Source organism: Pseudoduganella ginsengisoli (assembly GCF_009720865.1).
GTDB classification, from domain to species: domain Bacteria; phylum Pseudomonadota; class Gammaproteobacteria; order Burkholderiales; family Burkholderiaceae_D; genus Rugamonas; species Rugamonas ginsengisoli.
In genome coordinates this window covers 112951-169200 of sequence record NZ_WNLA01000009.1, presented here as the reverse complement: position 1 = coordinate 169200, position 56250 = coordinate 112951, and the positions used below count along the sequence as shown (strand labels likewise).

General features: G+C 61.2%; 53 protein-coding genes, 1 tRNA gene and 1 pseudogene (2 of these 55 cut by a window edge). 25 read left to right on the top strand and 30 right to left on the bottom strand.

Features of this window, described 5'->3' with window-relative positions:
• Positions 1–202 carry the 5' portion of a VOC family protein gene (locus GM668_RS15195; RefSeq protein WP_155439800.1) on the bottom strand. 191 nt of this gene lie to the left of the window's left edge, so 202 of the gene's 393 nt are visible here — the first part of the coding sequence; the start codon lies at positions 200–202; its stop codon lies off the left edge, out of view.
• 121 nt (positions 203–323) lie between these two features.
• On the opposite strand from GM668_RS15195, the gene GM668_RS15190 reads away from it, so the two are divergent.
• The 3 genes from GM668_RS15190 to GM668_RS15180 all read left to right on the top strand — a co-directional run bounded on the left by GM668_RS15190 (position 324) and on the right by GM668_RS15180 (position 4169).
• Complete coding sequence (locus GM668_RS15190) at positions 324–1277, top strand: LysR family transcriptional regulator (protein WP_155439799.1); 954 nt, start codon at positions 324–326, stop codon at positions 1275–1277.
• Between the two features lie 218 nt (positions 1278–1495).
• Complete coding sequence (locus GM668_RS15185) at positions 1496–2782, top strand: Glu/Leu/Phe/Val family dehydrogenase (protein WP_155439798.1); 1287 nt, start codon at positions 1496–1498, stop codon at positions 2780–2782.
• Between the two features lie 154 nt (positions 2783–2936).
• Positions 2937–4169, top strand: a complete 1233-nt coding sequence (locus GM668_RS15180; protein WP_155439797.1) for a malic enzyme-like NAD(P)-binding protein — start codon at positions 2937–2939, stop codon at positions 4167–4169.
• Positions 4170–4252: 83 nt separating this feature from the next.
• Here the strand turns inward: GM668_RS15180 and GM668_RS15175 are convergent, their stop codons facing one another.
• On the bottom strand, positions 4253–5662 hold the full coding sequence (locus GM668_RS15175; RefSeq protein WP_155439796.1) for an aldehyde dehydrogenase (NADP(+)): 1410 nt from the start codon (positions 5660–5662) through the stop codon (positions 4253–4255).
• Positions 5663–5768: 106 nt separating this feature from the next.
• Between GM668_RS15175 and GM668_RS15170 the strand changes: the two genes are divergently transcribed.
• On the top strand, positions 5769–6728 hold the full coding sequence (locus GM668_RS15170) for a LysR family transcriptional regulator (protein ID WP_155439795.1): 960 nt from the start codon (positions 5769–5771) through the stop codon (positions 6726–6728).
• 35 nt (positions 6729–6763) lie between these two features.
• On the opposite strand, the gene GM668_RS15165 is transcribed toward GM668_RS15170, so the two are convergent.
• From GM668_RS15165 to senA, 3 genes are read right to left on the bottom strand one after another with little or no spacing between them, the layout of a single operon-like run.
• Positions 6764–8590 carry a DUF885 domain-containing protein gene (locus GM668_RS15165; RefSeq protein WP_155439794.1) on the bottom strand — a complete coding sequence of 609 codons (1827 nt, stop codon included), beginning with the start codon at positions 8588–8590 and terminating at the stop codon, positions 6764–6766.
• Positions 8587–9861 (bottom strand): Xaa-Pro dipeptidase, encoded by a 1275-nt coding sequence (locus tag GM668_RS15160; RefSeq protein WP_229499368.1) that lies wholly within the window; start codon positions 9859–9861, stop codon positions 8587–8589. The genes GM668_RS15165 and GM668_RS15160 overlap by 4 nt, the downstream gene beginning before the upstream one ends.
• A gap of 14 nt (positions 9862–9875) precedes the next feature.
• Positions 9876–11087 (bottom strand): selenoneine synthase SenA, encoded by a 1212-nt coding sequence (senA, locus tag GM668_RS15155; RefSeq protein WP_229499366.1) that lies wholly within the window; start codon positions 11085–11087, stop codon positions 9876–9878.
• Positions 11088–11139: 52 nt separating this feature from the next.
• On the opposite strand from senA, the gene selD reads away from it, so the two are divergent.
• The 3 genes from selD to leuA all read left to right on the top strand — a co-directional run bounded on the left by selD (position 11140) and on the right by leuA (position 15400).
• Positions 11140–12189 carry a selenide, water dikinase SelD gene (selD, locus tag GM668_RS15150; protein ID WP_155439792.1) on the top strand — a complete coding sequence of 350 codons (1050 nt, stop codon included), beginning with the start codon at positions 11140–11142 and terminating at the stop codon, positions 12187–12189.
• Positions 12190–12237: 48 nt separating this feature from the next.
• Positions 12238–13236, top strand: a complete 999-nt coding sequence (locus GM668_RS15145; RefSeq protein WP_155439791.1) for an alpha/beta fold hydrolase — start codon at positions 12238–12240, stop codon at positions 13234–13236.
• Positions 13237–13702: 466 nt separating this feature from the next.
• The gene (leuA, locus tag GM668_RS15140) at positions 13703–15400 is read left to right on the top strand and encodes a 2-isopropylmalate synthase (RefSeq protein WP_155439790.1); all 1698 of its coding nucleotides are present in this window, start codon (positions 13703–13705) and stop codon (positions 15398–15400) included.
• Positions 15401–15496: 96 nt separating this feature from the next.
• Here the strand turns inward: leuA and GM668_RS15135 are convergent, their stop codons facing one another.
• The 4 genes and pseudogenes from GM668_RS15135 to GM668_RS15120 form a co-directional block, all read right to left on the bottom strand.
• A complete protein-coding gene (locus GM668_RS15135) occupies positions 15497–15814 on the bottom strand; it encodes a M48 metallopeptidase family protein (protein ID WP_170305653.1) in 318 nt (105 codons plus the stop codon).
• A 242-nt stretch (positions 15815–16056) separates the two neighbouring features.
• Positions 16057–16619 (bottom strand): annotated as a pseudogene (locus GM668_RS31750) (nucleotidyl transferase AbiEii/AbiGii toxin family protein); the annotation flags it as partial.
• Positions 16620–16996: 377 nt separating this feature from the next.
• The gene (locus GM668_RS31745) at positions 16997–17095 is read right to left on the bottom strand and encodes a hypothetical protein (protein ID WP_371868707.1); all 99 of its coding nucleotides are present in this window, start codon (positions 17093–17095) and stop codon (positions 16997–16999) included.
• A gap of 274 nt (positions 17096–17369) precedes the next feature.
• Positions 17370–18617, bottom strand: coding sequence for an NADH:flavin oxidoreductase/NADH oxidase family protein (locus GM668_RS15120; protein WP_155439789.1), 1248 nt, complete (start codon positions 18615–18617; stop codon positions 17370–17372).
• A gap of 109 nt (positions 18618–18726) precedes the next feature.
• Here GM668_RS15120 and GM668_RS15115 point away from each other — a divergent pair, with 109 nt between their 5' ends.
• Positions 18727–19314 carry a TetR/AcrR family transcriptional regulator gene (locus tag GM668_RS15115; protein ID WP_229499352.1) on the top strand — a complete coding sequence of 196 codons (588 nt, stop codon included), beginning with the start codon at positions 18727–18729 and terminating at the stop codon, positions 19312–19314.
• A 3-nt stretch (positions 19315–19317) separates the two neighbouring features.
• Here GM668_RS15115 and egtB read toward each other — a convergent pair whose 3' ends face one another.
• Positions 19318–20478, bottom strand: coding sequence for an ergothioneine biosynthesis protein EgtB (gene egtB, locus GM668_RS15110; protein ID WP_155439787.1), 1161 nt, complete (start codon positions 20476–20478; stop codon positions 19318–19320).
• Entirely contained in the window at positions 20475–21479 is a 1005-nt protein-coding gene (gene egtD, locus GM668_RS15105) for an L-histidine N(alpha)-methyltransferase (protein WP_155439786.1), read from the bottom strand. The genes egtB and egtD overlap by 4 nt, the downstream gene beginning before the upstream one ends.
• 146 nt (positions 21480–21625) lie before the next feature.
• Here egtD and GM668_RS15100 point away from each other — a divergent pair, with 146 nt between their 5' ends.
• From GM668_RS15100 to GM668_RS15075, 6 genes are all read left to right on the top strand, one after another.
• Complete coding sequence (locus GM668_RS15100) at positions 21626–22492, top strand: putative selenate ABC transporter substrate-binding protein (protein ID WP_155439785.1); 867 nt, start codon at positions 21626–21628, stop codon at positions 22490–22492.
• A gap of 1 nt (position 22493) precedes the next feature.
• Positions 22494–23315 (top strand): phosphonate ABC transporter ATP-binding protein, encoded by an 822-nt coding sequence (locus GM668_RS15095; RefSeq protein WP_155439784.1) that lies wholly within the window; start codon positions 22494–22496, stop codon positions 23313–23315.
• A gap of 4 nt (positions 23316–23319) precedes the next feature.
• Positions 23320–24171, top strand: coding sequence for a PhnE/PtxC family ABC transporter permease (locus GM668_RS15090; protein ID WP_155439783.1), 852 nt, complete (start codon positions 23320–23322; stop codon positions 24169–24171).
• Entirely contained in the window at positions 24168–24962 is a 795-nt protein-coding gene (gene phnE, locus GM668_RS15085; protein ID WP_155439782.1) for a phosphonate ABC transporter, permease protein PhnE, read from the top strand. Before GM668_RS15090 ends, phnE begins: the two co-directional genes overlap by 4 nt.
• A gap of 8 nt (positions 24963–24970) precedes the next feature.
• Positions 24971–25660 (top strand): ABC transporter ATP-binding protein, encoded by a 690-nt coding sequence (locus tag GM668_RS15080; RefSeq protein WP_155439781.1) that lies wholly within the window; start codon positions 24971–24973, stop codon positions 25658–25660.
• A 169-nt stretch (positions 25661–25829) separates the two neighbouring features.
• Positions 25830–26117, top strand: a complete 288-nt coding sequence (locus GM668_RS15075) for a hypothetical protein (RefSeq protein ID WP_155439780.1) — start codon at positions 25830–25832, stop codon at positions 26115–26117.
• 142 nt (positions 26118–26259) lie between these two features.
• Here GM668_RS15075 and GM668_RS15070 read toward each other — a convergent pair whose 3' ends face one another.
• The 9 genes from GM668_RS15070 to GM668_RS15030 form a co-directional block, all read right to left on the bottom strand.
• Positions 26260–26730 (bottom strand): molybdopterin-binding protein, encoded by a 471-nt coding sequence (locus GM668_RS15070; protein WP_155439779.1) that lies wholly within the window; start codon positions 26728–26730, stop codon positions 26260–26262.
• Between the two features lie 18 nt (positions 26731–26748).
• The gene (locus tag GM668_RS15065) at positions 26749–27534 is read right to left on the bottom strand and encodes a GNAT family N-acetyltransferase (protein WP_155439778.1); all 786 of its coding nucleotides are present in this window, start codon (positions 27532–27534) and stop codon (positions 26749–26751) included.
• A 135-nt stretch (positions 27535–27669) separates the two neighbouring features.
• Positions 27670–28344, bottom strand: coding sequence for a hypothetical protein (locus GM668_RS15060; RefSeq protein ID WP_155439777.1), 675 nt, complete (start codon positions 28342–28344; stop codon positions 27670–27672).
• A gap of 82 nt (positions 28345–28426) precedes the next feature.
• Positions 28427–29539, bottom strand: coding sequence for a response regulator (locus GM668_RS15055; RefSeq protein ID WP_155439776.1), 1113 nt, complete (start codon positions 29537–29539; stop codon positions 28427–28429).
• Between the two features lie 5 nt (positions 29540–29544).
• Entirely contained in the window at positions 29545–32997 is a 3453-nt protein-coding gene (locus GM668_RS15050; RefSeq protein WP_155439775.1) for a response regulator, read from the bottom strand.
• Entirely contained in the window at positions 32997–33785 is a 789-nt protein-coding gene (locus GM668_RS15045) for a substrate-binding periplasmic protein (RefSeq protein WP_155439774.1), read from the bottom strand. Before GM668_RS15045 ends, GM668_RS15050 begins: the two co-directional genes overlap by 1 nt.
• Before the next feature lie 94 nt (positions 33786–33879).
• On the bottom strand, positions 33880–35334 hold the full coding sequence (locus GM668_RS15040) for a Ppx/GppA phosphatase family protein (RefSeq protein ID WP_155439773.1): 1455 nt from the start codon (positions 35332–35334) through the stop codon (positions 33880–33882).
• Between the two features lie 80 nt (positions 35335–35414).
• Positions 35415–36605, bottom strand: coding sequence for a GGDEF domain-containing protein (locus GM668_RS15035; RefSeq protein WP_155439772.1), 1191 nt, complete (start codon positions 36603–36605; stop codon positions 35415–35417).
• Between the two features lie 39 nt (positions 36606–36644).
• A complete protein-coding gene (locus GM668_RS15030) occupies positions 36645–36920 on the bottom strand; it encodes a hypothetical protein (RefSeq protein WP_155439771.1) in 276 nt (91 codons plus the stop codon).
• Between the two features lie 170 nt (positions 36921–37090).
• Here GM668_RS15030 and GM668_RS15025 point away from each other — a divergent pair, with 170 nt between their 5' ends.
• From GM668_RS15025 to GM668_RS15015, 3 genes are all read left to right on the top strand, one after another.
• Positions 37091–37867 carry a spermine/spermidine synthase domain-containing protein gene (locus GM668_RS15025; protein ID WP_155439770.1) on the top strand — a complete coding sequence of 259 codons (777 nt, stop codon included), beginning with the start codon at positions 37091–37093 and terminating at the stop codon, positions 37865–37867.
• A 136-nt stretch (positions 37868–38003) separates the two neighbouring features.
• Positions 38004–40880: a bifunctional diguanylate cyclase/phosphodiesterase gene (locus GM668_RS15020; protein ID WP_155439769.1), complete on the top strand. Its 2877-nt coding sequence runs from the start codon at positions 38004–38006 to the stop codon at positions 40878–40880.
• Positions 40881–40900: 20 nt separating this feature from the next.
• Positions 40901–41089, top strand: a complete 189-nt coding sequence (locus GM668_RS15015; RefSeq protein WP_155439768.1) for a hypothetical protein — start codon at positions 40901–40903, stop codon at positions 41087–41089.
• A 3-nt stretch (positions 41090–41092) separates the two neighbouring features.
• On the opposite strand, the gene GM668_RS15010 is transcribed toward GM668_RS15015, so the two are convergent.
• The 3 genes from GM668_RS15010 to GM668_RS31445 form a co-directional block, all read right to left on the bottom strand.
• A complete protein-coding gene (locus tag GM668_RS15010) occupies positions 41093–41566 on the bottom strand; it encodes an acyl-CoA thioesterase (RefSeq protein ID WP_155439767.1) in 474 nt (157 codons plus the stop codon).
• Between the two features lie 20 nt (positions 41567–41586).
• Entirely contained in the window at positions 41587–41949 is a 363-nt protein-coding gene (locus tag GM668_RS15005) for a hypothetical protein (protein WP_155439766.1), read from the bottom strand.
• Between the two features lie 83 nt (positions 41950–42032).
• Positions 42033–42155: a hypothetical protein gene (locus GM668_RS31445; protein ID WP_260115511.1), complete on the bottom strand. Its 123-nt coding sequence runs from the start codon at positions 42153–42155 to the stop codon at positions 42033–42035.
• Positions 42156–42353: 198 nt separating this feature from the next.
• Here GM668_RS31445 and GM668_RS15000 point away from each other — a divergent pair, with 198 nt between their 5' ends.
• Entirely contained in the window at positions 42354–42539 is a 186-nt protein-coding gene (locus GM668_RS15000; RefSeq protein WP_155439765.1) for a hypothetical protein, read from the top strand.
• Positions 42540–42561: 22 nt separating this feature from the next.
• Here the strand turns inward: GM668_RS15000 and GM668_RS30550 are convergent, their stop codons facing one another.
• A complete protein-coding gene (locus GM668_RS30550; RefSeq protein ID WP_170305652.1) occupies positions 42562–42732 on the bottom strand; it encodes a hypothetical protein in 171 nt (56 codons plus the stop codon).
• A gap of 91 nt (positions 42733–42823) precedes the next feature.
• Between GM668_RS30550 and GM668_RS14995 the strand changes: the two genes are divergently transcribed.
• Complete coding sequence (locus GM668_RS14995) at positions 42824–43531, top strand: HpcH/HpaI aldolase/citrate lyase family protein (RefSeq protein WP_155439764.1); 708 nt, start codon at positions 42824–42826, stop codon at positions 43529–43531.
• A gap of 135 nt (positions 43532–43666) precedes the next feature.
• On the opposite strand, the gene GM668_RS14990 is transcribed toward GM668_RS14995, so the two are convergent.
• From GM668_RS14990 to GM668_RS14975, 4 genes are all read right to left on the bottom strand, one after another.
• Positions 43667–45571, bottom strand: coding sequence for a sensor histidine kinase, YfiR-like protein-associated (locus tag GM668_RS14990; protein ID WP_155439763.1), 1905 nt, complete (start codon positions 45569–45571; stop codon positions 43667–43669).
• On the bottom strand, positions 45571–46200 hold the full coding sequence (locus tag GM668_RS14985) for a TOL_0243 family YfiR-like periplasmic protein (protein ID WP_155439762.1): 630 nt from the start codon (positions 46198–46200) through the stop codon (positions 45571–45573). Before GM668_RS14985 ends, GM668_RS14990 begins: the two co-directional genes overlap by 1 nt.
• Entirely contained in the window at positions 46188–48089 is a 1902-nt protein-coding gene (locus tag GM668_RS14980) for a TOL_0244 family TonB-dependent receptor (protein ID WP_155439761.1), read from the bottom strand. Before GM668_RS14980 ends, GM668_RS14985 begins: the two co-directional genes overlap by 13 nt.
• A gap of 334 nt (positions 48090–48423) precedes the next feature.
• A tRNA-Ser gene (locus GM668_RS14975) sits at positions 48424–48514 on the bottom strand.
• Positions 48515–48658: 144 nt separating this feature from the next.
• Here GM668_RS14975 and GM668_RS14970 point away from each other — a divergent pair.
• Positions 48659–49420, top strand: a complete 762-nt coding sequence (locus GM668_RS14970; protein WP_155439760.1) for a transporter substrate-binding domain-containing protein — start codon at positions 48659–48661, stop codon at positions 49418–49420.
• A gap of 53 nt (positions 49421–49473) precedes the next feature.
• Here GM668_RS14970 and GM668_RS30545 read toward each other — a convergent pair whose 3' ends face one another.
• A complete protein-coding gene (locus GM668_RS30545; protein WP_170305651.1) occupies positions 49474–49638 on the bottom strand; it encodes a hypothetical protein in 165 nt (54 codons plus the stop codon).
• Positions 49639–50069: 431 nt separating this feature from the next.
• Here GM668_RS30545 and GM668_RS14965 point away from each other — a divergent pair, with 431 nt between their 5' ends.
• The 5 genes from GM668_RS14965 (at position 50070) to GM668_RS14945 (ending at position 56003) form a co-directional block, all read left to right on the top strand.
• On the top strand, positions 50070–51242 hold the full coding sequence (locus GM668_RS14965; protein WP_155439759.1) for an esterase/lipase family protein: 1173 nt from the start codon (positions 50070–50072) through the stop codon (positions 51240–51242).
• A 180-nt stretch (positions 51243–51422) separates the two neighbouring features.
• Positions 51423–53120 carry a methyl-accepting chemotaxis protein gene (locus tag GM668_RS14960; protein WP_155439758.1) on the top strand — a complete coding sequence of 566 codons (1698 nt, stop codon included), beginning with the start codon at positions 51423–51425 and terminating at the stop codon, positions 53118–53120.
• Positions 53121–53122: 2 nt separating this feature from the next.
• Positions 53123–53956: a CheR family methyltransferase gene (locus tag GM668_RS14955; RefSeq protein WP_155439757.1), complete on the top strand. Its 834-nt coding sequence runs from the start codon at positions 53123–53125 to the stop codon at positions 53954–53956.
• Positions 53953–54450, top strand: a complete 498-nt coding sequence (locus tag GM668_RS14950) for a chemotaxis protein CheD (protein WP_155439756.1) — start codon at positions 53953–53955, stop codon at positions 54448–54450. Before GM668_RS14955 ends, GM668_RS14950 begins: the two co-directional genes overlap by 4 nt.
• Positions 54451–54470: 20 nt before the next feature.
• Entirely contained in the window at positions 54471–56003 is a 1533-nt protein-coding gene (locus GM668_RS14945) for a chemotaxis protein CheW (RefSeq protein WP_155439755.1), read from the top strand.
• Between the two features lie 36 nt (positions 56004–56039).
• Here the strand turns inward: GM668_RS14945 and GM668_RS14940 are convergent, their stop codons facing one another.
• Positions 56040–56250, bottom strand: the final stretch of a protein-coding gene (locus tag GM668_RS14940; RefSeq protein WP_170305650.1) for an EAL domain-containing protein. 2348 nt of this gene lie beyond the right edge of the window; only the last 211 of its 2559 coding nucleotides appear in the window; its start codon lies off the right edge, out of view — the gene reads right to left on this strand; its stop codon occupies positions 56040–56042.

Genomic DNA, 56250 nt, shown 5'->3' with positions numbered 1-56250 from the left:
CATTGGCAAACGTGGCTTCCTGGCCGTTGATAGGCTCGGTGACGCCGAAGCTGGCGCCATCGTGGCGGTAGAACAGGCGGGTGTGGCCAGAAGGCGCCGTGCTGCGGTGGGCTTCGCCAGCGCCGAGGAATCCAAGCAGGGCATCGTAAAAGCGTTTCGACCGCTCGATATCCTTGGTACCAACCATGATATGACTGAACATTGGGGTTTCCTTTCTGTGTGTGGGTTGACAGTCTGAATGCGCTGCGGGCGTCAATATAGCATTCCACGGGCCGCCAGGCAGCCAAGTAGAATGGCGCCTATCAGCGTAAATCAGGAACAGCATGGAAACCAAGTGGCTGGAAGACTTCATCTCCCTCGTCGAGACCAATAACTTTTCCCGCTCGGCGGCGTTGCGGCACGTGACGCAGCCGGCTTTCTCGCGGCGCATCCAGTCGCTGGAAAACTGGCTGGGCACGGACTTGATTGACCGGACCTCCTACCCCACCCGCCTGACGCCCGCCGGCCACGTGTTTTACGAACAGGCACTGGAAATGCTGGGGCAAATCAACGGCGTACGGGAACTGCTGCGCAACAAGCGCGCGGCCATGCAAACCACCATCGACCTGGCAGTGCCGCACACGTTGTCGCTGACGTTTATCCCGAAGTGGATCACGCAATTGCAGGATGATTTTGGCGCCATCAACAGCCGCCTGATGGCGCTGAACGTGCACGACGCCGTGCTGCAGCTGGTGGAAGGCGGCTGCGATTTGCTGCTGTGCTACCACCACCCGCGCCAGCCGGTGCAGCTCGATCCGGGCCGCTACGACATGCTGGTGCTGGGCCGCGAAGCCCTGCGCGCCTATGCGCGCTGCGACAAAAACAAAAAACCGGAATTTACGCTGCCCGGCACCAAAGCCGATCCGCTGCCCTTCCTGTCCTACACGAATAACGCGTACCTGGGCCGCATGGTGGAATTGATTTTGTCCGACACAAAAACCCCGCTGCACCTGGAAAACCACTATGAAACCGACATGGCGGAAGGCTTGAAAATGATGGCGCTGGAAGGCCGGGGCATTGCCTTCCTGCCGGAATCGGCCGTCACCCGCGAATTGAAAACCAAATTGCTGGCCAGGGCGGATGGCGGCAGCACGGACTGGGAAATTGAAATGGAAATCCGCCTGTACCGGGAAAAGCCGTCGCCCACCCGGCCTGGCAAGCCGATCGTGTCCCGCCTGTGGGACCACCTGGGTGGAAAAACCGTCAAACGCCGCAGTGTTCCGGATTCAGAACGCTAACCTTGATAAAAATCAACGATTTAACGTTATGCCGACACCTATGCTTTTTTTGCATAACGTGGCGAAATGACGATGGCAAACTATGCAAAAAATGCATAGCTGGATGCGCACTCAGCATTGGCACCAGTTTGGTGCACTAGCCTAAGATTCGCTCACTGAATACAGCGCACCAGCGCACGGGCCATAAGCCCATACATATAACCTCAGGAGCGAATCGAATGACTACTCAGCACGCACTGCCTTCCTACCTCAATGCAGAAGACCTGGGCCCATGGGGCCAGTACCTGAAACAGATCGACCGCGTGACCCCGCACCTGGGTTCGCTATCGCGCTGGGTCGAAACGCTGAAGCGTCCAAAGCGCATCCTGGTGGTGGACGTGCCGATCGAGCGCGATGACGGCACCATTGCCCACTACGAAGGCTACCGCGTGCAGCACAACATGTCCCGCGGCCCAGGCAAAGGCGGCGTGCGCTTCCACCAGGACGTGACCTTGTCCGAAGTGATGGCCCTGTCGGCCTGGATGACCGTGAAAAACGCCGCCGTGAACGTGCCATACGGCGGCGCCAAGGGCGGTATCCGCGTTGATCCTAAAACCCTGTCGAAAGGCGAACTGCAGCGCCTGACCCGCCGCTACACCAGCGAAATTTCGCTGATCATCGGCCCAACCAAGGACATTCCTGCACCGGACGTCAACACCAACGAACAAGTGATGGCGTGGATGATGGACTCGTACGCCATGATCGAAGGCAACCTGTCCACTGGCGTCGTGACCGGCAAGCCGATCTCGATGGGTGGTTCGCTGGGCCGCCGTGAAGCAACGGGCCGCGGCGTGTTCGTGGCCGGCGTGGAAGCTGCAGCCAAGCGCGGCGTGAAGATCGAAGGCGCCCGTGTCGCCATCCAGGGCTTCGGCAACGTGGGCGGCGTGGCAGCCACGATGTTTGCCAACGCCGGTGCCAAAGTTATCGCAGTACAAGACCACACCGGGACCGTGGTACACTCTGGTGGCCTTGATGTTGCACAATTGCACAAACATGTTGCAGAAGTGGGCGGCGTCAAAGGTTTCCCGGGTGTGGAACAGTTCATGGAACGTGACGCATTCTGGGGCATCGAATCGGACATCCTGATTCCTGCCGCGCTGGAACAGCAAATTACCGCTGCTGTAGCCCAGCAACTCCGCACCAAAATTATCCTGGAAGGTGCAAACGGCCCGACCACGCCGGAAGCCGACGACATCCTGGCCGACAAAGACGTGCTGGTGGTGCCGGACGTGCTGGCGAACGCCGGTGGCGTGACTGTATCGTATTTTGAATGGGTACAAGACTTCTCGTCGTTCTTCTGGAGCGAAGATGAAATCAATGCCCGACTGACTCGCATTATGCAAGACGCATTCAAATCCGTATGGGAAGTGGCCCAGGAAAAGAACGTCACCCTGCGGACCGCCACCTTTATCCTGGCGTGCACCCGGGTGCTGCAAGCCCGCGAAGTACGCGGCCTGTATCCTTGATTGCTGTCAGCGTAAGTAAAATCCACAAGCTGCAAGGGCCTGGCCTCCGCAACTACTATTGATATATGAGATACAGGCCCTGACAAGTCATCACCACGCCTGCCCCGGCTATGCTCGGGCGGGCGTTTTTCGCATTTGATAAAGGAACACCGGAATGAGCACTTTGGAACAGCAGGCCCTTGAATATCACAAAGCCGGCGCGGCCGGCAAGATTGCCACCGCCGTCACCAAGAGCGTGGCCACCCAGGAAGACCTGGCGCTGGCCTACTCGCCAGGCGTGGCAGTACCGTGCGTGGAAATCCAGCGCGATCCATCGCTGGCTTACACCTACACGGCCAAGGGCAATCTGGTCGCCGTCATCACCAACGGCACCGCTGTTCTGGGTCTGGGCAACATCGGCGCGCTGGCCGGCAAGCCTGTGATGGAAGGTAAAGTCGTGCTGTTCAAGAAGTTTGCCGGCATTGACTCGTTCGACATTGAAATCGATGAAACCGATCCGGACAAACTGGTGGACATCATCGCGTCGCTGCACCCGACCTTTGGCGGCATCAACCTGGAAGACATCAAGGCGCCGGAATGCTTCTACATCGAGCGCAAGCTGCGCGAGCGCCTGTCGATCCCGGTGTTCCACGACGACCAGCACGGCACCGCCATCGTCGTGGGCTCTGGCCTGCTGGGCGCGCTGACACTGACCGGCCGCTCAATCTCCGACGTGAAGATCGTTTGCTCCGGCGCCGGCGCTGCCGCCATCGCCTGCCTGGAATTGATCCTGTCCTTGGGCGCCAAGCGTGAAAACATCTACGTGTGCGATTCCAAAGGCGTCTTGACCACGTCGCGCGACCTCGATGGCGAGAAAAAAGCGTGGGCGCGCGACACGGTTGCCACCAAGATGAGCGAAGTGATCGAAGGCGCGGACATGTTCCTGGGCCTGTCGGGCCCTGGCCTGCTGTCGCAAGACGACGTGAAGAAAATGGCGAAACAGCCGATCATCTTCACCCTGGCCAATCCTGAACCGGAACTGCGTCCGGAACTGGTGCGCGAAGTGGCGCCGGAAGCCATCATCGCCACCGGCCGTTCGGATTACCCGAACCAGATCAACAATGCGCTGTGCTTCCCTTACCTGTTCCGCGCCGCGCTGGATTCGGGTGCAACGACGATCAACCAGGAAATGAAGATCGCTTGCGTCCACGCACTGGCCGGCATGGCCCGCTCGGACGAGCGTTTCGGCAAGGATTACGTGGTGCCAGGCTTGCTGGATGCCCGTTTGCTGTCGGGTGTGACGCCGAAGATCGCACAGGCTGCGTTTGACAGCGGCGTGGCGAAGAAAGAGTTGGATCTGCAAGCGTATGCACAGCATCTGGTGAAGCTGGGCGAGACGCTGCTGTAATTTTCGTAGGGCGGGTTCTACGAACCCGCCATGCTTGCGCCGCGTTGGCGCACGCTTGGCGGATTTGTAAAATCCGCCCTACGTTACATCAGCCACGCCGGGGCATCCTGCAACGCCACCGGCCGCAAGAAGCGCTCCATCGCCGCATACCCCACCGAAGTCGAAGCCGGCTGCGTCGAAGCAGGCCACGGTCCGCCGTGCACCTGGGCAGAAGCCACCGCAACACCGGTCGGCACACCGCTGAACAGCACCCGCCCCGCAATGCCCTGCGCTGCACGGGCAATCCGGCGCGCATCATCGGACGCCTGTTCCGCGCCCAACAAGGTCACCGTCAAACTGCCGCCAACGGCGTTCAAAACAGCCACCACGTCATCGGCCGACGCAACGCGCACCAGCACGCAGGCCGGGCCAAACACTTCTTCCTGCAACGTATGCCGCGCAATGAAATTCGCCGCGGAAGTACGCGCCACCAGCGGTTTCGGGGCATCCATATCGCTTCCCGCGTCCGCACCAGCCAGCACCACCTCGACACCCGGCGTGCCAACGACGCGCGCCACGCCCGCATCGAAATTGCGCTTCATGCCCGCTGTCAGCATCGGATGCAGGGTCTTAGCAGCCAGCGCGTCGCGCAGCGCTGTTTCAAATGCATCCGCATCGGCGCCGTCAAACAGCACGATCACGCCAGGGCTGGTGCACACCTGGCCACTGGAAAACGCCATCGAGTCAGCCAGCGCGGCGGCCTTTTCCGCAGCCTGCCCGGCCAGCGCGGAAGGCAGGATCACCACGGGATTGATCGAACCCAGCTCGCCAAAGAACGGAATCGGACGCGGACGCGCATTAGCCTGCTGCCACAGTGCGTAGCCGCCTTTGAACGAACCGGTAAAGGCCACAGCGGCAATGGACGGATGCTGCACCAGCGACACGCCGACGTCGATGCCCGCGCCTTCCACCATGCCAATCAGCCCGGCAGGCAGTTCTTGCTGCGCCAGCACGCCCTGCGCCAGTTCATGCACGGCGCGCGACAGGCGCGGATGGCCCGGATGCGCCTTCACCACCACCGGGCAGCCGGCCGCCAGCGCGGACGCCGTATCGCCGCCCAGCACGGAAAACGCAAACGGGAAATTACTGGCCGAGAACATGGCGACGGGACCCAGCGGCACCTGTACACGCGTCAGCCGCGGACGGCCTTGCGGCGGCGCCCCTGCCTCGGCGGCATCTTCCGTCACAGCGAACGGGCGGCCCGCAGTCACTTGTTCGGCAAACCCCTGCAACTGGAAAACCGTGCGGTCCATTTCCCCGTTCAGGCGCGGCAGCGGCAGCGACGTCTCTTCACTGGCGATGCGAACCAGCGTTTCGCGCTGCCCCTGCAACGCATCGGCCAGCCCGCGCAGCAGTGCGGCGCGCTGGGCGGCCGACGATTGCGCCCACGCGTCAGCGGTTCGGGAAGCGGCGGTAACGGCCCCATTGATTTGGGCCGGAGTGGAATCCAACATGTTCACAAGCTCTCCTGATTAATAAGCAACTAAGTAACGACTGTGCAGAAATGGTAGCCACGGCGTACCATTACCGGAATCGAAAACTTTTCATCACCCTATAACCGTGTCCGAATCCGCTTCCAATTACGTACCCCGCTCGGCCCTGTCGTCCTTGCGGATCAAGCAATTCATGCTGCTGGTCGCACTGGGCAATCATGGTTCCTTGCGCAAGGCGGCGGACGAACTGGCCGTCACGCAGCCGGCCGCCAGCAAATCGCTGCTGGAAATGGAAGGTGCGCTGGGCACGCAGTTATTCGAGCGCACGCACAGCGGCTTGACGCCCACGGCGGCGGGACGCTGCGCCATCAACCACGCGCAAAGCATCATCGGGTCCGTGCGGCGCATGAAATATGAACTCGATGCGATCGAACACCAGCGCCAGGAAATCCTGCGCATCGGCTTGATCATGGGCGCCGTCACCGGGGCGTTTTGCGGCGTGGTGAGCCGCGCCTGTGACGCGCGTGAAAATTTGCTGGTCGAAGCGCAGGAAGGCACGTCCGCGGAATTGATGCTGAAATTGCAGTCCGGCGAACTGGATCTCGTGTTTGCCCGCTCCGGCCTGGCGGCAGGCCAGCCGGAACTCGATTGCCGCGAACTGGCAACGGAGCCCATTTGCATTGCCGCAGGCGCCCACCACCCATTGCATTCCGGCGAAAAATACACGTGCGCCGACCTGGCAGGCTACCCGTGGATCAGCTACGAACCCAAGGCGCCGCTGGCCGCGCTGCTGTCGGACTGGTTCGCGGACAGCAGCTGCCCGCCGCCCACGGTGAAGCTGCGCACCACGTCGGCATTGGTGACGGTCGCCACCTTGTGCAACACGGATTGCCTGGCCATGCTGCCCAGTTCCGTGTTCAAGCACGTGGTGGCCGATGACCGCATCAAGAAAATCCACACGACATCGATGCTGTCGCTGGGCGATTACAGCGCGTACTGGCACCGCCATTCACTGCGGCTGGGGACTATCCGCAGCGTTCTGCAGGCAACCGATAACGCAAGCTTCAACGGGCTGCCTAATCCGTAGGGCGGATTTTACGGGAACGCCGAGTCAAACCCGCCCTACGCATCCCCCCGCTTTTTCAGCGCGATCCACTCGTTGATCAGCCGTTCCAGCACCGTCAGCGGCAGCGCCCCGTGCGACAGCACTTCATTGTGGAACTGCTTTAAGTCGAATTTCACACCCAGCTCTTCGCGCGCCTGTTCGCGCAGCGCGAGGATTTTCAGCATGCCGACTTTGTAGGCCAGCGCCTGTCCCGGGTCGACAAAATAGCGCTCCACTTCCGCTATCACATCGCCTTCCGCCATGCCCGTGTTATCCATCATGTACGCAATGGCCTGTTCCCGCGTCCAGTGCTTGTAGTGGATGCCGGAATCGACCACCAGCCGCGTGGCGCGCAGCATTTCATCGCGCAGGCGGCCCAGGTTATCCATGGGCGTTTTCTGGAACCCCAGTTCGCTGGCCAGCCGTTCCGCATACAGCGCCCACCCTTCCTGGTACGCCGTAAATGGAATCACCTTGCGGAAGAACGGCACGCCCTGCAATTCCTGCGCAATCTGGATCTGGAAATGGTGGCCGGGAATGCCTTCGTGGTATGCCAGCGTGCGCATGGCGAACTTCGGTGTTTCGCCCGGCGCCCGCATATTCGCGTAAAAAATGCCGGGGCGGGAACCGTCAAACGCGCCCGGCATGTAATACGCGCCCGGCGCCGCATCCTGCGATTCCGGCGGCACCTGCCGCACTTCGACGCCCAGCTTCGGGCGGATTTCAAACGCGGAATCCACGCCTTCATTGATTTCATCAAGGATGGCCTGGTACTGCGTCAGCATGGCTTTCTTGCCCTCTTCCGTGCTGGGATACTTTTGTTCCGGGTTCGACGCCAGCTGCTGCACGCGCTTGCCGATACTGCCTTCCGTCAGCCCCTGCTGGCGCAGGATGACGTCCATCTCGGCCCCGACACGGGCCACTTCCGACAAGCCCAACGCATGAATTTGCTGCGGCGTCATGCGCGTCGTCGTGTGCATGCGCACAGCCCACGCATAATACGCATCGCCATCCGGCATGCTCCACGCGCCCTGGCTTTCCTTGACCTTGCCCTGCAATTCCCTGAAGTGGGCAATCAGGCTGCCGTAGGCCGGATAGACGCGGTTGGCCAATGCATCGGCAGTGCGCGCCAGCACTTTCTGGCGGCTCGCATCATCCATCGCACTGGCCGGTATCCTGGCCAGCTTTTCCCGCATGTTCACATACAGGGTATTTTGCTGCGGCGGCACAGCCACGAAGTCGCTCATTTGCTTCAGCACTTTATCGACCATGAACCGGGGCGGATAAATGCCTTTGGCTTCGCTGTATTTCGCCTTGTCCAGCAATTGCGCGAACTTGCGGGGGAACAGTTCCAGGCGCGCCACATAGTCTTCCCCTTCGCCGCGCGTGCCGATCTGGTGCACCTGCACCATGAATTCCGGCAGCGTCACCTGCATGCCGGCCATCTGGTTCAACGGCAACGCATGGTACAGATACGGTTCACCCTCAGCCTGGATGCGCATGTAGTAATGCAGCGTGTCGTACGACAGTTTGCCGTCGCGGTCCAGTCCTGCCCGGTCATAGCTGTCCAGCGTGACCAGGTCTTCCTTCATGCGCCGCATCATCTTCGCGTCATGGTCGACGGAGACGTCGTCAAGGCGGCTGCCATAAAAGTCCAGCATGGGCGGCAGCAAGCGCATCGATGACAGCATTTCCGGGCTTTCCAGCGCAAACAGGGCAAACGTGCGCATATAAAACCAGTCCAGCCGCAGCGGCTTGAAATAAGATGTGTGGGTGACCAGCAGCACGGCCAGCAATAGCAGGGCCATGGTCACCGTCAACAACCATTTCAGTGTGTTTTTCATCGGCGTACCACCACCCCGCCCTTCATCACGAAGCGGACCTTGGTCAGCAGCGCGGCGTCGGCAGCCGGGTCGCCATCGACAGCAATGATATCCGCATATTTACCGGCGGCCAGCGAGCCAACCCGGTCCTTCCAGCCCAGCAAATCCGCCGCATGGATGGTGGCGGCCTGGATCGCCTGCATCGGCGTCATGCCGTACTTGGTCATGTAAAAGAATTGCCTGGCATTGTCGCCATGGGGATACACGCCGGCGTCCGTGCCAAACGCGATTTTCGCGCCGCCCTTCACGGCCTTTTTGAAGTTATCGCGCTGCAGCTGGCCCACCGCCCGCTCCTTTTCAATGGCTTCCGGCAGCATGCCTGCCTTCTCTCCCTCTTGCAGGATGAAGTCATCGTTATAAATGTCCATCACCAGCCAGGTGCCCTTGTCGCGCGCCAGCTTGATGCCTTCGTCATCGATCATGCTGGCATGTTCGACGGAATCCACGCCGGCCAGGATCGCGTCGCGGATACTGCTGGCGCCATGGGCATGCGCTGCCACCCTGCGGCCCAGCTTATGCGCTTCTTCGACGATGGCTTTCATTTCTTCCAGCGTGTATTGCTGCGCGCCCGGCTCGTCGCCTTTTGACAGCACGCCGCCCGACGCGCACATCTTGATCACGTCCGCGCCATACTTGGCCATTTCCCGCACCTTGGCACGCGCTTCCCACGGGCCATCGGCCACGCCCGGGCCTTTCACCTTGTATTCGGCGGGCAGCAGGTTGTTGTCGCAGTGGCCGCCCTGGATGCCGATGGCATAGCCAGCCGTGCGCATACGGGGGCCGGGAATGTCGCCGTCATTAATGGCGTCGCGCAGCGCCACGTCGCCAAAGCCGGAAGCCCCCACGTTGCGCACGGTGGTAAATCCCGCGTCCAGCGTCAGCCGCGCCGCCTTCACGCCATGCAGCGCCGAACGGACGTCGGAAATGCCCAGCGCACTATAGCCCTGCTGCATCGGATCATCCGTCAAATGCACGTGCATATCGATCAAGCCTGGCAGTACGGTCTGCGCAGACAAATCAATGACTTCCGCACCGGCAGGCACGTTGGTGGAACTGGCGGGACCGACTGCCGTAATGCGCTCGCCGGTGATGACGATCAACTGGTCTTTCAGCACTGTCCCGGCTGCCACGTCGACGAGCCGCCCCGCTTTGATGGCTTTGACAGTCACTTGTGCATGGGCGGCGGCAACGAAGATGGCGGAAAGTGCAAGTGCAGCGGCGAGTTTTTTCATGTTCATCAGATGGGTTAATACAGGCAAGTGCGAAAGCCGACAAAAATATCATCCCTTGCGGGCAACTGGAAGTGCCGGAATTTGGCGGAAGCGAGCCGCGCTGGCGTGGCAAAGGACGCGCCGCGCAATACCTGGTCCGTGGCGAAATGCGGCGCCGAATATTCGCGGTACGGTCCCGGGGCAAAGCCGGGATAGGGTTCAAACGGCGTGGCCGTCCATTCCCACAGCCGCCCCCAGCGCAGCGCCGGGTGGCCCGCCAGCGCCGCGTATTCCCACTCCGCTTCCGTCGGCAAGCGCCGCTCCGCCCACATGCAGTACGCTTGCGCTTCAAACAGCGACACATGGCGCACGGGTTCCGCGCCGTTCAGCGTGCACAGGCGGCCAAAGCGCTGCGTGCGCCAATAGCCGCCATCGCGCTGCCAGTAGCGCGGCGCCGTGCGCTCTTGCCGCAGCAGCCAGTCGCGGCCCGCCGGGCTCCAGTAGCGGCTGTTGTCATACCCGCCGTCGGCCACGAAATCGCCGAATTGCGCATTGGTGACCAGCGCCGCATCCATGGAAAATCCCGGCACATAGCACTGGTACGCATGCAGTTCATTGTCAAATACGAAGCTGCCATCCTGGCGGCTGCCCAGCTGCACGGTGCCGCCGGGGAACCGGATTTCCGATGGCTGGATCCACGCCGATTCGTCATTCGGCATGCCCGGCGGCGCGGGCAAGCCCAAGGTTTGCAGGGCCGCCAGCATGGCTTCGCCCCGCATGTCTTCATACGCCAGCGCCAGCCGGTACGGATACAGGGCGGCGTCGTGCGCCGAGCCGTCCGCCGCCGCGTTCAGCAACTGGTCCAGCACCCGGTCCAGCACTTCATGGCAATACATTTTCACGGCGCCCGTGCTGGGCAGGTCCAGGTTCCAGCGCATCGGATGGGGCACGGTATTGGCGTCGAACCAGTCGTCGCCCTTGCGCAGCAGCGGGCCTTTGCGGGCATCAGCCGGGTGGCTGGAACTGGCCTTGCGCAGCACGAACCATTCGGCAAACCATGCGATGTGGCCCAATTCCCACAATGGCGGGTTCACGCACCGTAGCTGCGGCACGCGGGCCGTGGCGTCGTAGCCGGCCTGCACGAAACAGTCGAACAGCGCCAGCGTATAATCGCGCGCATGCTGCAGGGCATCCGCCAGTTGCCCCGCATTGGCGGAGCGGAATGATACGAATGATGGAATCTGCATAGCCCCCCGCACCGATGTATCTCAAATGATTTTAACCGGAACTTTCGCGACCATGAGCAATGAACCTGTGAAACTGACGTCCTTTTCCCACGGCGGCGGCTGCGGCTGCAAAATCGCGCCCGGCGTGCTGTCGGAAATCCTGAAAAACACCACCGGTTTCCCCGTGCCGAAGGAACTGATGGTTGGTATTGAAACCGCCGACGATGCGGCCGTCTACAAGCTCAATGATGAGCAGGCGCTGATCGCCACCACGGACTTCTTCATGCCCATCGTTGATGATCCGTTCGACTTTGGCCGCATTGCCGCCACCAACGCGATTTCCGACGTCTATGCGATGGGCGGCACGCCGATTATGGCGCTGGCGCTGGTCGGCATGCCCATCAATAAGCTGCCGATTGAAACCATTGGCCAGATTCTCAAGGGCGGCGAATCCATTTGCGCGGAAGCGGGTATCCCGATTGCCGGCGGCCACACGATCGACTCCGTGGAACCGATCTATGGACTGGTGGTGATGGGCCTCGTGCATCCGGATAAGGTCAAGCGCAATTCCGCAGCGCGCGCCGGCGACGTGCTGGTATTGGGCAAGCCGCTGGGCGTCGGCGTGCTGTCGGCCGCGCTAAAAAAGGGCAAGCTGGATGCGGATGGCTATGCGGCCATGATCGCGTCCACCACGAAGCTGAACAAGCCAGGCAAGGCGCTGGCAGAACTGCCGGGCGTGCACGCGCTGACGGACGTGACGGGCTTTGGCTTGCTGGGCCACTTGCTGGAACTGGCGCGCGGTGCGGGCTTGTCGGCGCAGCTGGAGATGCCGAAGATCCCGCTGCTGCACGGCGTCGAGCAATTGGCGCGCGAAGGCTATTTCACGGGGGCGTCCGGCCGCAACTGGGATGCGTATGGCAAGGATGTCGTGCTGCCGGCGGATTTGCCGTCCGAACACCATGCGCTGCTGACGGATCCGCAAACGTCGGGCGGCTTGCTGGTGGCGTGCGATCCGGGCAGCGTGGACGACGTGCTGGCGCTGTTCCGGCGCGAAGGATTCGATGGCGCGGCAGTCGTCGGCCGCATGGCGCAAGGCCCGGCCAGGGTGACTGTCTCCCTGTAATCCTACGCATTCGGCGTCCCCTCTCAACCATACGACTATTGCCCCCCGATGAAATTGCTGCCTATTGCTGCCGCTGCCCTGCTCTCCCTCTCCACCGGCATCACTGCCGCTGAAACCTTCACGCAAGACGCCTACGCCCGCGCCCAGGTCATGGTCGACGTGGGCGGGCGCCGCCTCAACCTGTTTTGCATGGGCAGCGGCTCGCCGACTGTCGTCTTTGAAGCGGGTGGCGGACGGCCGGGATGGGATTGGCACCTGGTGCAATCCGGCGTGGCCAAGCGCACCCGCGCCTGTATTTATGACCGCGCCGGCATGGGCTTTTCCGATCCCATTTCCCGCCCGGCTACGGCTGCCAACGCCGCCAAAGATTTGGCCTTCCTGCTGAAAAACGGCCGCGTGCCGGGTCCCTATGTACTGGTCGCCAATTCTTACGGCGGCATGGTGGCGCAACTGTTTGCGCGCCGTCCCAAGTCCGACGTGGCAGGGCTGGTGCTGCTGGACGCCCAGCATGAAGATGAACTGGTGCGCGTGGACAAGCTGACCAAAGGCGGCATGAGCGGAATGTACGCCACTATCGTTGATATGGACCGCGCGTGCCTGGCCGCTGCTGAAAAAGGTTTTGTGCCGGGTTCCGACCTTGAAAAGCAATGCGTGTCCGGCGCAGAAGAAAGCTTCGGCCCGAAACTGGCCGCTGCCGAAGAAGCCATGAAGCGCAAGGCGTCCTACTGGCGCGCGAATGTGTCGGAAGCGGAAAATATGTTCACCACCAGCGCCGACCAGATGCGCGCCGCGCGCAGCAAGCCGTTCGGCGACTTGCCCGTGGTGTCGCTGACGCGGGGCGTCAGCCCGTTCCTGATCCCGGGCCAGCCGCAGAGTGACGTCAACAAGGCCGTGGAAGCGGAAAACAAGGCCATGCAGGATGAGACGGCCGCGCTGTCGACGCGCGGCAGCAACCGCGTGGCGGAGGGGGCGCTCCATGCGATTCACTTGTCGAAACCGCAAGCCGTTGTGGACGCCGTGATGCAAGTGCTGGATGCAGTAAAGTAAAGCTGAAAAATCAACCCGGGCCGGGATTTGGCAGTTTTGCGCATTTCCCGGCACCTCGGCCTAATATAATTTGCTTGACAACCTTAAATGGGTTCCCGTACATTTAAGCCCATGTTTACGCATCTGCACCTATCCACTTTCCTGCTACCGGCATCCAGCGCCCTATCGCTGTTGCCGCGTCTACTAGCACGCGCCTGACGCAGTTACCCACTCGCAGTCAGTTTCGCGACCCAAGAAGTACCCTGCGCCGGTCAAAAACCGCGCGAAGTCCCTACCAGGAAAGCTTGCAACGATGTTCACCAAGGCTCTTACCACGCCACGCAGCACGATTGCGCCACGCGCCGTGCTGCTGCTAATGCTACCGATCGGTTGACGGCCCACGAACCCCGTGGCAGGCCGCCAGCCCACTGCGCCACATCGTTATGCCTATCCGGCTTCCCACATTCTAGAGACCCAGGAGTACCCCATGATGTTGCAAAACCCAGCAGCGAAATACCGCGCCTTCCCGCCAGTGCAATTGGCTGACCGCACGTGGCCCAACGCCGTCATCAGCAAACCGCCGATCTGGATGAGCACCGACCTGCGTGACGGCAACCAGGCGCTGATCGAGCCGATGAGCCCTGAAAAGAAATTGCGCTTCTTCGACATGCTGGTGAAAATCGGCCTGAAGGAAATCGAAGTGGGCTTCCCTTCCGCTTCGCAGACCGACTTCGATTTCGTGCGCAAGCTGATTGAGGAAAACCGGATTCCGGACGACGTCACCATTATCGTCTTGACGCAGTCCCGCGAAGAATTGATCCGCCGTACCGTGGAAGCGGCAGCGGGCGCCAAAAAAGCCATCGTCCACCTGTATAACTCGGTGGCGCCGGTCTTCCGCAAGGTCGTGTTCAACATGTCCCGCGAAGAAATCGTCAATATCGCCACCACCGGCACCAGGCTGGTCAAAGAATTGGTGGCGCAGCATCCGCAGACGCAGTGGGGCTTTGAATATTCGCCGGAATCGTTCTCCACCACGGAACTGGACTTTTCCAAGCAGATTTGCGACGCCGTGTCCGCCGTATGGCAGCCGACGCCGGAAAACAAAATGATCTTCAATTTGCCATCGACCGTGGAGTGCAGCACGCCTAACGTGTATGCCGACCAGATCGAGTGGATGAGCCGCCATCTGGAGCGCCGCGACTCGCTGATCATTTCCGTGCACCCGCACAATGACCGTGGTACCGCCGTGGCGTCCGCCGAACTGGCCGTGATGGCCGGCGCGGACCGCGTGGAAGGCTGCCTGTTCGGCAATGGCGAACGCACCGGCAACGTTGACTTGGTGACCTTGGCATTGAACTTGTACACGCAGGGCGTGCACCCGGGCCTGGATTTTTCGGACATCGATTCCGTGCGCAAGCTGGTGGAAGAATGCAACCAGTTGCCCGTGCACCCGCGCCATCCTTACGTGGGCGACCTCGTGTTCACGGCATTCTCCGGCTCGCACCAGGACGCCATCAAGAAAGGCTTCGCCCAGCAAAAACCGGATGCGCACTGGGAAATCCCGTACTTGCCGATCGACCCGCAAGACCTGGGCCGCAGCTATGACGCGGTGATCCGCGTGAACAGCCAGTCCGGCAAAGGCGGCATGGCGTACTTGCTGGAACAGGATTACGGTCTCGTATTGCCGCGCCGCCTGCAAATTGAATTCTCGCGCGCCGTGCAAGCGGTGGCCGACCAGACCGGCCTGGAAATCACGTCCGAAGGCATCCACGAAATCTTCCAGCGCGAATATCTGGCGCAAACGTCGCCGTACGCGTACAACGCGCACAAGCTGGTGGAAGACACCAGCAGCGATGAAACCGTACAAATCGATATCGCCCTGACGCACCGTGGCGTGGCGACGGCCTTGCAAGGCGGCGGCAATGGTCCGATCGATGCGTTTGTCGATGCCTTGGGCCTGGACATCAAATTGATGGACTACCACGAGCACTCGATCGGTTCCGGCGCCAATGCAAAAGCCGCGTGCTATGTGGAACTGCGCCTGGAGAATGGCCCGACCTTGTTTGGCGCGGGCATTGACAGCAATATCGTGACGGCGTCGTTCAAGGCGGTATTGAGTGCTGTGAACCGCCAGTTGAAGTCGAAGGAAGCGGCAACCAACGACGCAGTTGCTGTCACGGCTTGATGCATTAACTCAACATCCTTGGGCCCGGGGCGATTCCACCCGGGCCAACAAACCGCCAATCCTTAGCGGCACTTCACACCCAGCCTCGTTATACCCTCAAGTCCAGTCCTCTGCCGAAAGCGGCAGTTCATTTAATTCAGCCCGTGCTTCGCGCCAGGTTGGGTAGAACTTATCCAGGATTGCCACGAAGCGCTCACTGTGCGTCGGCTCGAGCAGATGGGCCATTTCATGTACAAGCACATACTCGAGCAAGTCCCTCGGTTTTTTCACCAGTTCGGTGTTGATGCGTATGTTTGCCGCCCTATGATTGCTGCTCTCCCACCTGGTCTTGACCTCAAACCATGCGTCTACAGCTTGTTTGTTGGTCAGCCGCAGTGGCACGTTGCGCGCTTCATATCTCAGGTCCAGCACCACTTACTTCCTTCAGCCGAGGCTTGATTGCCCGTCGTGCAGATTCATGGCGCTCCAAGTTTTTTATGAGCAGCTCCGGCACGTCTGCAATGGCGCGGATGAAAGAATTCAACGCGTAACGAAAAGGGGCCAGATCGTGATAGTTGCCCTCCATCTGATGAAGGTGCCAATGGCACTCATGCTATCGATCAAGTGATGCTGCAATAGGTTGATGAGCGCACGACATTTGCCGACCTCCCTTGCTGTTACGGCGCGGGAGATGGCACTGCGTCTGGAGTGGGCAACGAGCTACGCAATAATTCCGGGATACGATCAACCAGCGCAGGTTCCATGTGCATTTTCTTCAAGCACGATGCCAAGTAAGCCTGATCGCTAACCAGATCGATGGCCCTCATGTACGCAGTGTCGATGCTCTGACCGTACGCCCGGCGAGTTTTTGTCCACGCCTCTTCCGGCACAGCACCCCAGTGCTCGATTAGCATTGCCAAGTCAATGGCATCGCGGCTTGCAACGGAAACATCGCCACATCGGTCGGCATTGGCAAGCAGCTTTTCAGCGTACATATGTCGATTCGCCCCTCGCTCACGATCTCGAACTTAATGGGTGTACCGTCCACCCGAACAAAGGTCCGAATGCCGTAGCGATCTGCGCGCACTTCGCGGGCCAGCTCCACGGGCTGGGTGAGGATATCGCCAAGTGACGCATTCGTAATCGTGTTGCGCAAGGCCCGGTAGCCATCCATCGAACTGCATAGGAAGTCAACGTCCACCGACTCCCGATATTCATTTAAGGACAGTACGATGGCCGTCCCGCCAACGAAGTAGCAATCGGACTGGGCGAGAAAATCTGCGTTGAGGGCGGCGAGAAATTGGCGATGCGTTGGTGATGAGGACGGTCAAACATGCAAGATGCCATGGCCGTATTCACGTGTCAGGCGATCTACCATAGCGCGCTCGCGGGGAGGCATGGCGGTTTCATCAACAAAACGCCAATTCCGCTCGTAGAGCTCGAACGCCTCCTCACCGGTGATCGCATCATGGGGGTTACGATTCCATGCGATCAGTCGGAGCTGGGGGAAATCCCCAATGATGAAAGTGTCGGCTGCGGCTCTCATGAAGCAATTATGCACCATGCAGGAGGTATTTTCAAACGATGTGGCAGAGGCGGAGCGCCAATCGGCTTGCTTTACCGGTCTTCGCCCACCAAATCGGGTACATCAGGCTCTAAAAAGGCGGCCAACTTGCACAAAACAAGCAAGGACGGATTTTCTACACCGCGCTCTATCTGACTGATGTAGGTTCGGTCCAGCTCCGCGCTCAGGGCGAGCGCTATTTAATCCAATGGCGCAGCGACTGCGAGAAATTCGGGCAATGTCGCGGGATCGATAACTATTTACTAAAACTAAAGAGGAAGTATCGGCAAGACCGCGAAATAATGAGGACTCTCAACGCCTACAAGTCGCCGGATGAGGCGGAACCAAGCCATAAACAGTAGGAGCCTGCATTGGTAACTGCCCCCACTGTCTGTCGCCTGCCGACGCCCCCCCTTCCACGTATCCTTACGCGCGCCGCTTGGCAAACCCCAGCGTCCCCAACGCCCACAACGTGGCCGCCACACTGCGCCACGCATTCATATTGGGCAGCGGCTTCTTGCCATTACCCATGCGCGCCAGCTGGTGTTCGTACCACGTGATGGCGAGGAACGTCATGTGGTCGACCAGCTTGCTGCCCGTGGTCGGCATTTTCATGTCGATGCGGTAGCCCGGATCATTGATCAGGCGCGTCGCCAACGCCGGCTCCACGGCCAGCGGACGGGCCAGGCCGATAAAGTCCGTCGCGCCGCTGGCCAGCGCGGCTTCCACGCCGGCTGACGAACGGAAGCCGCCCGTCACCATCAGCGGTGTCGTGACCAGCTTGCGCACTTTTTCCGCATACGCGAGGAAATACGCTTCGCGCTGCTGGGTCGAAGCTTTCAACGGTTCCTTGGGCGCGCCCACCATGGCCGGGCTTTCATATGTACCGCCGGAAATTTCCACCATGTCGATGCCCTCGCGCGCCAGCGCCTGCACCACATGCATGGATTCTTCCTCGCTGAAGCCGCCCTTCTGGAAGTCGGCGGAATTGAGCTTGATACCGACCGGGAAATCCTTGCCCACTGCCGTGCGGATGGCGCGGTACAGTTCCACGACAAAGCGCAGGCGGTTTTCCGCCGAACCGCCCCAGCGGTCCGTGCGCTGGTTGTGCAGCGGCGACAGGAATTGGCTGACCAGGTAGCCGTGCGCGCCATGGATTTGCACGCCCGTAAAGCCCACTTCCTTGGCCAGCAGCGCGCTGCGGGCAAATTTGCCGATCACCACGGCAATTTCCGCGTCCGTCATGGCGCGCGGCGTGTTGAAGGTTTGTTCCAGGCCGCCGCCCAGTGCAATCGCCGATGGCGCCACCGGTTCTTTCGTGAGGAATTTCGGGGTTTGCTTGCCCGGGTGGTTCAGTTGCGCCCAGAACTGCGTGCCGTGCGCCCGGCCCGCTGCCGTCCAGCGGCGGAAAGCTGCCAGGTCGCTGCTGTCATCGAGCACCACATTCTTTGCTTCGCCCAGGTGGCCACGGTCAATCATGATGTTGCCGCTGATGAGCAAACCAATATCGTTTTCCGCCCACACACGGTACAGGCGCTCCAGTTTTTCAGTGGGGTCGTGCCTGCCATTGGCCAGCTGTTCGCTCATGGCCCCTTTGGCCACGCGGTTTTTTACAACAACGCCATTGGCCAGGGTGAACGGTGCGCCGGCGCGGGAGGAAACGGTTTGGTTCATTTTTATGGGTCCCTTTTCGTCATTATGACGGATGTCATAATCGGAATTATAGACACGTTTATGCCAAATGTCATAATATTCGTTTATGACTTCAGGAACACGAGACAAAATGGTGGCCGGCGCAGCGGAATTGCTGTCCCGGCGCGGCATGCACGGCACCAGCCTGCGCGAAGTGGTGCGCCATACGGACACGCCACGGGGCTCGATCAGCTATCACTTCCCTGGCGGGAAGGCGCAATTGATTGAAGAAGCCGTACGGCTGGCGCAACAGGAGATCAGTGCCATTCTGGAAAGCTTGCTGCGCGAATATGGCGCAGTGGCGGGTGTGCGTGCGGCCTATACGATGCGCGGCAAGTCGCTGCAGGAAAGCCGGTTCGAAGAAGGCTGCCCTGTGCTGGTGGTGGCCATTGAGCGGTACACGGACGACGCCAAGGAAGCGCCGGACGCCGCGACGCAGCAGCAGTTACTGGAAGCTGCCGATACGGCGTTCGGGGATTGGCAAAATATCGTGGCGGCGGCGCTGGTGCGCGAAGGGGTGGACGCGGCGCGGGCGCAACGGCTAGGGACGCTGGTGCTATCGTCGATGGAAGGCGCCGTGGCGCTGTGCCGGGCGGCGCTGAATTTGCAGGCGCTGGAAGATGTGGGCGACGAAGTGGCGCTGATGATGCAGGCGGCGATCAACGAAGCCCGAGCTTAACGCTTAACGGGCCAGCCGGATTCCCATCAATTGCCACCTCGCGTGCGCGGGGAAGAAATTGCGGTAGCTGGCGCGCGCGTGGCCTTCGGGCGTGGCGGACGATGAACCCCGCAACACATACTGGTTCACCATGAACTTGCCGTTGTATTCGCCAATCGCCCCCGGCGCCGGCTTAAAACCCGGATATGGCGCATAGCTGCTGGACGTCCACTGCCAGCAGGCGCCGAACAGTTGCCGCAAACCCGGTAAGGCTGCCGCCGATTCCCACTCGGCTTCCGTCGGCAGGCGCGCACCGCACCAATGCGCATACGCATCGGCTTCATACAGCGACACGTGCATCACCGGCGCGTCCAGGTCCAGCGGCCGGCGGCCATGCAGCGTAAATTCCGTCCACCGGCCATCGGCTTCGCGCCGCCAATACAATGGATGCGCCCAGCCTTCGCTGCGCACGCGGTCCCACCCTTCGGCCAGCCACAGCGCAGGATCGGCATAGCCTCCGGCCTCGATAAACGCCAGATATTCGCCATTGGTCACCAGCCGCGACGCCAGCTCATAGGGCGCCAGGTACGTGCGGTGGCGCGGCAATTCGTTGTCAAAGCAAAAGCCGCCGCCCGCATAGCCGATTTCCGCCACGCCGCCGTTAAATGGCAGCCACTCCAGCGTTCCCGCCGCATCCGAAGGCAAAGGCGCCGTGTCCGCATAGGCAGGCTGCATCGGGTTTTGCGCCAGCAAATGCTTGACGTCCGTGACGATCAATTCCTGGTGCTGCTGTTCGTGCTGCAGTCCCAGCGTCACGAGGCTTTGCAGTTCCGTACTGGGCCGGGCCAGCAAGCGCGCCATGCGCGCATCGACGCCGGCGCGGTAGGCGCGCACTTCAGCCATGGACGGCCGCGTCAGCAAGCCCCGCTGCGGGCGCGGGTGCTTGTCGCCGATACCGTTGTAATACGAATTGAACAGCACGCGGAACGCAGGATGAAACGGCTGAAAATCCGCTTCAAAACGCTCGAGAATAAACGTCTCGAAGAACCATGTCGTATGCGCCAAATGCCATTTCACGGGGCTGGCGTCGGGCATCGATTGCGCACCGCAATCTTCATCCGACAAAGGCTGCGCCAGCGCCAGCGACTGGCCGCGCACGGCGGCATAGCGTTCCGGCAAATTCATGCCAGCCCCATCGCGCGCGCATGCACGACAGCGAACCAGCCGGCATCGTCGGTCCACGTGCGCGTCGCGGCAAATCCCGCGTCCCGCAGCAATTCCACAAAGGTACGGGGCGTGTATTTATAACTGTCTTCCGTATGGATGCGTTCACCGCGGGCAAAGTGCCGTTCGCCCTGGGGCCACGTCACCACCAGCGCTTCGCGCGCTTCCAGGTGCATTTCAATCCGGCTCTCTTCCGCATTGAAGAAAGCGCGGTGCTGCCACTGCGTGACGTCGAAGTCCGAGCCGATCAAATGGTTCACATGGCGCAGCATGTTCAAATTGAACGCTGCCGTGACGCCGATCGCATCGTCATACGCCGCGTCGAGCGTGGCGCTGTCTTTCACCAGGTCCACGCCGATCAGCAGGCTGCATTCGCCGGCGCCGCTGGCACGCAGGCGGCGCAGGAAGGCCACCGCTTCATGCGGCGCAAAGTTGCCGATCGATGAACCGGGATAAAAGAAGACGCGGCCCTGTTGCCGCACCGTGTCGGGCAAGGCAAACGCGCTGGAAAAATCCAGCGCCAGCGCTGTCATTTCAATGGCGGGGAAGCGCTGTTGCAGGCGCAGCACGGCATCATTGAGGAAATCGCGGGAAATATCGATGGGCACGTACTGGGCCGGCTGCAGCAAAGGGAACAGGCTGGCCGCCTTGGCGCAATTGCCCGCCCCCAAGTCGATCAGCGTGCTGCCCGCCCCTACGGCACGGGCAATATCGGCGCCATGCCGTTCAAAAATGGCGGCTTCCGTGCGGGTCGGATAATACTCGGGCAATTCGCAGATGGCTTCAAACAGCCGGGAACCGAGGCTGTCATACAAATATTTGGGCGATGTATAAGCGCGCCGGGCCAGCAATCCCGCACTGATTTCTTCGATGGCGGCGGCGCTGCCATGGGCAATGGCCTCGGGCCGGCTGGTAACATCTGGCGGAATCACGCGGATCGCCGCAGTACGGGACATATGCATAGTCTGCTCTTCGTGACGTTGATGGGCGCCACCGGCGGGCCTCTGCCGATGCATGGTTTTGATATCATAGCTGAATATAAAAATGACGTAGCCGTATATGCAACATTCGTGCGGCGCCCCTCCCCCAGCCATCTTAGGAATCCTGAATGAAAATTTCCGCCCTGCGTACTGTCCAGTCGCTGTTTGCCGCCTCCCTGCTGTTTGCCGCCGCCCAGGCGCCTGCCCAGCAAGTGTTGCGCGTGTCCGCGATCCCTGATGAAAAGCCGACCGAATTGCAGCGCAAGTTCAAGCCGCTGGGCGAATACCTGGAAAAGAAACTGGCCATGAAAGTGGAATTCACGCCAGTGACCGATTACGCGGCGTCCGTGGAGGGCCTCGTGGCAGGCAAGCTGGATATGGTGTGGTTCGGCGGCTTCACGTTCGTGCAAGCGAAAGAACGCAGCAAAGGCCAGGTCGTGCCGCTGGTGCAGCGCGCGGAAGATGAAAAATTCCGTTCCGTGTTCATTACCACGCACAAGGAAATCACCAGGCTGGAAGACTTGAAAGGCCGTACCTTGTCGTTCGGTTCGGAAAGCTCCACGTCCGGCCACCTGATGCCGCGCTCGTTCCTGCTGGGCGCGAAAATCAATCCGGATACGGATTTGAAGCGCGTCGCCTTCTCCGGCGCGCATGACGCCACCGTGGCGGCAGTGGCCGGCGGTAAAGTCGATGCGGGTGCACTGAACATCTCCGTGTGGGAAAAGCAGGTTGAAGAGAAAAAAGTCGACCCGAACGTCGTGCGCGTGTTCTACACGACGCCGGGCTATTACGATTACAACTGGACCGTGCGCGCCGACATGCCGGCTGCCCTGAAAAAGAAGATTACGGACGCCTTCCTGGCGCTGGATGCGAAAAACCCGCAAGACAAGGAAATCCTGGACTTGCAGCGCGCCTCGAAATTCGTGCCGACCAAAATCGAAAACTATGGCGCGATTGAAGCGGCGGCCATCAATGCCGGCTTGTTGAAGAAGTAAGATGCCTGAAGCTGTCTATGATTTGCGTGGCTTGACGGTGCGGCATTTGGCCGCGGGCCACGCGCTGGCGCTGGAAAACGTCGACTTGCGCATTGCGGCCGGCGAACAGGTGGCCGTCATCGGCCCGTCCGGCGCCGGCAAGACCACGCTGCTTGCGACTTTGGCGTGCACGCACCGCCCCGAAACCGGCGCGTTCACGGCCTTGGGCGCCGATCCGTGGTCGCTGGACAACCGCGCCCGCCACAAGCTGCGCGCACGCCTGTTCCTCGCACCGCAAACGCCGCCGCTGCCGCCGCGCCAGCGCGTGGTGACCGCCGTGCTGGCGGCGCGCCTGCCGCAGTGGAATTTTTGGCAGGCGGCCGTATCGCTGTTCAAGCCTGCGGATCCGGAAGCCGCATTCCGCGCCCTGTCCCGTTTCAACCTGGGCGACAAGCTGTATAGCCGCGTGGACCGCCTGTCGGGCGGCGAACGGCAGCGCTGCGCATTGGCGCGCATGCTGCTGTCCGATGCGCAGGCGCTGCTGGCCGATGAACCCTTGTCCGCATTGGATCCCGCGCTGTCGCAGCTGACCTTGGCCACGCTGCAGCAAGAGGCGGCCAGCCGCAACGCGGCGCTGGTATGCAGCCTGCACCAGGTGGAACTGGCGCTGGCGCACTTCCCCCGCATCGTCGCGCTGAAACACGGGCGCATTGCATTTGACCTGCCGCGCGAACAAGTCACGGACGCCATGATTGCCGAACTGTATCTGGGCGAACTGCCGCCTGCGAATTCCCCGCTTGCGCACGAAGCCCCTGCCACCCTGTCGGGCGGCGCCTGCCTGTAACTGCATGAAGCTGTTGAATATTCCCGCCGTTCCCTATAGCGAACGCCATCCCGATCCCGCCTTGCGGGGGCGGATGCTGGCAATTGGCGCTGTGATCCTGGCCATGTGGCCCATGCTGGTGGCCAGCGAATTCAAGCCGTGGACCTTGCTCGATGCGCAAAGCCTGCAAGCCACGTGGCAATTCCTCGCCGCGTTTTTCCCGCCCGCGCATGATGGCGAGTTCCTTGCCATGGTGGCGCGCGAAACGTGGAAGACCGTGGCCATTGCCACGGCCGGCCTGTCGCTGGCGCTGCTGGGCGCGATTCCCGCCACCTTGCTGGTGACGGAACGCCTGTCGATTTCCAGCCTGGGCACGGGCCGCATGGCGCCGCTGGCGTCGCTGGTGCGGCAAACCGTGCGCTGGCTGCTGGTGTTGCTGCGCTCCGTGCCGGAACTGGTGTGGGCGCTGCTGTTCGTGCGCATCGTGGGACTGGGGCCGACTGCCGGCGTGCTGGCCATCGCCCTCACTTACTGCGGCATGCTGGGCAAGGTGTATGCGGAAATCCTGGAATCGTCGGAAACCCATGCGGCCGATACCTTGCTGGCCAATGGCGCGGGGCGGCTGCAGGCGCTGCTGTATGGCGCGCTGCCGGATGCGGCGTCGGAACTGGTGTCGTACACCGTGTACCGGTGGGAATGCGCGATCCGGGGTTCTGCCGTGATGGGCTTTGTCGGTGCAGGTGGCCTTGGACAGCGCATGGAAGAATCGCTTAAGAATATGGTTGGTGGCGAAGTCTGCACAATGTTGCTGGTATTTGTACTGTTGGTCGCTGCAGCCGATCTAGTGTCGAAATGGCTGCGCAGGAGGCTTGCATGAGCGACATGCCCGCTGCTCCCACACGCAATTTGCTAGGCTGGATTTTGGCGCTGCTATTGGCCATCCTGTGCGCTGCCAGCTTTTATTCACTGGACTTGAAATGGGTAGAATTTACCCGGCCGGATTCTCTGCGTACAACCTTTGAATTATTGGGCGGATTCGCGCCACCAGAATTAGGCATGCCGTTCCTGCGACGAACTGCCAATGCTGCTCTGGAAACACTGGCAATGTCGGCTGTTGGAACTTTATTGGCAGTGGCGGCAGGGCTGTTGCTGGCCATGCCTGCATCGGGCCGGCTTGGCGGATTGGGCATACCACGCGCAATTGTGCGCACAATACTCAACGTGCTGCGCTCGATCCCAGAATTGGTATGGGCCTACATCATGCTGATCGCAGCGGGCCTCGGCCCCTTTGCCGGCACGCTGGCGCTGGCCGCCCACACAGCCGGCGTCCTGGGCCGCCTGTTTGCCGACGCGCTGGAAAACGCCCCGCTGCACGCGGAACACAGCCTGCGCACCAATGGCGCCCCTGCCCTGGCGGCCTTCTTGTATGCGACACTGCCACAAACCTTGCCGCAAATGCTGTCGTACACGCTGTACCGGTGGGAAAACAATATCCGCGCTGCCGCGGTGTTGGGCGTGGTGGGCGCCGGTGGCCTGGGACAAATGCTGAAATATCACTTATCGTTATTCCAGATGCAGCCCGCCGCCACCGTCATCCTTGCCATGCTGGCGCTGGTGGCGCTGGTGGATGCAGCCAGTTTTGCCACGCGGCGCTGGCTAACCAGTTAAGGAAGAAAATGCTCGTATTGCGTAACCTGTCCAAAACCTACACACCGGGCCACCCGGTGCTGGCCAATTTGAACTGGGAATTCAAGGCGGGCGAATTTGTCGCCATCATGGGCGAATCCGGCGTCGGCAAATCCACGTTGCTGAACCTGATCGCGGGGCTGGACCAGCCCGACACCACCAGCACGCCGCCGGTCATGCTCGATGGCGTCGCCATGACGGCACTGGACGACGATGCCGCCACGCGCTTGCGGCGGCAAAAAATGGGCTTTATTTTCCAGGCATTCCACGTGCTGCCGCACCTGACGCTGCACCAGAACGTGGCCCTGCCGCTGCTGTTGAACGGCATGAGCCGCGAGCGCGCCAATGAAATGCTCGACGCCGTCGGTTTGCGGGGCCGCGCCGACGATTATCCGCACCAGCTGTCCGGCGGCCAGTTGCAGCGGGTCGCCATTGCCCGCGCGCTGGTGCACCGGCCCGGTTTGGTGCTGGCCGATGAACCCACCGGCAACCTCGATCCAGAGACGGCGCACAGCATTCTGATGTTGTTACGCAACGAAATTAAGGCCAGTGGCGCCTGCACCATCATGGTCACCCACTCGCACGCCGCAGCGGAAATGGCTGACCTCACTCTGATACTGACAAAGTCCGGCCTACAAGTGGCAAAATCCGTCAATCCTATTGCACAAGAAAAACAATAATTTTTTTGTTAAAACGTTCCATTTATTTTTCGTTGCAGTATGATACATACAACTTGCTTGGTTATTAATAGCAGAGTCGATCCGCCACGTTGTTGAAAACGCCATCATGGCGGTAAAGACACAAGCCAGGGACGCCGACCTATCCACGTTATTGACTAAGGAGGAAAAAATGAGCGTGCGGCAAAAGAAGCTGGAATTGATCGAGGCCATGAATCGAGCCAGAGCCTTGGAGCCATCCAGTTTTGTACCCAACAAGTTGCTCGATACGCTGATTGAAAAGATGAATCTGAAAAACGACGCGGAGCTATGCCGCGTGCTGGAAGTTCAGCCTCCGATCATCAGTAAGATCCGGCACCGGAAACTCGCTGTCGGTGCCACGATCCTGCTGCGCATGCATGAAAAATCGGATATCAGTATCCGTGAATTGAAAGACTTGTCATCCGCATCGATGCACTGAGTCGTGCGCCAGCAATTATCGGCGCCGGGACAAACCGGCGCCTGAAACAGCCCAAACCCCGCTGTTCACCTTTTCCTCGCCCTGATCCCTGCCGAAACGCCTTCCAGACCGCTTCCAGCGGGATGAAGGCGCGCGTACCTGCCTAGCCAAATACCGGCGCCGCCAGCTGCGGCGCAATGATGCGGTCCCACGCCAGCGCGCATGCCCCCGTGGCGCCAGGCAGGCAAAACACCAGCGTCTTGTTCGCGTAGCCGGCCAGCGCACGCTGGTTGACCAGCGACGTTCCCACTTCCGCAAAAAACAAGTTGTGCAGCAGGCTGCCGAAGCCGCGCACTTCCTGCTCGATCAATCCCGCCGCCGCATCACATACCGTGTTACGGCGGGCAAATCCGGCGCCGCCCGCGCCCAGGATCACCTGGATGCCCGGATCGGCGATGCATTCGGCCAGCACGCGGCGCACGCTGTCCGCGTCGTCGTCCACGCAATCGCGGCGCACCAGTTCATGGCCGGCGGCCTGGGCCCGCGCAGCCAGCAGCTCGCCCACGCCATCGCGCGCCCCGTGGCTTGCCGCCACGCTGAGGACTGCGCAGCGCAGCCTCAGTGCTTCCATCATGCCCACGCCAGCCTCCCGTCAAGCAACGCCGTAATGTTTCGCATAGCGCGCATCCAGGTTCGCCAACGGCATCAGCAAGAACAGGTCGGCGCTTTCGAAATCAGGATCCCATGCCGGTTCGCCGCAAATCCATGCGCCGGAACGCATATACCCTTTCAGCAGCGCAGGCACTTGCGGGCTTTGCGCCGGGTCCAGCTTCGTGTACGGGAATGGCAAATGCGGCGTGACGCGGTATTCCGCGGGCGCCAGGTGGCTTTGCACCAGCTTGTGATAGACCGCCACCGCATTATGGCCGCCGTCGGCCAGGCTGATGCTGGCGCAGCCAGCCAGGAAATCGCACCGTTCGCGGCGCATGTATTCCGCCAGGCCGGACCACAGCAGCATGATGACGCTGCCGCCACGGTAGTCGGGGTGGATGCACGCGCGGCCCGCTTCCACGATGCGCGAGCGGATCACGTTCAGGCGCGACAAGTCGAACTCGCCCTCCGAATACATGCGGCCCAGCTTGTGGGCGCGCGCTGCGCTCAGCAGGCGGTACGTGCCGACCACTTCCAGCGAACTGCTGTCGCGGACGATCAAGTGATCGCAGTGGCCGTCGAATTCGTCGCTATCGAGGCCGTCATCGCGCTTCAGTGCGGCCAGGCCCATGGTCTCAATGAACACCTTGTAGCGCAGGCGCTGCACTTCGCGCAACTCGTCAGGCGTACTGGCCATGCTGAGCACCAGCTTGCCCGGGGCGCGCGAGACGGTTTGCGTCTGTGCTGGCGCATGTGCTTGCGTGTCTAACTGCGGTTGCCGTTGCATGCTTGTTCCTTGTTGGTTGAGACAAGGCAAGCGTAGCGAGCGATTGCTTCAAGAAAATGACAAACCAATGTCATTTTGATTACATGGCAACGCGGCCGGTTCCCGCTGAACCGCACGGGAACCGGCGCCGGACCATCAACCCTTCTTGGGACGGCCGGTTTTCAATTGCGGCAGCGACGCCAGCACGGCTTTCAGCGCCGCCATATCCAGCTTGCTGATCAGCGACACGCCTACGCGCAGCAATTCGCTTTTCTTGATTTCAAACCCGGCTTTCAGCGCGGCTTTTTTCACGGCGCCCAATTGTGCGTATTCATCTTCCGGCATCGTGAAGCTGTCGCGCACGAGTTTTTCCTTGGCGGCTTTGACAGGTGCGTCAACAGGCTTGGCAGCCTTGGCTGGCTTAGCGGCTTTGGGCGCTTTGGCGGGCTTGGCTTCTGCCTTCGGCGCCGCTGCCTTCGGGGCGGCTTTCGGCTCGGCCTTGGCGGCAGCTTTGGCCTTCACGGCCTTGGCGGAAGGCGCCTTCGCTGCCCCAGCGGCTGCTGCGGCGGCTTTGGCTGCCGGTGCAGGCTTGGCAGCAGCCTTGGCCGGCTTGGCTTCGGCAGCCTTGGCTGGCTTGGCGGTTTTCACTGCCTTGGCAGCTTTCGCCGGCTCCGCCTTGGCTTGCGCAACTTTCGCGGCTTTGGCTGGTTTGGCGGACGCGCGCGAAGCCGGCTTCGCGGCTTTCGCCGGCGCTTCCGCGGCAGGAGTTTTAACGGTTTCTTCAGGTGTTGCCGCTGCCGCGGTGGCTTCGCCGGTAACAGGCTTGTTCATGCTGGACTCCGAAAAGTTTTGAATAATATAAACAGTATATACGATTCCTCAGCAATCAACCTGCCCGTGAATTTAATTCATGTCAATCCTTGTCGCTGTCGGCAAACTCCTCGGCAATCCTGGCAAACTCCCCTTCGATTTCCAGGAACGCATCCAGGATATCCGGATCAAAGTGCTTGCCCCGTCCATCTTTCATGACCGCCACCGCATCCGCATGGCTGAATGGCGGCTTGTACACGCGCCGGGAAATCAGCGCGTCATACACGTCGGCCACTGCCATCAGGCGCGCCGACAACGGAATGGCTTCACCCTCCAGCTGGTCCGGATAGCCGGAACCATCCCATTTTTCCTGGTGCGAGTGGGCAATTTCACGCGCATATGTGAGGAAGCTATTGCTGCCGCCCACGTATTGTTCGACCTGGCGGATCGTGTCGCGGCCGAATTCCGCATGCCGCTTCATGATTTCAAACTCATCCTTATCCAGCTTGCCCGGCTTCAGCAAAATGTGGTCGGGAATGCCGACCTTGCCGATGTCATGCAGCGGTGCGGATTTGTACAGCAGCACGATATTTTCATCCGTCAATTCGGCAGCAAAACGGGGATGTTTCTGTAAATGCCTGGCCAGCGCCGCGATGTAATTTTGCGTGCGGCGGATATGGTTGCCCGTCTCGCAGTCGCGCGTTTCCGCCATCGTCGCCATCGCCATGATGGTGGCATCCTGCATCAGCGACAGTTGCCCCGTGCGTTCCTGCACCAGCGATTCCAGGTTGCGGTTTTCCGTTTTCAACTGTGTGCGCGCATTTTTCAGCGACAAATGCGTGGCCACGCGGGCAAATAAAATCGGTGGACTGATCGGCTTGGTCAGGTAATCGACCGCCCCCACGCGCAAGCCCATGGCTTCATCTTCCGCCTGGCTTTTCGCCGTCAGGAAAATCACGGGCACATCCGCCGTGGCCGGATCCGACTTTAAGCGGCGGCACGTTTCATAGCCATCGAGGTCGGGCATCATCACATCCAGCAGCACCAGGTCAACGCCGCCGCCCGCGACGATTTGCAGCGCCGTTGCGCCATTGGTGGCGACTTTCGTGTTGTACTTTTCCTTGAGCAAGCTGGACAGCAAAGTAATGTTGTCCGGCGTATCGTCGACGATCAAAATCGTTTGCCGGGGACCGTGGCTGCTGTTTCGTAAGGTCATGATGGCTAAGTCTCCTGTACGGCGGCCAGCAAACGGCTGGCCGCTTCAAATTCATAATTGTTCATATGCGCCGCCAGCCGCTCCAGGTCGGCCGATGGCAGCAGCGCGGCCAGCTGTGCACGCACGCTGTCGAAATAATCGGTACTGTCGCCGGAATACTCGGCCAGCAGCGAACGCAGCTGCGCCAGCGCTTCGGCCGGGGCCACGCCTGCGTCCATGCTGTCCGCCGGCGGCGGGGCCTGGTCGAAATGGCGGTCCAGCGCGGCCACCACGCCGGCCAGCGCGGTTGCCAGTTCCGCCAAGGGCGCGAACGGCATGGCCACCGGCGCCGCCTGTTCCTTCCCAAGCCCCGCGCCGCCGTGGTATGCCATGCGGTCCAGCGCCAGTTCCAATGCCTGCGCGGCCCGTTCCACTACCGTTGCGCCAACGCCGCCCGCCACGCCGCGCAACGTATGGGCCATGCGGCTTGCCTGGGCCACGCCGCCCTGCGCCAGTACCGCATCGATGCCGCCTGCCACGCCACGCTGCGCGAGGCGGAAGCGGTCCAGCAATTGCACGTATAATTCCCGGTTGCCCGCCACGTGCCGCAAGCCGCGCTCACTGTCGATGCCGTCGATTTGCAGCGCCGCGTCGCCATACGACGTGGCGCGCAGCATGGCCGTGCGGGGCATTTCCCGGCCCGGCTGCGGCAGCTTGGCGTGCACCAGCCAGCGCGACAGCATCGCATACAGGCGTTCGGGCTCGATCGGCTTGGAAATATAGTCTTGCATGCCTTCAGCCAGGCAGCGTTCGCGGATGTCCGGCAGCGCATGCGCCGTCATGGCAATCACGGGCAGCGCATCAAAGTCGCTGTCCAGGCGCAGCAGCCGGGTCGCTTGGTGGCCATCCATGACGGGCATTTCCAGGTCCATCAGCACCATGCTGTAGGCGCCCGGGCCGGCCTGCTGCAAGCGTTCCAGCGCCACCTGGCCGTTTTCCGCCACGTCCACGCAAATCCCCAAGGTTGCCATCAATTCCGCGGCGATTTCCTGGTTGACGGAATTGTCTTCCACCAGCAGCACGCGGGCGGCAAAGCGCTGGCCCGGCATCGCTTCATCGGCGGTGCGCAGGCTGCCCGCGATCGATCTCTGCGGCGACACCAGCGACACCAGCGTGTCCACCAGCGCCGATTGCCCGATCGGCTTGAACAGGAAGCCTGTGATCCCGGCGCTATCGGCGCCGCGCTGCACTTCTTCGCGGCCAAAGGCCGTGACCAGCACGATGGCAGGACGGGCCGACAAGGCGCCGTCTTCCTTGACTTTTTTCGCCAGCGCGATGCCATCCATGCCCGGCATTTGCCAGTCCGTCAGCACGATGCGGTACGGGTCGCCCGCCGCATCGGCCTGTGTAATGGCGGCCAGCGCCTGCGTGCCGCTGGTGGCCGTCTCGACACGCACCGGCAGTGGCTGCAGCGATTCCGTCAAAATATCCAGCGCCATCTGGCTGTCATCGACCAGCAGCAGGCGGGCGCCATTGAGCGCTTCCGGCATCACGGGCGCATGCTCCGGCAAGCCGGACAGCGCAAATTCCAGGTCGAACTGGAACGTGGAACCCTGGTCGGGCGCGCTGTCCACGCGGATCAAGCCGCCCATCAATTGCACCAGGCGCTGCGAAATCGACAGGCCCAGGCCCGTGCCGCCATATTGGCGCGACGTCGATCCATTGGCCTGGCTGAACGCGCGGAACAGCCGCGCCACCTGGTCTTCATTCATGCCGATACCGGTATCGCGCACGGCAAAGCGCAGCATGACTTTGCCAGGATTGCGGTCCGGCAGGCGCGTGCACGCCAGTTCCAGCTCGCCGCTTGGCGTGAATTTCACGGCATTGTTGACGAGGTTGATCAGCACCTGCCCCAGCCGCAGCGGGTCGCCCACCAGGTGGCGGGGAATCGACGGCGGCACGTGGAACAGGTATTCCAGCTGTTTATCGGCTGCGCGCTGGCTGGTCACGCTGGCGACATTGGCCAGCACGTCATCAAGGAAAAACGGCACGTGTTCCACGTCGAGGCGGCCCGCCTCGATCTTGGAAAAGTCCAGGATGTCATTGATGATGCCCAGCAGCGACAGGGCCGCGCGGTGGATCTTGCTGACGTAATCCTGCTGCTTCGGCGTCAAGCCAGTGCGCAGCGCCAGGTATGCCATGCCGATGATGGCGCTCATCGGCGTGCGGATTTCATGGCTCATATTGGCCAGGAATTCGGATTTCGCGATATTGGCCGCTTCCGCCATCACGTTCGCCTGCACCAGCTTTTGTTCCCGTTCGCGCCGCTCGCTGATATCGCGGATAAAGCCGCAAAATTCATACGTTTCCTGCTCATCCAGCCGGATGCGGGTAATCGCCAGGTCGATGGGGAATTCACGCCCATCCTTGTGCAGCGCATGCAATTCCACGCGGCGGTCCAGCACCGCGCCCTTGCCGGTGGCGATATAGCGCTGCATGCCTTTGCGGTGGTCATGGCGGTAGCGCTGCGGAATAATCGTCGATTCCAGCGGCAAGCCCAGCGCCTCTTCCCTGTTCCACCCGAAGATGCTTTCCGCCTGGCTGTTCCAGCCCACGATGCGCCCATGCATGTCCATCCGCACCACGGCGTCGAGCGCCGTATCGACTATGGCTTGCAGTTTTTTCTGGCTGTCGCGCGCCACTTGCGCCGATTGCGTGACTTCCGCCGTGCGCTCGATGATTTTGCGCTCCAAGTCGCTGTTCAACTCGCGCAATTCAAACTCCACCTGGCGCAAGCGCGTCAGCGTATCGCGGAAGCTGTACACGGCGTCGGACAGCTTGCCTACCTGGTCGGAGCGGCCCTTGCCCGACAATTCAATATCGACTTCGCCCCGCGTGAGCTTTTCCAGCGCGTGCTGGATATCGGCAAACGGGCGGATCACCTTGCGGCCCACGAGGAAAATCGACACGACGATGAACAGCGCCAGCACCAGGTTGGCGACGATCGTGTGGCTGATCTGGCTGCGCAGCTGGCGGTCCACGTCATGGCGGGAAAACGCCAGTTCCAGCGTGCCGACCGGATAAGTGCGGCGGCCATCCTGGTAGCGGATTTCGCGCTGCACCTTTACCGTCATCAAAGGATCGGCATTTTCCACCGCATAGCTGGCCAGTTCTTCGCCGGACGGCGAATGCACGCTCAGCATCATGACTTCCGGCGTGGCCTGCATGGCGTCCACCGCGCTGGATACGGCGGCGGTATTAATGTCGAACAGGGGCCGCGCCAGCGCCTGGGCCAGCACGGTGGCCAGGCGCTCGGCCCGCTCCTTTAATTGCTGTTCCGCTTCCGCGCGCAGGGTGCGCGCCGCGTACGTCGTGTAGACCACGGAAGACAGCGCCACGGCCAGGAAAATACCGGCCGCCAGGCGCAGCAAGATGTCTTCGCGCCATGCCTGCAGCCATCCCCGGCGCGGAGCTGCCATCAGTGCTCCTCGCCCAGGGCGGCGCGTTCAGCCTTTTTATAGGCCGGACTGTTGCGCGCCTGTTCCATCGCAGCCCAGATGCGCTGCGCCAGTTCCGGACGCTTGGCCACCATGCCGTGCGACAGGATCAGGAAATACGGTTTTTCAATCAGCGGCACGGGCAGCATTTCCAGTTGCGCGCCCAGCGGACCGTGCATGACATTGTTGGCGTCGGAGCCGCCCAGTGCGGCGGCGGCCAGGCGGCCGGCAATGAGCTTGCGCGCCAGTTCATCGGCGCGCTGGCTGCCTTCGTCGGTTTCCACTGCGAGTTTTTTCAACACTTCGCCAACGGAATAGCCCAGCTGGAAGCCCACCGGGCCATCGACATTGCGCAGGGTTTTGCCATCCCATTCCACCTTGCTGCCTTTGCGGCGCAACAGCATATAGCTGTCGATGTGCATGCGCTTGCTGTTATCGATGGCCGCGCCGCCGGGGTACACGCCCAATTCACGCCGGTCCGCCTTGTAGCTGACGGCAAACGCGCCGTCATAGGCATTGGCCTGCAATTGCTGCAGGCAGCGCTTCCATGGCACGCTCTGGAAATCAAACTGGATATTAAGACGCTGCGCCACCATTTTCAGCAGCTCGAAATTCAAGCCATCACCCTGCTGCGTGCGCCAGGGTTTGACGTCCTGCCGCTCAAAACACAGGGTCACGGTTTCCTGTGCGGCCGCCGTGGCGGGAAACACCCATGCCGCAACGGCCAGCGCTGCGGCAACAGCACGCAATGGGGCGCGGTAACGGCTCATGGGGCATTTCTCCAATGTCTTACAAGTTTCTTATTGTAATCAAATTTACAATGAGTTGTTTAACAATGGAATTATTTTTAACAGCCAGTGCTGGTTAAGCGGTGCCCTTGATGCTGAAATCCACACCCACGTCATCCCACTGCTCTTGCTCTTTCTCCATCCAGTAAGACGCCGTCGGGTGATCCGCGACCCACGCGCGCTTGATTTCCAGCTCGATGCGGTTTTTCATCCGCAATTTGAGTTCCTTGAAATCCGGCTCGATACGCGAATGCATGAACAGGATGGCCAGGCGCAGCGCCACGACAGCTTTCGCGAAATCGCTGTCCGTCAGCGCATCGCTGATTTTGCGTAAATTGCCCTTTTGCGCGAGGATCAGGCGCGCCATGTTTTTTTGTTCGCGCGTGGTAAAGCCCGGCAAGTCGGCGTTTTCCACCATATAGCTGGCGTGCTTGTGGTAGCCAGTCTGCGACACCACCATCCCCACTTCGTGCAGCAGAGCGCTCCACACCAGCAAGCGCTGGTACGCGTCCGTCGCCGGCTTCATTTGCGCATACAGCGCACCCGCATATTCCGCCACGCGGCCGGCGCGGGCTTCATCGACGTGGAATTTTTGCAGGAAGGCGCGCACCGACTGTTCGCGGCGGTCACGCTTGGTGGAACGCAGGTACTGGTCCCACATGACGCCCACGCGCAAGCCCGCCTCGATCGGTTGCAGGCTGTCGATACCCAGTTCGTGGAACAGCGCAATCAGCACAGCCAGGCCGCCAATGATGGTGCCGGCACGGTCCGGACGCAGGCCCGGCATGTCGATTTTCGACGTGTGGCCCAGTTCGATAAAACGGCGCCTCAGCGCATCGAGTGTGGCGGCGGTCACGCCTGAGCCCAATTTGTTCTTGTCAATGATTTCCGCAATGGCGCGGATGGTGCCGGACGAACCGTAGCAGCGTGTCCAGTATTGCGGGTGGTATGGCGGCGCGCCATCTTCAAAGTGGCTGCGCGCCGACAGGATGGCGGCGTCAAACGATGGCGCATCGACCCTGCCACCAATAAAGAATGACAGGCTTTGCTTGACGCTGCCAATGGAAAACGATTCGACGCGCTCGATGTCGGCCCCGCGGCCCAGGATCAATTCCGTGGAACCGCCGCCAATGTCGATGACGAGGCGGCGCTCGCCCGGCAAGTTCAGCGCATTGCACACGCCCATATAAATCAGGCGGCCTTCCTCTTCACCGGAAATGATTTCAATCGGGTAGCCCAGCGCCTGTTCGGCAGCGGGCAGGAAGGCGGCGGAATTTTTTGCCAGCCGCAACGTGGACGTGGCCACCACGCGGATGGCTTCCAGCTGATAGCCGGCCAGCACCGTGCGGAAATTGGCCAGGCAGGACAACGCGGCCTGCTGCGCCGCTTCCGTCAAATTGCCGGAAGCGTCCAAGCCGGCGGCCAGGCGGATCGGTTCGCGCGCCGTCTTCAATACGCGGATAGCGTCGCCGTCATGCTTGCCGATGGCAAGACGGAAACTGTTGGAGCCCAGGTCAACTGCTGCGTACATGCCTTCCTCTTCTTCGGATTCCCGGATTCCATTCATACTATTTATACGATTATACGGAAACCCGGTAAGTTACGCGGCCTTTATGACGAGATAATGACATCTCCGTGTTCGATTTCCGCGAAGGTCGCGTCCGGCGCTTCCGCCACGCGGTTGCTGCCCGCCAGCATGGCGGACTGCAGCGCGCCATCGGCGCGCTTGAACAAGGTGACAGTGCTGTCATCGGCGCGGATCACCGTCACACCCATGCTGACCGTGACAGTGATGATGGCTTTGTCAGCCCGCAGCTGCATGGCTTCGACGGCGGCGCGGATGCGCTCGGCCACCATCACGGCGCCGGCCTGCTCCGTGCGGGGCAGCAGCAGCGCGAATTCCGGGCCGCCCAGACGGCCGATCTGGTCGCTGTCGCGCAGTTGTTTTTTGCACACATCGACCAGCGCTTTCAGCACCAGGTCGCCGGTAGCGTGGCCATAACTGTCATTGACGCGCTTGAACTGGTCGAGGCTGACGATGATCAGCGACGTTCCCTGGCCGGGACGGCGGGCCAGCGCCATCCATGGCGCCAGTGCCTGGTAAAAGCCGCGCCGGTTCGGCACATCCGTCAATGCATCGACCACTTCCAGCCGCGCCAGTTCCGCCTGCAGTTTTTCGCGCGACAGCAACAGGTAGCCAAACGCATTGGTCAGCATCATCAGGTACAGCGCGCCAAATCCCACGCCTTGCAGCACCGTGGCCGAAACCCACGACCACCCGTCAGGCATGGCGGCGGCCAGCACGCCGCGTCCCGCCACCAGCAGCGACAGCGCCGCCATCGTCACCACCAGGTAGCGGCGCAGCATGGTGCCATGGCGCCATACCAGCGCCAGCGCAAACACGCCGGCCAGGAAAAAGCCCGCGACAATGAGGAAACCGGCCGCCGCGCGCACGCCGGCTTCGACGTCCAGCACATGGCAAGCAAGGTAAATAAAGGAGGCCGCCGCCAGCGACGGCAACAGCATTTTGCGCCAGCCGGAGCGGCCGGCCGCTTCCCACAGGGCGCCCGCGTCGAGCGCCATGCCGGTAAACAGCAGCACATTGGCGAGCGGGCCGGTCAACAGGTCCGGCAACACGCCGCGGAAATACAACAGGAACCAGGCGCCGGCTTGCGCCTGCTTGGCGACCGCCCACGCCGACAGGCTGAGCGATTTCTTGTTTTCGTATTCAAAGAAAAACAGCGCCGCGCACAGGCTTAAATTGCCCAGCGCAAGCGCCAATACCAGGGTTTTGATATCCATGTAAAGACTGCGGCGGCAGCGCGGGACGCTGCCTGTGCCTTAGATCTCGTGTTCGACGTTGGTGCTGCCGTCGCCAATTTTGCTGGCCCATGCCTTGCTGAAGAATTCTTTTTCGTCTTCCGTGGGCGTATCGTGCCAGAACACGATCAGGGTCCCCTTGTGGTCATGGAGCTGCGAGACTTTTTCAATGAACCCGCTCTTGCCCGCCAGGTCGGCCAGCGCCGCCACATAGCCATAGACGCGGCCAAGGCGTTCGATGCGGTCCGGCTCCGTGAAGCTGTTGGTGGCGGTAATTGTCGGATGGTCTAAAAACATGGTCTACTCTCTCCACTGTGGCCGCTGCCTATGTTGGCAATGTACCGATAAATATTGTGCATGTAAACGATAGGGCGCGATGGGGGCGGATGCCCGCATCCGCTTCCGGAGCCTGCGGCAGCTTAACAGAACTTCATAGTTGCCAACAAGCCAGCCTTTCACTTTACTGTATGCCTGCCGACACCGACCTGCACACTGACCCGAAGCCCCCGCTGGTGCGCACGCGGGGACGGATACGCACGCTGGAATTCACCCCCGGTGAAATCCAGAGTGAAATGCACCTGGACGCGCCGCATCGCATCACGCTCGACTATGTGCGGGCCATGCTGTGCTTTGTGCTGTTCCAGCCCCGTCCCGCCCACATCGTCATGATCGGGCTGGGCGGCGGCTCGCTGGCCAAGTTTTGCCACCGGTATTTGCCGCACAGCCGCATCACTGTGGTGGAATTGCGCGCCGACGTGATTGCGCTGCGCAACCAGTTTGCCGTGCCGCCGGACAGCGAGCGTTTCCAGGTGGTGCACGGCGATGGCGCGGCGTTGATCGCCACCATGGCCCGTACCATAGACGTGCTGTTGATCGATGGCTTCGACCGCGACGGCTTGCCGGAAGCGCTGTGCAGCGAACAGTTTTACCGCGATTGCCGGCGCGCGCTGCGCCACGGCGGCGTGCTGGCCGCCAACGTCTTCAGCTATGATCCCAAATATCCCATGGCGCTGTCCCGCTTGCAGCACAGTTTCCAGCGCAATGTGTGCTCGCTGCATGGCATCGCCGGTAACAACCGCATCCTGTTTGCCGTGAAAGCCACGGAAGGCGGCCCGCCCACGCCATCGCTGCGCATGCTGGCGCGCATCCGGCGCATCAAAGGCCGGGGCATCGCGTGGGCCATGGCGCACCGGCTGCTGGCGCACTGGCTGGTGCTGCGCACGAAATGGCTGGCCGGGCAATGATTATCGGGCTTGCGAAATAGTCACTATTGTTGCCGTACTGAATTATTTTTTTCCGAACGCCAACACTTTTTCTTTGTTCTGTGACACACTAATGGTGGCCCTACCCCCGCCGAGTCTTAACGTGTACAGGATAACAATGATCAACCGCCGCCAATTCAAGCTCACCGCAGCGGCGGCCTATACCCTCGGAGCTGGACTCAGTATCACTGCCGTGCTGTTTGGCGCCGTCGGTGCACTGGAGTCCAGCAAAATGCAGCTGGCGTTCGAACAGCACGCCGACCAGCGCACGGCCGCCATCCAGAGCGGCTTGAATGACGCGGCCGAAGTGCTGGCGGTGACGAACCAGCTGTTTGTCGCCAACCCGCAAGTGTCGCGCAGCCAGTTCCAGACCTTTACCGCGCCGCTGCTGCTGCGCTACCCGTTTATCCAGGCATTCAATTACCACCGCTTGCTGGAAGATACGGCCCGCACGGATTTTGAAGCGCAAATGCAGCGCGAATTCCCTGGCTATGCGATCCGGGAAATCGCCGATGGCGCAGCGGTGACCGCGCCGCGCAAGGCGCGCTACAGCGTGGTCGATTTCCTGGAGCCGATGGCCGGCAATGAACCGGCATTCGGCCTCGATGCCGGCTACCGCCCGGAAATCCGCCAGGCCATGGAAGAAATCCTGCGCACCGGCAAAGCAGCGTCCACCGGCTTGCTGCCGCTGGCGCAGGCGGCCGGCCAGGGCTTGATCATGATGATGCCGGTCTATAAACCCGGCATGCCGGTCGCGGATTATGGCCAGCGCCAAGCCGCGTGGCAGGGCGATACGTCGCTGGTGATCCGCGCCACCACGCTGGTGAGCAAAATTTTGCAGGCCGACGGCTTGCTGGACGACGATGACGCGCTGCTGCAAGTGCGCGTGGCGGGCGGCCTGGTATTCAGCCACGGCGAAGCGCCGCAGGCGGCCGACGCCACGCCGGTGCGCTGGCTGTCGTGGCAGCAGCGCAGCGATTACCTCAAACACTTCACGGTGCTGGGCAAAGAGTGGGAAGTGCGCATCAGCGCCCTGCCCCGCCCGTTCCTGGCCGACCATATCGGATCGATTTCCACACTGGTGGGCGGCATCTTGTCGTCGCTGCTGATGGCCGCGTTCGTGCAATCGCTGGTGCTGCGCTCGCGCCGCGTGCAAATGCTGGTGGACGCCCGCACGGCGGAACTGCGGCTGTCGAATGAACGCTTGAACGCCGACGTGCTGGCCCGCAAACGCACGGAACGCGCGCTGCTGGACAGTGAACAGCGCTTCCGCCGCCTGTTGGCCCTGTCATCCGACTGGTATTGGGAACAGGATGCGAACCTGCGTTTCACCAGCATCACCGGCGGCTTCTATGAAAAAGGCTTGCTGCGTCCAGAACGCTTTATCGGCAAGACCCGCTGGGACGCGACGCCGGGCATGGCGGCCACGCGCTGGGGCCGCGACCACATCGCACGGCTGGAAGCACGCTTGCCGTTCTCGCATTTTGAATATGCGATTGAGGGCGACGATGGCGTGCTGCGCTGGTACAGCACTAGCGGCGAACCCGTGTATGACGCCAAGGGCGACTTCAAGGGGTATCGCGGCACGGGCGCGGAAATCACGGAACGCAAGCTGTCGGAGCAGCGCATCAGCCACATCGCGCACCATGACGCATTGACGGGCTTGCCGAACCGCATGCTGTTGCAAGACCGGCTGGCGCAAGCCATTGCCCACGCCAACCGCAGCGGCCACCATATGTGGGTACTGTTGATCGACCTGGACCGCTTCAAATTCGTCAACGACAGCCTGGGCCACAAGGCTGGCGATATCTTGCTGAAGACGGTGGCGCAGCGCCTGTCGGGCAGCGTGCGCGAAAGCGACACGGTGGCGCGCCTGTCCGGCGATGAATTTGTCGCCATCCTCAGTGAAACGTCCGATGCGCTGCTGACGCCGGACGTCGTGCAGCGCGTGATGAATGCAGTGGCGCAGCCCGTCATGCTGGAAGGGAAAGAATTCCTTGTCACGTGCAGTATCGGTGTGGCCGCGTATGACGGCAGCGTGGGCGATGAAGCGCAGCACTTGATTGAACATGCGGACATCGCCATGTATGCGGCGAAAAAGAGCGGGCGCAACGGTTTCCGCTTTTACCTGCCCTGCATGAACGAAGAAGCGCTGGAACGGCTGCGCATTGAAAACGCACTGCGCCAGGCGCTGGCCCGCAGTGAATTCATGCTGCACTACCAGCCGCAAGTGGATTTGGGCGATGGCGCCATCACGGGCGTGGAAGCGCTGCTGCGCTGGCAGCATCCGGAAATGGGTGTCGTGGCGCCGGACCGCTTTATCGGGCTGGCGGAGGAAACCGGCTTGATCGTGCCGATCGGCATGTGGGCTTTGCAATCCGCGTGCGCGCAGGGCAAGGCGTGGAATGACTGGCGCGCGGCGCACGGCCAGCCGCCGCTGCGCATGGCTGTCAACTTGTCGGCGCGCCAGTTCACGCAGCCGGACCTGGTGGCCAAAGTGGCGGAAGTACTGGAAGAAACCGGTTTGCCGCCGGCATGCCTGGAACTGGAATTGACGGAATCCGTGTTCATGAACGACGTCACGCAAGCGGCCAATTTGCTGCGCGATTTGAAAGCGCTGGGCGTGACGTTGTCGATTGACGACTTCGGCACCGGCTATTCCAGCCTGTCGTATTTGCGCCGCTTCCCGATTGACGTGCTGAAAATCGACCGCTCCTTCGTCAACGATATTGCTGTCGATGAAGATGATGAAGCCATTGTTGTATCGATCATCGCCCTGGCGCACAATTTGAAATTACGCGTTGTGGCGGAAGGGGTAGAATCGCGGGAGCAGCTGGAATACTTGCGCCGGCATGACTGCGACCAGATTCAAGGCTATTATTTCAGCCGTCCCGTCGCTCCGCTGCAATTCGAGCAAATGCTGCGTGAAAACAAGCATCTGGGCTGGGCTGAACTGGCGCCATTGGCGTGGGTGGAGGCTGGCACGGCTGCATAAACTTTGGAGACCTGTGCCACATGGATCATTTAGCTGACCGCCCAAAACATATCCGTACCGACGTTTGGACCCGTGAAGTGGTCGACCAGGCGATTGCCGCCATGCCGGCCATTGGTTTGCGCCAGGCAGCTGAATTCCTGTCAGCGATGAAAGTGCCGCATGATATTGCCGTGCGGACGCTGGTTTATCCGCACCGTCGCCGCAATTAAGCTTTATTTCCGCTTGGGCGCCAGCGCCAGCTTGGCTGCCTTGCGCAATTTCGCCTGCTCCCAGCGGGCTTTTTGCTCTTCCGTTTGCGGCACCAGTTCCGGTATCGCCACCGGCTTGCGGTCTTTATCGACCGCCACCATCGTGAAATAGCAGCTGTTCGCATGGCGCACCAGCCGCTGCGTGATGTTTTCCGTCACCACGCGGATGCCTACTTCCATCGATGTCTTGCCCGTGAAATTGATCGACGCGAGGAACGTCACCAGTTCGCCCACGTGGATAGGCTGCAGGAACATCACCTGGTCCACCGACAACGTCACCACATACGTGCCGGAATAGCGGCTGGCGCACGCATACGCGACACCGTCCAGCAATTTCAAAATAGCGCCGCCGTGCACGTTGCCGGAAAAGTTCGCCATATCCGGCGTCATCAATACCGTCATCGTCAGCTCGTGAGCGGACCAGTGTGGTGCTTCCATAGCAGTTCCTTGATGGGGAATTAAAACCCTTGCGCTTCGATGTCCGCCAGCGACTCACGACCCTTGTCGGTAATGTCAAAGCCGCCTTCGCGCGGCACGATGTGGGATTTTTTACCGAGGAAGGCGGCGACGTCAGCGTCCAGCGCCACGTCGCCGCCGGCGGCGACCGCGCGCAGGCCGAGGATGCAGCGGCGCAGGAACAAGGCTTGCTGGCCTCCTTCGGTCAGCGTGATGCGGCCATTGCGGGCCACGCTGATCAATTTGAGACCGGCGAGTTTTTTCGTGTTGCGGCCGACGCAAGCGCTGGGGCGGTCGCCCTTGATACCGCGGCGCACTTCTTCCAGCGCATCGTATTCATCCACGGTGAGTTTGTCATTCTTCATTACCATCGTTCCATGAGTTGCCATTCGGCCACCATGGTACGCGCCCCCGCTTGCGGAGGCAAGGCGCGACAATTCCCGGACGACTACTGCGCGAGCAGCCAGGCCAGCGTAGCCCCCACCATCGCGGTGAAGAACAGCGCCAGCTGCACGTGTTTCGTGTTCAGGCGGCGGCCGAGATAGATTTTGTTGTGCAGAGAATTGCCCATGTTCGCCTCCTATCAATGGAACTAATGCCGTGAGTCCATTATATGAATACTTTGGTGACGGCCTGATGACAGCGGACGTAATAATGCCTATTCGTTTGGCACGTGTATCTATAGAGCAACGCTGCCGTGGGAACAGCGCGCCGCCTGATTCAACGGCCTGTTAGGCTGGGCGCGATCCACTTTTGACGGGAGGTTCACATGCCTGGCAAACCCCGCTCGACGCCGGAACAAAACGGCACGCATTTGATCGATGAACCCGACATTGGCAGCGGCGGCAAGACGCCGGCCGAGCGGGAAACCGATGAACAAATCCAGCAAATCCCCCAGCGCCCCGCTCCCGGCGGCGACCAGGCGCCCGCCCAGCCGGCGCCACGGCCCGGCTAAGTCCGACTGAGTCCGCCTGTTATCACGTCTTCATTGACGCTTTCATTGACGCTTTCATTGGCGGCGGCTTCGGTTCAGGTTCTTCAATCGGTGGCGATTCCGGCACCGGATTGTTATCGGGCGGTGGATCTTTTTCCGGCTCCGGCGGAGGCACTTCCGGATCCGGCGTGATATGCGCGTAGTACGTGGTCATGGTTTTCTCCTGCAGTCTGGCATTGCCGACAGACTAGCCGGTCACCGCCCGCCATGGCGCACACTTCCCTACTGCAAGAAAGGAGCAAGCAATGAGCACTGCAATCCAGGCAACGCCGCCAGACGCCAGGCTGGCCCTGGCCCACACGTTCCTGATGGTCCCGGGCGACAAGCCCGAACAATTTGCCGCCGCGTGCGCTTCGGGCGCCGATGCGGTGGTGATTGACCTGGAAGACGCCGTCCGCCCCGCGGCCAAAGGCGCGGCGCGCGATGCGCTGGCCAACTGGCTCGACAGCCCCGCCGGCCGTGCGCCGCACGTACCCGTGCTGGTGCGCGTCAATTGCGTCAATTCCGGCTGCTTCGGCGATGACCTGGTGCTGTGCCACCGGCCCGGCATTGCCGGCATCGTGCTGCCCAGGACGGAACGCGTCAATGACGTCGCCAGCGCATCGTCCACGGCGCCACTGTTTCCCATGATAGAAACCGCCGTGGGCTTTTCGCGCCTGTCTGAAATCGCCACGGCGCCCCGCGTGCAGCGGCTGTTGTTTGGCGCGGCGGCGTTCCGCGCCGACCTTGGCATCATGGGCGATGGCGAAGAATTGCTGTATTTCCGCTCGCACATCGTGCTGGCGTCAAAGCTGGCGGGATTGCAGCGTCCCATTGATGGGGCCACGCAGGATATCGGCGCGGCGCTGCACGCTTGCCGCATGGGTTTTGGCGGCAAACTGTGCAGCGATGCGGGACAGGTGGACGCCGTGGCACGCGTCTTTGCGCCATTGCAGCGCCACCGGTACGAATAGCCAAGGCACGTGGGGCGGGTTCTACGGGGACGCTGGGTCGAACCCGCCTGCCTGCGTCAACGCGGCGCATAAGGCTGCTTTGTAAAAGCCGCCCTGCGCATTCAGCGCCACGGCACTCGCGTGGCGAGTGGGCCATCAAGCGGGAGGATGCAGCATCCCCTCGCGGCTCCCTGCCAGGATGGCCAGTATCTGCTCCGCCGCCACCGGTTTCACCAAATGCGCAGTAAACCCCGCTTCCTGCGCCAGCACCCGGTCTTTCTGCTGTCCCCATCCAGTGACGGCCACCAGCACCGTCTGCTGCAACGTAGGCAACTTGCGCAGCGCCCGCGCCAGGTCGTAGCCATTCACGTGCGGCAAGCCGATATCGAGGAATGCATAATCCGGCGCAAACGCATCGGCCGCCGCCAGTGCTTGCGCGCCATCATGGCAGACGCGCACGGTATGGCCCGCACCGCGCAGCAGCACGGCGATGCTGTCAACGAAATCCACATTGTCATCGGCCAGCAGCACGCGCAGGCGGCGCGCTTCCCTGCCTGAAGGCAGCGCCGGGTCTTGTTCCTGGTCGGGCGCCGCCATCGCGGGCAAGCGGACCGTCATCGTGGTGCCCAGCCCAATGCCCGGGCTTTCCGCCGTGATCGTGCCGCCGTGCAGTTCCGCCAGCCGCCGCGCCAGCGACAAGCCCACGCCGAGGCCCGCCGTCGAGCGCTCCAGCGACGTATCGGCCTGCACGAACATTTCAAAGATTTCTCCCACCATGTGCGGCGCCACGCCGATGCCGTTATCGCTGACGCGGATCAGCAACTGCCCGTCTTCCACCGATGCGCGCAGCCCCAGTTCGCCGCCCCGGTTCGTATATTTGGCTGCATTGTTCAGCAGGTTCGACAGCACTTGCGCGAGCCGTGTCGCGTCGCCCATTACATACACAGGCTGCTGCGGCATTTCCACCTGCAAGCGGTGTTCTTGCGCATCGACCATCGGCCGCACCAGTTCCAGCGCATCGCCCACCACGGATTGCAGCGTCACCGGTTCCCGCTTGATGGTGAGCTTGCCCGTATTGATGCGCGATACATCCAGCAAGTCATCGACCAGCCGCACCATTTGCCGCAACTGCCGCTCCATGATGCCGCGCGCCCGGTCGCAGGCGACTTTATCGTCGCCGGCCATGCGCAGGATATCGAGGCCGGTGCGGATCGGCGCCAGCGGATTGCGCAGTTCATGGGCCAGCGTGGCAAGGAATTCATCCTTGCGGCGGTCGGCCTGCAGCAAGGCCCGCTCCGCATCCTGGCGCACCGTCATTTCATATTGCAGCGTGCGGTTCGCATCTTGCAGCGCATTGGCGCGCCGCCCGACTTCGGCCAGCATGTCATTGAACGCATAGACCAGCGTGGCAATCTCGCCCGTCGCCGTGACGGAGCGCACACGCAAGCTGAAGTCGCGCTTTTCCATCACGTCGCGCGCCACGCCGGTGACGGCGGCCAGCGGCTGCGTAATGCCTTGTTGCAGGCGGCTGGCCACCAGCGCCGCCAGCAGCAGGCTCAACACCATCACGCCGCCCATGATGGCGGCATACGTGCGGATACGCTCGACCAGTCCATAGCGGGCAATCAGGTAAACCGTGCCAATCGCTTCGCCATTTTCCACGACAGGGTGATAGACGACGAGGTGGCCGCCATCGATGGCGTGCCCGGCCCGTCCGGGGCGGCCGGGAAATACCGGCGTGTCTTGCGCCGATTGCGCATACGCGGCAAACATGGCGCCGCGTGCGTCATAAATGGCGCCGGCCAGGATATGGGGCCGCACGCGCAGCATGCCGAGGTTTTGCCGCGCCGCGCTGGGATCATTGAAACTAAGCGCCGGCGAGCTGACGACGGCAATGATTTCCGCCTGGGTCGTCATGTCATCGACCCAGTATTGCTGGTACGAGTCGAGGTCGTACAGCAGCATGCCGGCCGCCGCCGTCATCAGCGCAACAAACGTCGTAGCCAGTGCCATCATCACCAGCTTGCCCCGCACCGTCGCAGGACGCAGCCACGCCCACATTACTGGCTGCCTTTAAGGACGTGATAGGCGACTGACAACAGCCTGGAACTGAGTTTCAAGCCGCTTTTTTCCGCTGCCGGCAGCGACACTTCAAAGCGCACGCGCTCTTCCACGAGGCGGAAGTTAATGACACTGCCCTGCTGCAAGCCGTTGTCCGATTCCGTCACCGTCAGTACCCCCTGCTGCTGCGCGCTGCGCAGCAGGGCTGTGCTGCGGGGCGCGTCGGCGCCGATGAACAGCATATGCAGGCCGGCCACAGCGTCACCATCGCGCAGCATGCGCACGGTGACGGGACGCCCGCCGACATTGCGGCCCGACGTAATGCGCGCCAGTTCCGCGCCGATATCATCGGCGCCGACGACACCCACCACCAGCGGCGCAGTGTCTTGCGGGTATTCGACGTAACCCAGGAATTTATACAGGAAGGCCGCCTTGACGCCCCGCTCGACGCCATTGACAGACGGCGCATCGGCGCCAACGGCCAGGCAGGACAGCGCCACCATCAGCGTGGAGCACAGCAGCGCCAGCAGCGCCAGCAATGAACGGGAATGTGGCGCAGGCGCAGGCACACGCGCCTGTATCAGCAGGTTTGGCCCGGCAGCATTGAGGGACGCACTTAATATCGCCATGTCACCTTCACCAGCGCAGTGCGCTCATAAAAGCTGCGGCCGGACAGCCCGCCAAATTCCGGATGGTCGCGATGCAGCAAGTTCTGGCCGATCAACGCGACATCCATATTCGGGCGCAGCTTCCACAGCCATTGCATATCCATGTCATAGTACGCCGGGACTGGCGGATTGGGCAACTTGCCGCTATAGCGCAACGTAAAGTCCAGCTGCTGCCAGTCGCCGATATCCAGCGACGAGCGCAGCACGCCGTGCAGGCGCGGATCATTGTTCCCTAACTGTGTGCCGGCCGCGCCGTCGCGGCTGCCTGGCTTGACGCCGATATTGATGTCTTGCCGCACCAGCCCGCCACTGAGGCGCCAGTGCGGCGTCACTTGCCAGCGGCCCCACAGTTCCAGGCCGCGCGTGGTAGCCTTGCCCATATTTTTAAATTCAAAGCCAAACACGGGCACCGGTTCCTGCGTGCGCAGCTTGTCATAATTCGCATAGAACACGGTGGCAGAATAACTGAGGCGCTCGCTGGGTTGCGCACGGTAGCCGATTTCCGCCACGTCGGCCACTTCCGACACGAAGTCCGGCCCGCCATTGATGACACGCACCAGCTTGCCGCCCACGAGGACCGGCTTGGTAGGGGCGAGAAAATCCTTGTCGATGCGCGACGGCGCCCGCACCGTGCGCGCCAGGCTGCCCCATAGCAGTTGAGTGGGCTGGGGATTCCACGCCAGGCGCACGCTGGGCAGATATTCCGTACCCGTGTAGTGGTTGTTTTCGATTTTTGCGCCGGCCGTGAAGCGCACGGTTGGCGCCACCGCATATTCATCCTGCGCGAACAAGTTCGCCCAATGCATCGTGAACTGTTCCGGCGCGAACGTGAAGCCAATCGGCGTGATGTGGTCCCTGCCCTGGCGGTAGCCGCCGCCCCACGTGACATTGTGCGCGCCGAAGCGCATGCTATGCTGGGCTTCGAGTTCGGCCGTGTCGAGCCGTTCGATAAAGTTATTGGGCTGGTTGCGCTCGACGTGGTCCAGCACCAGCTGCACGCGCAAATCCGCATCATCGGCCAGCTTGCGCGTATAGCGGGCAATCGCATTGCCGCCAGAGATTTTAATGTCGCGCGTATTCAACTGGTGCATTTCGCCATCGTACACGTCGCCCGACACCGTCAGCGCACCATCCATCGCAGGCAGATCCGCGCGGAAGCCCGCCTGGCGGCGCTGCATGCCGGTCGGATTACGGTTCACAGCCGTATCCACGTCGTCCGTCTGCCAGTAGCGCGCATACAAACGGTAAAAGCCGCCATTGGCCAGTTCACCGCCATAGCGCGCCGTGCCGTCTTTTTCATCCGAGCCGCTGACCACGCTGGCCAGCACACCCTGGCTATCCTTGGCGGATTTCGTGATGATGTTGATGACGCCGTTGACAGCATTGACGCCCCAGATCGAAGCGCCCGGCCCGCTGATCACTTCAATGCGCTCGATATCTTCCATCACGACATCCGGCACATCCCAGTAGGTGCCGGAAAACAGCGGTGAATAAATGCTGCGGCCATCGATCATCACCAGCAGCTTGTTGGCGAATACGCCGGCAAAGCCGCGCGCCGTCACAGCGTAGTTGCGCGCATCCTGGCGCGCCACGAACAGGTTCGGCGCCAGCCTGAGCGCTTCCGGCAACGTGCGGACGCCGCTGCGGCGGATATCGCCGGCACTGATGATGTACACCGATGCGGCGGCATTCGCCAATCTTTCTTCCTGGCGGGAGACGGAGGTAATGACGATGTTGCTGAGCTGTTCTATCGACAGGTCAGCCAGATCGGAATCAGGTTCCACGGCATGGGCGCTTGATGCGCCCAGCAAGGTGGCGAAAACAAGGACGCGTGGTATTTGCGTTGTCATTGGCGGCCTATGCACGGGGTTGAGGTGCTGTGGAAAGTATTATAAGGATATTATGGTTGATACGATTGAAAACTGTCCAAGAGGAAATGTGCAGGACAGATTGTGCGCCTTTTAAATCAGGGACTTGCGGGTTTTTTGTGTGGTTTTTTTGCGCTGACGAAAGTCAGGTGCAGAGGCCCGCGCCCTCGGCGCGGGAGGCTGGCGCTTCGCGCCAGCAGTCAGGAGATTCGAATAGCCTCGCCCCCTTTAGGGGGCTCCGTCTTCGAATCCCACCCGCTCCGTCCAAACACAATGAAAAAAGGCTCCCGCAGGGGAGCCTTTTTTCATTGTGTTCTGGCGGAGAGGGTGGGATTCGAACCCACGGTAGGGGGAAACCCTACGCCTGATTTCGAGTCAGGTACATTCGACCACTCTGCCACCTCTCCAGGTACTGCAACTTAACGGTGGTCGCCGTTGAGAGCACGCATTATAGACGCCCGGGTTTCAAATTACCAGTACCCAAAGCAATTTATTTCTAATCAGCATAACTAATCTACAATCACCCCAATACCGACTGCCTGGAGCCCGAGATGCTGGTTTGGTTGCGATGTGTGGTGCTGTGGATGCTGGCGACCTGGACGATGGCTGCGGCAGCGGCGGAAAAAGTGCTGGTATTGACCTACTACGACTTTCCCCCGTTCGTCGAAGCCAATGGCGATGGCTTGAGCAAGCAGCTGTGCACGCTGTTGGAAAATGCCAGCGGCGGGCGCTACCAGTTTGAACTGCAAGTCGTGCCGCGCCTGCGCTTTGACGCCATGCTGGAGCGCACAGGTACGCCCATCCTCGCCCCTTGGGTAGCGCCCGAATTTTTCCCGAACGCCGCGCGCTACCGCTGGGGCCGCGCACTGATGGACGATAACGCCGTCATGCTGGCCATGCCGGGCAAGGCCGTGGAACTGGAGCAAATGGAATCGCTGCGGGGATTGCGCTTCGGCGGCGTGCTGGGCCACCACTATCCGTTCGGCGCATTGGAAAACGCCATCAAACAAGGCTACGTATCGCGTGCCGATAATGCCAGCCCCGAACAGAATTACCAAAACCTCGTGCTGGGCCGCATCGATATGACCATCATGGCGGAATCCACGCTGCACTACCTGACCCAGCGCGATTTCGCCGCGCTGCGCGGCAAGACACTGCCGACCGGAACCACACTGGTCTCAACTGCCGTGCACCGCAGTTATTTCACGCTGAACGCCGATGGCGCGCTGGCCGATTTCCTGGCGCGCGAAATGGATGGATTGCGCATCGTGAAGGGAGAAAAACCTGCGTGGCTGATTACCACGAAGAAATAACAAGACTGGCGGACAGCGCCCACGCTGATGGCGGGCGCCGCGCGTGAATTTGATTACAGCCGTCCCTCCCGCCTGCCACCGCTGTCCAGCGCTTGCGTCAAGCCCCAGCCCAGCTGGCGGCGGATTTCCGGGATTGAAGGCGGCGGGCATTGCTGGTTTTGCCGCGCTTCCATGTAAAGCCGAACTTGCTCTTTGGTCGGCTGGGTCTGCTGAGTCATGTATTTGCTCCAGATCGTCAACGGTACGGGTACGGGGTACGTGTCTGCAGCCGTTTTGATCATTCTTGCAGTTGCTTGCAAAGATCTAGCTGCCGTTGACTATATTATGAGCAATGCCATTTTCGTTCCAATTCTCAAATTGCATAAACTTATGCCAATTTTGCATAGTTACACGCCCCCCTCCCCGGAAGCTGGCCGATGGCTATATCCGCATCCGCGCCGCCAGCATGGAAGCAACACAGGCTTTTCTCGACGGCAATCCCGTGTATGAAGGCGGCGGCACGGTCGAGGTGCGGGAATTGCCCAGCGAATAATCACCTGCATTGATTGCCTGCAGGCATTAGACGAAAACCTCGACATCGCATGTGCCTGCAAGGCACGCATTTCAGCCTAGAATCGGCGTTCCATGGCCACGTGTTGAGGATAAGTGAATGCCGAACAAAATCTTTCGTGCAAGCGAGCTGGCCGGGGCAACACGGCTGGCCACCGGAGCGGTGCAAGGGGTGGCCGATATCGCGGAAGCACTGCATACCGCCATTTTGTCCAATGTTCCTGCCGGCAAGCCGCTGGCGCGGGCCGCATCGCTGGTCTATGGGGGCGTGCGCAGTTCCGCCAATCTGGTCGGCGCCGGGCTGGAGCGGACCCTGGCGGCGCTGCAACCCTTCCTGGGTGAATCAGCGCCGTCCAATGGACGTGAAGCGCTGATCGCCGCCGTCAATGGCGTACTGGGCGACACCTTGGCGCGCAGCAACAACCCGCTGGCCATTTCCATGCAATTGCGCCGCCACGGCGCTCCGCTGGCCGTGGGCGCGGAAATGGAACGTGGGCAGATCACAGGCCGCATCGTCGTGCTGGTGCATGGCCTGTGCATGAATGATTTACAGTGGCGCCGCCATGGCCATGACCACGGTGAATTGCTGTGGCGCGAGCGGGGCTATACGCCCGTCTACCTGCACTACAACACGGGCCGCCATATCGCGGAAAATGGCCGCGATTTCGCACGGCAGTTGCAGGCGCTGGCGCTGTCCTGGCCGGTACCCGTGACAGAATTGGCAATCATCGGCCACAGCATGGGCGGCCTGGTCACGCGCAGCGCCTGCCATTACGGCGCGGAAGCGGGATACAGCTGGCTGAAGCTGCTGACGAACATTGTCTTCCTCGGCTCGCCGCACCATGGCGCACCGCTGGAACAAGGCGGCAACTGGGTCCACGTCATGACCGACCTCAGCAAATACAGCGCCCCGTTTTCCCGTCTGGCGAAATTGCGCAGCGCTGGCATTACGGACTTGCGCCACGGCAGTTTGCTGGACACGGACTGGCTGGGCCGCGACCGCTTTGCCCATGGCGCCGGATTGCCGGCATTCGTACCGCTGCCACAAGGCGTTGCGTGCCATGCCGTGGCAGGCGCCATCGACACCGGCCGTTTGCGCTGCAAATTCGTGGGCGACGGGCTGGTGCCGCTGGACAGTGCATTGGGCCGCGATGCCGACCCTGCGCGCACACTGGCCTTTGCAAAAGAACGGCAAGCCATCGTTCATGGTATTAACCACATGGAGTTATTAAACGCGCCACAGGTCGCGGATATATTATTGCAGTGGATGTAACGGATAACAGCCCGGCAGCCTGTTAAATCGCTTTATCACTAAAAATGTGACAAAGTGTGAGAATCTTCCGCGAAAAATTCGCCATCATTTAAAGGAGAAACGCGAACTCTGCTTTGCGTTTCCTCAATAACAATGCCCTCTGCAAGTTACCGTCTATTCCCTAAATGAAGTGAGTCCGTCATGAATGCTCCAAGTGGTGAAGTCAAGTCGCAGGACCTGGAATTACACGCTGTGATGAGCGCGCTAAATTGCGTTCAGGCCGTCATTGAATTCAACCTTGATGGCACGGTCTTGCATGCCAACGAAAATTTCCTGCACGCTATGGGCTACACCCTGGACGAAGTTCAAGGGCAACACCACTCGATGTTTTGCGAGCCAGACTATGTGCGCAGCCCAGCCTACAAGCAGTTCTGGTCTCGCCTGCGCAACGGCGACTTCGACCAGGGAGAGTACAAACGCCTGGGCAAAGGTGGGCGCGAAGTGTGGATCAACGCATCCTATACCCCGATCCTCGATAGCGACGGCAAGCCGTATAAAGTCGTGAAATTTGCCACGGACGTAACGGAAAGCAAGAAACGCAACACAGAATATGAAGGCAAAGTCAGCGCCATCGGTAAAGCGCTGGCCGTGATTGAATTCGACATGCAGGGCCATATACTAAGTGCGAATGACAACTTCTTGTCGGTTATGAATTATACGCAGGAAGATATTATCGGTGAGCATCACCGCATGTTTTGCGAAGCGGATTATGCCAATAGCCAGGAATATAAGCGATTCTGGCAAAAGTTAAATCGCGGTGAATTTGATACCGGCCGTTACAAACGCATTGGTAATGATCGGAAAGAAATTTGGATTCAGGCAACTTATAATCCGATCTTTGATTTAAATGGCAAGCCATATAAGATCGTTAAATATGCGACGGATATCACCGAGCAAGTCGCATTGGAAAATGCCGTGAAAACCCAGGCCGCGGCCGACAAGGCAAAAATCAACCGTTTGCTGGAATCCGTCGACAAGGCCGCACGGGGCGACTTGACCAGCCAGATCGCAGTCGAGGGCGAAGAAGCGCTGGACCACCTGGCAGCCGGCATACGCAAAATGATCGGCGACTTGCGCCAGGTGATTGGCGAAGTCGTCAATGCAGCCAATGGCCTCGGCGCCGCGTCCACGTCGATTGCGGAACGCTCGTCCGGCGTCGCACTGGGCACGCAGGCGCTGGGCGCCACCGTGGAAGAAATGAATGCGTCAGTCGATGGCTTGACGACCTCCATCGACACCATCGCCAACAGTACCCGCAATGCCGACCAGCTGGCCAAGTCCACGCAGCAGGAAGCGGAAGCCGGCGCCAAAGCCGTTGCAAAATCGATGGAAGCGATGGACTTGATCAACCGTTCGTCGGAAGACATCGGGGAAATCGTCAAGGTCATCAGTGAAATCGCCAGCCAGACCAATATGCTGGCATTTAATGCCGCCATCGAAGCGGCGCGCGCCGGAGAACATGGGCTGGGCTTTTCCGTGGTCGCCGATGAAGTGCGCAAGCTGGCCGAGCGCTCGTCGCAAGCCACCAAGGAAATCTCCAAGCTGATCAACGAATCCGTCAAACGGGCGTCGGCCGGCAGCGAAATTTCGCGCCAGGCTGGCGAAGCGTTCGACAAGATCGCAGCGGGCGTGGCCAATACCACGCTGGCCATTTCCGACATTTCCAAAGCCGCCCACGAACAATTGCTGACGGCGCGCGAAGTCAGCACGGCGATTGGCTATATCGCGGAAGAAGCGGAAAAATCCGCTGCGTCGTGCGACAGCATTGCCCGCTCCATCGAAGGCTTGAACCAGCAGGCGGGCGACTTGAATAAAACAGTTTCAGGGTTCGTCGTGTGACCATGGCCGCCGCCCCTGAACTGGACCGGCCGACATTGGCAGCGCTGATTGCCCTGGTCCGCAAGCACACGGGCATCACGATGGGGGAACACAAACGCAATTTGCTGGAACGGCGCCTGCGCCCGCGCATGGATGCGCTGGCGCTGTCCGGCTATCGCGCTTACCTGGACAGGGTGGAACAAGACAGCGACGAAGTGCCCCATTTTATCGACCTCGTTACCACCAACGACACGCTGTTTTTCCGCACGCCGCAAATATGGGCGTACCTGGAACAGGAGTTCCTGCCGCAGTGGTGGAGCGAGCACCGGGGCAAGCGGCTCGACATCTGGTCCGCTGCCGCCGCCAGTGGCGAGGAACTGTATTCGCTGGCCATGCTCTGCGAAGAATTCCACGCCAAACATCCGGCTTTCCGCTACCGCATCGTGGGCACGGATATTTCGCGCCAGATGCTGGACCTGGCGCGCTCAGGCTGCTATTCCGGCCGCTCCGTGCAGCGCCTGCGCGAAGCGTATCCGGCGCGGCTGGCGAACTACTTCCAGCCATCGCCACAGGGATGCATGCAAGTGAACGACACCCTGCGCAAAAATATCGAACTGCGCTGCCACAATTTGCTGCATCCACTGCAGCCACAGCAGCAATTCGACCTGGTCTTGCTGCGCAATGTATTGATTTATTTCGACCTCGCGCATCAGCACACGGTGCTGGAGCAGGCCCGCCGCAGCATGGCGCACCACGCCGTCATGATCATCGGCGAGTCCGAATCCATCAGCCGCCTGGACACCGCTTATACGCTGGCGCGCCCTATGATTTACCAGATGAAGGCAGTCGCATCATGAATACCGTACCTGCAGCGGGATGCCAGCGCGTCGGCATCGGCCAATTGAAAATCGGCGCCAGCGGCGGCCAGCTGGAAGCTGTGCTGGGGTCATGCGTCGGCATTGCCCTGATCTGGAAAGCAGCCGGGCGCTGCGGCCTGGCGCATTGCCTGCTGCCGGAAGCGCCTGGACAGCAAGCCTCCGCTGCCGAATTGGCCGCCAGTGCGCGCTATGTCAGCGTGGCCGTGCCCAGCCTGCTGCGGCTGATGGGCGCGCATGAAGAAGACTACCCCGATATCGAAGCCGTCGTGGCGGGCGGCGCCAGCATGCTCGACAAGCGCTCGCAGCGCCTGCAAGTAGGCCGGCAAAATGCCGCGGCGGCCCGCAAATACCTGCGCGAGCGGGGCCTGCACGTCAGCGCCACGTGCCTGGGCGGCGAATACGGCCGCACCATGTACGTCGATTGCGCCACCCAGAACGTCATCGTGCGCGACATCGTGCCGGTGCAAGATTGATCAGCGGAGCATGACAGCATATGACCAGCCAGGAACCCACCGCCACTGAACTGTTTGGCTCGTTTGTGCTGGGCGGCGACGAGTTCGCCCTGCCCGCCAGCAGCATCCGCGAAGTCGTCAACTTCCCGGACAGGATCAGCGCCATCCCATTGGCGCCCCCCTACCTCGAAGGCATCTTCACGCTGCGGGGCAGCGTCATCCCGGTGGTCAACCTGGGCCGCATCTTCCAGCCCGATGCGCCACGGGCCGACAAAAGCCACAAGATCGCCATCGTCGATTTCCAGCAAGTGCTGGTCGGCATTTTGTTTCATGCGACAGGTGAAGTGCTGCGCGTGCGTCCCGACCAGCGTAGTACGCTCAATTATGCGCGCGGCAGCACGCAAGGCGTCATTGCCGGCACCATTTTGCTGGAACAGGGTGATCGCCTGATTCAGGTACTCGATCCGCATGCCCTGATCAGCATCGAAAACGTGCCGCACGTGCTGGCCCTGCAAACGGCATGCCAAAAGCAGCAGCGCCAGCACTTTCACACGCTGGCGGCGCGGCGCCGCTGCGTCAGCTTCCACGTGGGGTCCGCATCATTTGCCTTCGACATGAGCGGCATCCAGGAAATCATCAATGTGCCGGAAATTCACAGTTCCCTGCTGAACAGCAAGCTGTGCCTGGGCCGCATCAATTTCCGCGGCAGCCCGGTTGCCGTGGTGGACTTCGCCCGGCTGCTGGCGGAACAGGAAACGGCGCCGGCAGAAACGTGCGCAGCGCCGCCGGAGCGGCGCATCATCATTGTCCGCACGGACGACGCCACGGTGGGCTTCATGGTGGACTCGGTGGACAACATCATTCACTTTGCCGAAGATGACGTGATGCCGATTCCGTTGCTAAGCAAAGCCCGTTCCGGCATGTTCAGGGGCTGCATTTCCCGGCCGGAGCACGAAGACGTGATTTTGCTCGATCATCAACAAATCCTGTCGCGCAGTGAAATTCTCGACATGCAAAAAGGCCACGCCAGCCTGTACCCCGGCGAAAGCACGGCGGAAAGCACCGAGCAAGAGCGCTTGAAACGCAATGCCAGCCGCAAGGTGTACATCACGTTCAAGCTGGACATGACGTATGCCGTGGAAATCAGGAAAGTCCGCGAAATCATCGACGTTTCCGGCGCCATCTCGTGCCCGCCCGGCATGCCGGATTACATGCGCGGCATGTTGAATTTGCGCCAGCAAATGGTGACGCTGATTGATTTGCGCGCGCTGTACGGCATGGCGCCGCTGGCGGAGGCGTCGGAACAGAAAATCCTGATTGGCGAACTGGATGGCAATTGCTATGGATTGATTGTCGATGCCGTCGACAGCATCAAGACCATCGAAGACAGCAAACGCTTTGCCGCCCCCAGCCTGATGCGCAATAAAAATGCGGACAGTGCGCTGCAGCGGGATGCAGGGGAAGTCATCGACATTACTGACAGCCCGGATGGCGTGCGCACCACACTCAAAGTATTTGACTGCGGCAGGCTGCTGGAAGCGCTGCAGGCGGAACTGTCTCCTCGGGCGGCGTAGCGTTGCAGACGGGTACTGGCGCGCAGCCGGCAAGCGCTAACCGCGTTCCAGCAGCGCCGGCAAGGCGTCGCCAGTAAAGGGGTCGTCGCCGTCGGCGCCATTGCCCGCGCCGGCATTGCCGCTGCCATACAACGCCGCCTGATGGCGGAACGCATCACGCAAGTTTTCCCGCAGCTTGCGTTCATCCCACGGCTTGCTATAGAAGCGGTATGCCGTGCCGCGGTCGATGGCTTCCAGTACCGCATCG

Excerpts from the sequence above, each read along its gene's own strand:
- GM668_RS15055 (WP_155439776.1), bottom strand. The coding sequence starts at position 29,539 with ATGACCTTACGAAACAGCAGCCACGGTCCCCGGCAAACGATTTTGATC.
- egtD (WP_155439786.1), bottom strand. The coding sequence starts at position 21,479 with ATGCATATGTCCCGTACTGCGGCGATCCGCGTGATTCCGCCAGATGTT.
- GM668_RS15010 (WP_155439767.1), bottom strand. The coding sequence starts at position 41,566 with ATGGAAGCACCACACTGGTCCGCTCACGAGCTGACGATGACGGTATTG.
- GM668_RS14995 (WP_155439764.1), top strand. The coding sequence starts at position 42,824 with ATGAGCACTGCAATCCAGGCAACGCCGCCAGACGCCAGGCTGGCCCTG.
- senA (WP_229499366.1), bottom strand. The coding sequence starts at position 11,087 with ATGCAGATTCCATCATTCGTATCATTCCGCTCCGCCAATGCGGGGCAA.
- GM668_RS30550 (WP_170305652.1), bottom strand. The coding sequence starts at position 42,732 with ATGACCACGTACTACGCGCATATCACGCCGGATCCGGAAGTGCCTCCG.
- GM668_RS15075 (WP_155439780.1), top strand. The coding sequence starts at position 25,830 with ATGAGCGTGCGGCAAAAGAAGCTGGAATTGATCGAGGCCATGAATCGA.
- GM668_RS15190 (WP_155439799.1), top strand. The coding sequence starts at position 324 with ATGGAAACCAAGTGGCTGGAAGACTTCATCTCCCTCGTCGAGACCAAT.
- leuA (WP_155439790.1), top strand. The coding sequence starts at position 13,703 with ATGATGTTGCAAAACCCAGCAGCGAAATACCGCGCCTTCCCGCCAGTG.
- GM668_RS14970 (WP_155439760.1), top strand. The coding sequence starts at position 48,659 with ATGCTGGTTTGGTTGCGATGTGTGGTGCTGTGGATGCTGGCGACCTGG.
- GM668_RS15040 (WP_155439773.1), bottom strand. The coding sequence starts at position 35,334 with ATGTACGCAGCAGTTGACCTGGGCTCCAACAGTTTCCGTCTTGCCATC.
- GM668_RS15160 (WP_229499368.1), bottom strand. The coding sequence starts at position 9,861 with ATGAAAAAACTCGCCGCTGCACTTGCACTTTCCGCCATCTTCGTTGCC.
- GM668_RS15115 (WP_229499352.1), top strand. The coding sequence starts at position 18,727 with ATGGTGGCCGGCGCAGCGGAATTGCTGTCCCGGCGCGGCATGCACGGC.
- GM668_RS15100 (WP_155439785.1), top strand. The coding sequence starts at position 21,626 with ATGAAAATTTCCGCCCTGCGTACTGTCCAGTCGCTGTTTGCCGCCTCC.
- GM668_RS15070 (WP_155439779.1), bottom strand. The coding sequence starts at position 26,730 with ATGATGGAAGCACTGAGGCTGCGCTGCGCAGTCCTCAGCGTGGCGGCA.
- GM668_RS14960 (WP_155439758.1), top strand. The coding sequence starts at position 51,423 with ATGAATGCTCCAAGTGGTGAAGTCAAGTCGCAGGACCTGGAATTACAC.
- GM668_RS15045 (WP_155439774.1), bottom strand. The coding sequence starts at position 33,785 with ATGAGCCGTTACCGCGCCCCATTGCGTGCTGTTGCCGCAGCGCTGGCC.
- GM668_RS15185 (WP_155439798.1), top strand. The coding sequence starts at position 1,496 with ATGACTACTCAGCACGCACTGCCTTCCTACCTCAATGCAGAAGACCTG.
- egtB (WP_155439787.1), bottom strand. The coding sequence starts at position 20,478 with ATGAATTTGCCGGAACGCTATGCCGCCGTGCGCGGCCAGTCGCTGGCG.
- GM668_RS15080 (WP_155439781.1), top strand. The coding sequence starts at position 24,971 with ATGCTCGTATTGCGTAACCTGTCCAAAACCTACACACCGGGCCACCCG.
- GM668_RS15180 (WP_155439797.1), top strand. The coding sequence starts at position 2,937 with ATGAGCACTTTGGAACAGCAGGCCCTTGAATATCACAAAGCCGGCGCG.
- GM668_RS15145 (WP_155439791.1), top strand. The coding sequence starts at position 12,238 with ATGAAATTGCTGCCTATTGCTGCCGCTGCCCTGCTCTCCCTCTCCACC.
- GM668_RS15120 (WP_155439789.1), bottom strand. The coding sequence starts at position 18,617 with ATGAACCAAACCGTTTCCTCCCGCGCCGGCGCACCGTTCACCCTGGCC.
- GM668_RS30545 (WP_170305651.1), bottom strand. The coding sequence starts at position 49,638 with ATGACTCAGCAGACCCAGCCGACCAAAGAGCAAGTTCGGCTTTACATG.
- GM668_RS15090 (WP_155439783.1), top strand. The coding sequence starts at position 23,320 with ATGAAGCTGTTGAATATTCCCGCCGTTCCCTATAGCGAACGCCATCCC.
- GM668_RS14980 (WP_155439761.1), bottom strand. The coding sequence starts at position 48,089 with ATGACAACGCAAATACCACGCGTCCTTGTTTTCGCCACCTTGCTGGGC.
- GM668_RS15175 (WP_155439796.1), bottom strand. The coding sequence starts at position 5,662 with ATGTTGGATTCCACTCCGGCCCAAATCAATGGGGCCGTTACCGCCGCT.
- GM668_RS15065 (WP_155439778.1), bottom strand. The coding sequence starts at position 27,534 with ATGCAACGGCAACCGCAGTTAGACACGCAAGCACATGCGCCAGCACAG.
- GM668_RS14990 (WP_155439763.1), bottom strand. The coding sequence starts at position 45,571 with ATGTGGGCGTGGCTGCGTCCTGCGACGGTGCGGGGCAAGCTGGTGATG.
- GM668_RS15020 (WP_155439769.1), top strand. The coding sequence starts at position 38,004 with ATGATCAACCGCCGCCAATTCAAGCTCACCGCAGCGGCGGCCTATACC.
- GM668_RS31445 (WP_260115511.1), bottom strand. The coding sequence starts at position 42,155 with ATGGGCAATTCTCTGCACAACAAAATCTATCTCGGCCGCCGCCTGAAC.
- GM668_RS14965 (WP_155439759.1), top strand. The coding sequence starts at position 50,070 with ATGCCGAACAAAATCTTTCGTGCAAGCGAGCTGGCCGGGGCAACACGG.
- GM668_RS15035 (WP_155439772.1), bottom strand. The coding sequence starts at position 36,605 with ATGGATATCAAAACCCTGGTATTGGCGCTTGCGCTGGGCAATTTAAGC.
- selD (WP_155439792.1), top strand. The coding sequence starts at position 11,140 with ATGAGCAATGAACCTGTGAAACTGACGTCCTTTTCCCACGGCGGCGGC.
- GM668_RS15030 (WP_155439771.1), bottom strand. The coding sequence starts at position 36,920 with ATGTTTTTAGACCATCCGACAATTACCGCCACCAACAGCTTCACGGAG.
- GM668_RS14950 (WP_155439756.1), top strand. The coding sequence starts at position 53,953 with ATGAATACCGTACCTGCAGCGGGATGCCAGCGCGTCGGCATCGGCCAA.
- GM668_RS15165 (WP_155439794.1), bottom strand. The coding sequence starts at position 8,590 with ATGAAAAACACACTGAAATGGTTGTTGACGGTGACCATGGCCCTGCTA.
- GM668_RS14945 (WP_155439755.1), top strand. The coding sequence starts at position 54,471 with ATGACCAGCCAGGAACCCACCGCCACTGAACTGTTTGGCTCGTTTGTG.
- GM668_RS14955 (WP_155439757.1), top strand. The coding sequence starts at position 53,123 with ATGGCCGCCGCCCCTGAACTGGACCGGCCGACATTGGCAGCGCTGATT.
- GM668_RS15005 (WP_155439766.1), bottom strand. The coding sequence starts at position 41,949 with ATGAAGAATGACAAACTCACCGTGGATGAATACGATGCGCTGGAAGAA.
- GM668_RS15015 (WP_155439768.1), top strand. The coding sequence starts at position 40,901 with ATGGATCATTTAGCTGACCGCCCAAAACATATCCGTACCGACGTTTGG.
- GM668_RS15025 (WP_155439770.1), top strand. The coding sequence starts at position 37,091 with ATGCCTGCCGACACCGACCTGCACACTGACCCGAAGCCCCCGCTGGTG.
- GM668_RS15095 (WP_155439784.1), top strand. The coding sequence starts at position 22,494 with ATGCCTGAAGCTGTCTATGATTTGCGTGGCTTGACGGTGCGGCATTTG.
- GM668_RS14985 (WP_155439762.1), bottom strand. The coding sequence starts at position 46,200 with ATGGCGATATTAAGTGCGTCCCTCAATGCTGCCGGGCCAAACCTGCTG.
- phnE (WP_155439782.1), top strand. The coding sequence starts at position 24,168 with ATGAGCGACATGCCCGCTGCTCCCACACGCAATTTGCTAGGCTGGATT.
- GM668_RS15000 (WP_155439765.1), top strand. The coding sequence starts at position 42,354 with ATGCCTGGCAAACCCCGCTCGACGCCGGAACAAAACGGCACGCATTTG.
- GM668_RS15050 (WP_155439775.1), bottom strand. The coding sequence starts at position 32,997 with ATGGCAGCTCCGCGCCGGGGATGGCTGCAGGCATGGCGCGAAGACATC.
- GM668_RS15060 (WP_155439777.1), bottom strand. The coding sequence starts at position 28,344 with ATGAACAAGCCTGTTACCGGCGAAGCCACCGCGGCAGCGGCAACACCT.